Here is a 53,477-nt window from a genome sequence, read left to right on the forward strand (position 1 = left end):
GCGCCTTGACGATGCGGTCCTTTTCGATATAAGCGACGCTGGGGTGCCTCTTCAGTGCCGTCCAGTCGACGTTTTTAGGTGCCGCGCATCCGATCAGGCGGCAGCGCCGTACGGCCTTCACCGGACGAATGCCTGCCGCCTTCAGATGGCGCATGCAGGCATCGTACCCCTTCTTGTTTTTCAGCACGATGATGCTTCTTGTCGTGCCGCCCGCCGACGTGCGGCCGTTCTTCAGCTGCCCGGCCAGCTTGCGGATCGTTTCTTTCATGATCGTTCGCCCCCCGGGGGCGGCTCTGCCGCCGTTATCGTTCGCGAGCAGTTTACGAGGGCAGGAGGGGAATGGTGCAGCGTTCGGGTCAAGCGCCCGGTCATGATCGTTTCCTTTTGCACATACCGTGGTTATAGCAAGGGACGAGCGTGATGAAGGAGGCGTGCGGATGTATCGGACAATCGGAAAATGGTGGGACCGGCTCCAGTTTACGCTGTTGTTTCTGTCGCTGACGGTCGCAGCCCACTACGCCTACGGGTGGCTGCAGACCGCTTTGTCACCCCTGGATCCCTATCGCGTGCCCGAAGGCGGGGCGGAGAAGGTATTCGAGGCCGGAGATCCCGGCGGCTACGGTCCTGCTTCGCAGGCGGACCGGCTGAGGCTGTTCTACTGGCTGGGCGAGTAAGGCGGGGGAAGGATTCGGGGCGGCAGGCGTGGAATTAACCGTTATAGGCATCCGAGGAAGGAAAGCTGCCCCATGAACCAGGACATCATAACCTTTTTATCGCATTTAAGAGCGACGAGGCACTTGGCCGCCAACTCGCTGGACGGATACCGCCGGGATCTGGAGGATGTATCGCGCGATTTGCAGGAGCACGACGACATTTCCCGGACGGCCGACATCAAGCCGCATCACTTGTCCAGTTACATTCACCGGCTGAAGGAGCAGGGAAGAACCAACGCCACGGTATCCCGCAGAATCGTCTCCATCAAGGCGTTTTTTCAGTTTGCGCTCGAAGCGGGCATGACCGGCGCGAATCCCGCGCTTAGGTTGTCCCCGCCCAGGGCGGAACGAAGATCTCCGAAGGCGCTGTCCCTGTCGGACGTCGAGCGTCTGCTGGAGGCGCCGGATCTGTCAGACGAGGCCGGCGTCCGCGATCGTACGATGCTGGAGACGCTTTACGCCACGGGGATGCGCGTCACCGAGCTTACGGGTCTGAACGTAGCGGACGTCCGTACGGATCTGCGTCTGATCGTGTGCCGGGGGACCGGCGGCAGAGAGCGGATGATTCCGATCAGTTCCATGTGCCGCGATTGGATGTTAAAATACTTGCAGGAAGCCAGACCCGGACTGCTGCGGCCGGGATCCGTCGAGAATGCCCTGTTTCTCAGCCATTTGGGAAGCCGCATGACCAGGCAAGGCTTCTGGAAGCTGATCAAGAAGCATGCCGCCGCAGCCGGCGTCAGCACCGAAGTGACGCCGCATACGCTGCGGCATTCCTTCGCCTACCATCTGGTGGACAACGGCGCCGACCTCCGGTCCGTCCAGGAGATCCTGGGTCACTCGGATTTGACGGCGACGCAGGTGTATCAGCCCTCCAGCAAGGCGAAGCTAAGGGATGTATACGATAGCTTCCATCCCCGTGCCGGCGCCGCGCATGACGACGAGGACCAATGAGAGAATAACGGATACGAGGGAGGACTGCAGGCATGCCTTTTAAAAGAATAACCGTCGTGGTGCTCGACAGCGTAGGCATAGGCGAGCTTCCGGACGCCGACGCATACGGAGACGCGGGCGCGCATACGCTGGGGCATATCGCGACGGGTCCGACCGGTCTTGCGCTGCCCAACCTGAGGAGGCTAGGTCTGGGCAATATCGCCCCGCTGGGCGACTGGCCGCCGGAAGCCGCGCCGCAAGCTTATTTCGGCAAAATGGCGGAAGTATCGGTCGGCAAAGACACGATGACCGGTCACTGGGAGCTGATGGGGCTCAAGATCGAGAAGCCCTTCCGCACCTTCCCGAACGGATTCCCGAGGGGGCTGATCGAAGCGTTCGAAGCCGAGACGGGCCGCAGCGTCATCGGCAACAAGCCCGCTTCGGGCACGGACATCCTCGACGAGCTGGGCGCCGAGCAGATGCGCAGCGGCTCATGGATCGTCTACACGTCCGCGGACAGCGTATTCCAGATCGCTGCGCATGAGGACGTTATTCCGCTCGAGGAGCTGTACGAAGCGTGCCGCATCGCCCGCCGGCTGACCAATAAGGACGAGTATTCCGTCGGTCGCGTCATCGCGAGGCCCTATGTCGGGAAGCCCGGCAGCTTCGCCCGAACGTCGAACCGGCACGACTATGCGGTCAAGCCGCCGGAACCGACGGTGCTGAACGCGCTCAAGAAGGCGGGCAATAACGTTATCGCCGTAGGTAAGATCAACGATATCTTCTGCGGGGAAGGCATCACCAAAGCCCTTCCGACGAAAAGCAATCAGGACGGCATCGACAAAACGATCGGTCAGCTCGAAGGCGAATTCGAAGGTCTGCTGTTCACGAACCTGGTCGATTTCGACTCGCTGTACGGACACCGGAGGGACGTGGCGGGTTATGCCCGGGCGCTGGAGGCATTTGACGCCGCGGTTCCTGAGCTGCTCGCACGGTTAGGCCCAGAGGATCTGCTCGTTATCACGGCGGACCATGGCAATGACCCCGTTCATGCCGGTACCGACCACACGCGGGAGTACGTGCCGATCCTGGCGTACGGCCCGTCGCTGACGCAGCCGGGCGATCTGGGCACGCGCGCGACCTTTGCCGACCTGGCGGCTACGATCGCCGATAATTTCGGCGTTCCGAAGACGGCGAACGGGACAAGCTTCCTCGGCAAGCTGATTTAAGTTATCGTTGCAGAACAATCATTCCGAGATAAGAGGAGCGGATTCCAATCGTATATCAATCCATCAACATTATCGAAGAAGCTGCGGCCTATATTGCCGAGCGCACGGATTTGCGACCGGAGGTCGGGCTCATTCTCGGTTCGGGTCTCGGCGTTATCGGCGACGATATGGAGCAGGCAGTCACGATTCCTTACGAAGATATCCCTCATTTTCCCGTGTCCACGGTCGAAGGCCATGCCGGCGAACTTGTCGTCGGACGGCTGCAGGGCCGTCCGGTCGCGCTGATGCGCGGACGGTTCCACATGTACGAGGGCTATGAGCCTGAACGCACGGCGCTGCCAGTGCGCGTCATGAAGGCGCTGGGCATCAAAACGCTGTTCGTCACGAACGCGGCAGGCGGCGTCAACTTGGATTACGAGCCGGGCAACCTGATGATTATATCCGATCATCTCAACCTGACGGGCCGCAATCCGCTCGTCGGCCCGAACGACAACGCGCTTGGCGTCCGGTTCCCGGACATGTCCGACGCGTATACCCGCAGACTGCGCGATATCGCCAGGAACACGGCCGCCGAGCTCGGCATACCGGTTCGCGAGGGCGTATATGCGGGCCTCCTCGGACCGAATTACGAGACCCCTGCCGAGATCCGCATGCTGCGCGTCATCGGCGCGGACGCCGTCGGCATGTCGACCGTCTCCGAGGTTCTCGTCGCGCGCCATTCGGGTCTCGAGGTTCTCGGCATCTCCTGCATCAGCAACATGGCGGCGGGCATTCTCGACCAGCCTTTGTCCCACGAAGAAGTGATGGAGACGACGGAGCGCGTCAAGCAGCAGTTCATCCGACTCGTAATGGCCCTGCTGCCCAAGCTTTAATTTACGTAGCGTAACTTTGGACGAGCAAGGCGTACTTAAGAAGGAGGGCCCCGCAACCATGAGAGCCGTAGACATCATTCGGAAAAAACGGTTCGGCGGAGAACTGACCGAGTCCGAGATCCAATTTCTAATCGCGGGACTCGTGGACGGTACGATCCCCGACTATCAAATCTCGGCGTGGGCCATGACGGTCTGCTACATGGGCATGACGGACCGAGAAACGGCAGCCCTGACGCTCGCGATGGCCAACTCCGGCGATACGGTCGATCTCTCGGCCATCGCCGGCGTGAAGGTGGACAAGCACAGCACGGGCGGCGTCGGCGACAAGACGACGCTCATCGTCGGACCGCTCGTCGCGGCCTGCGGCGTGCCTGTCGCCAAGATGAGCGGCAGAGGCCTGGGCCATACCGGCGGCACCATCGACAAGCTCGAGTCGATCCCGGGCTTCCGCACGGAACTGAGCAGGGAGGACTTCTTCGCGCAGGTAAGCGAGATCGGCGTCGCCGTCATCGGTCAGAGCGGCAATATCGCGCCGGCGGACAAAAAGCTGTACGCGCTGCGCGACGTGACCGCGACGGTCGAATCCATCCCGCTCATCGCCAGCTCCGTGATGAGCAAGAAAATCGCGGCCGGCGCCGACGCGATCCTGCTCGACGTCAAGTCCGGCGACGGCGCCTTCATGAAGACGCCGGAAGAGGCGGCCAAGCTTGCCGAGGCGATGGTCGCCATCGGCAATCAGGTCGGCCGCCGCACCGTCGCCGTCATCAGCGACATGGACCAACCGCTGGGACGCACGATCGGCAATGCCCTCGAGGTCCGCGAAGCGATCGAAGTGCTGCGCGGCGAAGGCCCGGCCGACCTAAGAGAAGTCTCGCTCGTCCTGGCCAGCCATATGCTGGTGCTCGGCGGCATAGCCGCCGATACGGACGGCGCGCGTCGGCGGCTGGAGACGGCCATCTCCTCCGGCGAAGCGCTGCGCAAGTTCGCGGCCTTCCTGTCCGCCCAGGGCGGCGACCCGGGCGTCACGGAAGATCTGTCCAAGCTTCCCCAAGCGCCGCTTCGAATGCCCGTGCCGGCTGCGGGCGAAGGTTATGTCCTCGGCATCGAGGCCGAAGCGATCGGTCTAGCCGCCATGACGCTGGGCGCCGGACGCGCGACCAAGGACGACGAGATCGACTATGCCGTAGGCATCGAGCTCGCTGCCAAGCCGGGCGACTTCGTGCGCGAAGGCGACACGCTCGCTACGCTGTATGTGCGCGCCGACGACGATCGGGCGGCAAGCGCCATCGAATCCGTGCGCGCGGCATACCGCTTGGGCGCAGAGCGCGGCCCCGATAGACCGCTGCTCCACGGGATTATTCAGTAAATACGATAACTCGGCCAGCCCCTTTCAGCAGAAAGGGGTGTTTTTGCGTGGAGTTCGTCTGGAATAAAATGGATCCTTGATCGCGTGGCAACCTTTTTCTCGCATTTCCGGGCTTATCCCGTAGGCTCAAAGACTTTTCTGGAAGGCGTTGACAATATGAGTTTCACCTTGATAAAATAGGAACATAAGTTCTCGTTTTGATTAAGGAGGGCTAGTATGCTTCCGATCGTAGTTCCTAAAGGATCTTGGGAAACATGGACGGAGGAGCAATGCATAGAGGCGCTGTACCAGGCGCGCTGGCCGCACGGTTTTCGTTGCCCCGCCTGCAACTATCCGCATTGCTCGGTCAGCCGTACGCGCAAGCACCCGCTATACGTCTGCTCTTCCTGTCGACTGCAGACCTCGATTACTGCGGGAACGGTCATGCACGGAACGAGGACGCCGTTGCGACTCTGGTTTAGAGCGATGCTCTGGATTGGCGAAGAGGCGACGTCCGTCGAACTGTCCGAGGTACTGGGCGTGACCTATAAGACTGCTTGGTTGATCGGTCACAAGCTGCGCGACGCGTTGACGCTGGTGGCGGAAGAAAGTAAGCTGTCTGGCTCCGTGGCCGTGACTGGCGGCGTTTATGGCTGGAGATGTTTCTCGAGTCTCGTGACCGAGCCGACGGACCAACCTATCGTCATCGGGGCTGAGCTGGATGGCGAGGAGATCCAGTTCGTTAAGATGGTACAAATGGATTTGAGCGTGGTAGGCAAGTCGCGCTTGTTGACCAGATATGTATACGATGTATTTTCGGAGTTTCATGCGGAGGTCGACTTTAAAAGGGTAAAAACATTCGCCTACCGCGGAATGAAGAGCTTTAAGCCGTTATCCGCGATCCTAATGAAGGCCATGCATTGGTTCGATCATACGCTGCAGGGACTGGGACCCAAGCACCTTCAGGCTTATTTGAATCAGCAAGCATTCGTATACAATATCAATCGTTCTGGTCAAGGCCTGCTTTGGTATCTCATGAGGTTATGCGGCTCCACCATGACCATTACATACAGACAACTGACGAGACCAAGGGCCAGGGTTCCGAATCGTTATTGGGCAGCTTAAGTTTTTTCCTTCTTGTGGACCATGTATTTTATCCTTCTTGTGGACCATGTTGTCAACCTGTAATAATCTAATGGTCTTTGTTTTTGATCGGTAATTGAGTGAAGGGGATAAGCCCGGAAACGCATTTCGCGGTTATATTCCCGCCCGCTGAAACCAATTTATTACATATATTACACAATAAATAAAATCACTTTCCTTCCGCTGATTTTCCTCGCCCAAGCGGTTTTCGGGATTCGCCCCACAACCTGGAATATGATGCAGATGCTGCGGGCACACTAGGTCTCAAGACGATCTCAGGCCGGATTCGGCCGGCCGCCAGGAGGGACATCATTCTTGAGTCACCAACAACGTAAACTTCTAAGTCGTCCTTGGGGAAAGGCGCTCGCGCTGAGCGTCGCGGCTTCGCTGTTGCTGCCGGCATCGGCATGGGCCAAGGAGAGCGCCGCTCCGTCCGGAGGTCCGCAGACGGACCTGGCCGCCAATGCCCGCTCCGCCGTGCTCATGGACGCGGACAGCGGCACCGTCGTCTACGAGAAAAACAGTCATTCGGCGCTGCCGCCAGCGAGCATCACCAAGATCATGACGATGCTGCTGGTCATGGAAGCGATCGACGACGACAGGATTAAGCTCACTGACACCGTGTCCACCAGCGAATATGCGGCATCGATGGGCGGGTCGCAAATCTTCCTGGAGCCTGGCGAGCAGATGACCGTGAACGATATGCTCAAGGGCGTGGCGATGGCGTCCGGCAACGACGCTTCGGTGGCGCTGGCGGAAAAGCTGGCCGGCAGCGAGCAAGAGTTCGTCAAAATGATGAACAAACGTGCGGAAGAGCTTGGCATGAAGGATACGCGGTTCGCGAATTGCAACGGTCTGCCGGCTGCGGGTCATGTATCGTCCGCGCACGATATCGCGGTGATGTCGCGCGAGCTGCTCAAGCACCCGGAGATTACGAAGTACACGGGCGCCTATCAGGATTACCTCCGCAAAGATAAGGAGAAGCCGTTCTGGCTCGTCAACACGAACAAGCTGGTGCGCTTCTATCCCGGCGCGGACGGCCTCAAGACGGGGTTTACGAGCGAGGCGAAGTTCTGTTTGTCGGCGACGGCCAAGCGCGACAACCTTCGCATGATCGTCGTCGTCATGGGCGAGCCCAATACGAAGACGCGCAATGCCGAGGTATCCAAGCTGCTCGACTACGCATTTGCACAATATTCGAACGTGCAGATCTACAAGACGGGCGACACGATCGGCACGCTGAAGATCGAGAAGGGCGAGTCGGCGGAGATGCCGATCGTGGCCAAGCATTCTTACAGCGTGCTCGTGCGAAAGGGCGTAGGCGGCAAGGAAATTCGTCACGAGGTGGCGCTCCAGGACAAGGTGATGGCGCCGGTAACGGCTGGCCAGCAGGTCGGCAAGCTGATCGTATACAGGGGCAACGAGGTGCTCGCGGAATTCCCGATCGAAGCGCCGCAGCACATCGACAGAGCGGGTTATTGGACGTTGCTGAAGCGATCGACCGGTAAGCTGTTTCTAGGCGGAAAATGAAGACATGCAAGGCGGCGGGGCGAACATTCGTCTCCGCTTCTTTGCGTATTTTGTCGCCTTTTCAAAGGCTTCTTCTAGTTTTGTCGGAGGGCAGGAATGGGAGGGAGCGTCGTAGAATGATATGCATCTACCATAAACTTGAAGGCGCATGAGAGGAGAATCGGAAATGAGCTTGCAGGTGGAACTGGAGCAGCAGCGCAACGTGCTCATCGTTCGCTTGAGAGGAGAATTGGACCATCATACGGCGGATATCGTCCGCTTCAAGATGGAGGATGCGATACTGCGCGGCAGATGCGACCATGTGGTGCTCAGTCTAAGAGACCTGCAATTCATGGACAGCTCCGGACTGGGGGTCGTACTGGGCCGGTACAAGCTCGTTAAAGGACGCGGCGGCCGCATGGTCGTCTGCGACGCGCACGACAACGTCAAGCGGCTTTTCGAGCTGTCCGGTTTGTACAAGATTCTTTCGTTCTACGATACTGAGCGCTCGGCGCTGGCCGGTCTGGAGGTCGTATCATGAGCATCGACAATCATATGAAGCTCTCCTTTGCAGCAAGATCTGAGAATGAAGCGTTCGCGCGGGTCGCCGTCGCGGCGTTCGTGTCCCAGCTCGATCCGACGATGGATCAGATCAACGACATCAAGACCGTCGTGTCGGAAGCGGTCACTAACTCTATTATCCACGGCTACGACAACGACCCCTCCGGCATCGTGCATCTGGAGGTCCAGATCGAGCGGGATACGATCTCGATTCTTATCCGCGACGAAGGCCGGGGCATCGAAGACCTGGATATCGCGCGTCAGCCGTTGTTCACTTCGCGACCGGAGCTGGAGCGATCCGGCATGGGCTTTACGATCATGGAAAACTTTATGGACGAATTCGAGGCGACGAGCGCGCCCCGTCAAGGCACGAGTCTCAAGATGAAGAAGCGGATCGAGTCCAAAAAAGCATTGTTCAACTAATACCGCGGCAGGGGTTGGGGGCATGGATATCGAATGGAAACGATCTTCGCCGCCGGGTTATCTTGAAGATGCGGAGGTCAAACGGCTCATCGCGCTTAGTCAATCGGGCGATATGTCCGCACGCGACACGCTGGTGTCGAGCAATATCCGTCTCGTATGGTCGGTCGTGCAGCGCTTCGCAGGAAGAGGATACGATCCGGACGACCTTTTTCAGATCGGATGCATCGGGCTGCTCAAATCCGTGGACAAGTTCGACCTCTCCTACGAGGTCAAGTTCTCTACTTATGCGGTGCCGATGATTATCGGAGAGATTCAACGCTTTCTGCGGGACGACGGCACGCTCAAGGTCAGCCGTTCGCTGAAGGAAATGGCGGGACGCGTGCGCAAGACGAAGGACGAGCTGTCCAAGGTGCTTGGAAGACAGCCTACGATCGGCGAGGTCGCGGAGCGTCTGGGCGTCACGCCCGAAGAAATCGTATTCGCGCAGGAGGCCAACAAGCCGCCGACGTCGATCCACGAGACGGTGTTCGAAAATGACGGCGACCCGATCACGCTTATGGATCAGATCTCGGACGACGCGCAGGAGAAGTGGTTCGACAAGCTCGCGCTGACGCAGGCGATCCAGGCGTTGTCGGAGCGGGAGCGGCTAATCGTATACCTGCGGTACTTCCGGGACCAGACGCAGTCGGAGGTCGCAGGCAGGCTGGGCATCTCGCAGGTACAGGTGAGCCGGCTGGAGAAGAAGATTCTGCAGAGCATCAAAGAACAAATCGCGCAGTAAGCTTTAGCTCAAGCATTTTAAACGAAGCTGTGCCAAGACCGTGCTCCCGCTTTGCGGGCGCGCGGTCTTTTTGCGCTTGCGGGGATGGGATGTCATTCATTGCCTCATACTACGTTGAAACGATCGCTGGAGGTGTGGCGGTTGGGAGACGGCATCGTATATTTGCGCTTGCGGAGGCGCGTCGACGTGATGCCTGGAGCGATCATCACGCTCGGCGACATTGCCTCGATCGAGGCGGATAGCCGCTACGAGGATCGAATCGGGAAGTTGGTCATCTGGAAAATGCGTCCGGAAGACGGCAATCTGCTCATGATCGATATGCTGCAGATCGTCCGCCTGATCCGCCGGCTGGATCCTTCGCTCACGGTCGAAACCTTCGGGGAGCCGCACGTTCTGTTGGAAGTGACGTCCGAAGGAAAGGTCAAGCCTCGATATTTGCTTCTGGTCGCGGCTTGGCTGCTGCTCTTTTTCGGGTCGGGCATGGCCATCATGAACTTCCATGCGGACGTCGACATGCCGGTCGTGCAGCGGCGGATCGTCGAGCTGCTGACGGGCCGTCCCGATCGGCATGCCTGGCTGTTCGAGGTTCCTTATTCGCTCGGCGTCGGCCTCGGCATGCTCATCTTTTTCAACCGGGTCTTCCGCAAGCGCTTGAACGACGAACCGAACCCGCTTGAAGTCGAGATGTTCATGTATCAGCAAAACGTGAACCATTACGTCATCACGCAGGAATACGCAAAAACGAGACAGCGGGAGGACGGCCCGGATGCGTGAGCTCGGGGGCGAAATACTCGTAGCGATCGTCGGACTTTCCGGCGGGTTCGCGGTAGGGAGCGCCTTCGTGGCGCTGTTGATCGTGCTTGACCTCATACCCAGACTCGTGCAACTGACGCGCGCCTACCGGCGTTCGGCGATTTTCGAATCGGCGCTGCTGGCCGGGGTCATCGGTTTCAATTGCGCCGACCTGTTCGACTGGCGGCTATCCTTGGGAAAGGGGTGGCTGGTCGCGCCGGCGGTATTCCAGGGCGTATTCGTAGGGATGCTGGCGGCGGCGCTGACCGAGGTATTGAACGTGATTCCCATCGTCGCCAAGCGACTTCGACTGAATCGGTATTTATTGTTGCTGCTGCTGGCCATGGTCCTCGGCAAAGTAGCGGGTTCTCTGGCGGACTGGCTGTTGTTTCAGCCGATGCACGACTGAATGGAGGGACAAGCATGGATACGACGGAACACGGCAGCATGGATCTGAACAGAGAGGGCGGACTGCCGCCCGGCAACGAACCGAAAGAAGGAAAGGGGCCTGGGCCTGCCATCCGGCCCTTGATACCGGTCGAACCCCGCGGTTCTAGACGAACGGGGAAAGATAAGTTCGCAAGGCACGAGCCACAGCGGGAAGACGGCTCGAGTAAAAAAGCCAAGGATGAGCAAAGGTCCGAAAACGCTGAAGATCGGATTCCCGACCATATGGACGAATGGCTGGACAAAATCAAGCGAACGCTCGGTCTTGAAAAGTCGTTCGACGTCCAAGTGAGGGACATGACGTTCGGCGGATGCCGGACCGGTCTGCTGTTCTTGAGCAGCTTCGCCAAGGATACGGCGCTCACCGAGATTTTAAAGCGCCTGTCCTACCTCACGCCGGATGATATCAACCATGACGCGCTGGAAAGCTTTTTGAAATTTTACGTTCCCTCGATTCAAATCCGCAAAGGCGAGTCGTTCACCGAGATGATTAACGACGTGCTGATGGGCAATGCCGCCTTTTACGTGGACGGAGAGCCCAAAGTGCTGCTGCTCGACGCCAAGCAGTATCCGGGCCGCCAGCCGGAGCAGCCCGAACTTGAAAAAGTCGTGCGCGGCAGCAAGGACGGCTTCACCGAAAGCATATTGACCAACGTCGGCTTGATTCGCCGCCGGCTGCGCGATCCGCAGCTTCGCTTCGAGATCACGAAGGTCGGCGAGCGCACGCAGACGGATGTCGCGATCGCCTACATCGATGATATCGCCGATACCAAACTCGTCGAGTCGGTCAGGGACAAGATCAAGGCGGTCAAAGTCGACGGCATTCCCCTCGCGGACAAGCAGCTCGAGGAAGTGACGGTCAAGACGGGGTGGCATCCTTTTCCGCTCGTCCGCTATTCCGAACGGCCCGACGTGGTCGCGTCTCACCTGCTCGACGGAAGCGTGACGGTGCTGGTCGATACGTCTCCGAGCGTCATGATGCTGCCGACCACCTATTTCGACTTGATCCAGCACGCCGAGGAGAACCGGCAGAATCCGTTTATCGGCTCCTATCTCAGGTGGATTCGATTTTTCGGGATACTCGCGTCCATGTTCTTGATGCCGCTGTGGTACATGTATGCGGAATCGCCGGAGCTTCGTCCGCAATGGCTGTGGTTTCTCGGCGCCGACAAGACCGGCGACCTGCCGCTCGTCATTCAGTTCCTGCTGGTCGAGATAGGCGTGGATCTGATGCGTCTGGCCGCCGTCCATACGCCGACGCCGCTGGTGACCGCCATGTCCCTTGTATCGGCGATCCTGATCGGGGATATCGCGGTAAAGACCGGTCTGTTCATCAACGAGGTCATTCTCTACATGGCGGTCGCCGCGATCGGAACGTTCGCGACGCCAAGCTACGAGCTGGGCCTGGCCAACCGTATTGTGCGGCTGGTGCTGCTGTTCGCCGTCTACCTGTTCCAGCTCCCGGGGTTCGTGGCCGGCGCTACGCTCATGCTGATCGGTCTGGTTATGATCCGCTCCTACAACACGCCGTATATGTGGCCATTCATACCGTTCAACGGACCCGCGATGCTCAGTGTCTTGCTGCGAAAGCCGCTGCCAAAGAGTCGATTGCGGCCATCGATCTACAGAACGAAGCAAAGCGACAAGCAGCCGGTCTGAACAGCCGCGGCGCGGCTGCGCGAAGGAATGCAAATGATGCGCAGATTCCTCCATTTCCCCGGATCGCGAACTGGGATATACTCAGGTTATTGCGTAGGGGCGACAGCACTCGACGTGCCGCGCCTTGTACGCCGCGTTCGCAATTCCAGTCCGAAAAGGGGAAATCATACATGTACTTCCACGGTACCAGCCGCATCAACGATAAGGGACATCTCGAGATCGGAGGGGTCGATACGCTCGACCTGGCCGCGAAGTTCGGCACGCCGCTGTACGTCGTCGACGAAGCGCTCGTGCGCCAGCGCGCACGAGAGTACGTCGAAGCCTTCAAGGCGACCGGCCTGAAGTTCCAGGTGGCCTACGCCTCCAAGGCATTCTGCGTCATGGCCATGTGCCGCGTCGCGGAGGAAGAGGGCATGAGCCTGGACGTCGTCTCGGACGGCGAGCTGTACACGGCGCTTCAAGCCGGCTTCCCGCCGGAGCGCATCCACTTCCATGGCAACAACAAGACGCCGGACGAGATCGAGATGGCGCTGAACGCTGGCATCGGCTGCTTCGTCGTCGACAACTTCACGGAGCTCGCGCTGCTGAACGCCATCGCCGCCGAGCGCGGCCGGAAGGTTAACATCCTGCTGCGCGTGACGCCCGGCGTAGAGGCGCATACGCACGACTATATCTCCACGGGCCAGCAGGACTCGAAGTTCGGCTTCGACATCGGCAACGGCACGGCGCTCCGCGCCGTCGAAGACGCGCTTCGCCAGCCGCAGCTGAACCTGCTCGGCGTGCATTCGCACATCGGCTCGCAGATCTTCGAGGTCGAGGGCTTCCGCATGGCGGTCGAAAAGGTGGCGTCGTTCGCGCTCGAAGTGCGTACGAAGCTGGACAAGACGTTCTCCGTCATCAACCTGGGCGGCGGCTTCGGCATCCGTTACGTCGAAGGCGATACGCCGCTGCCGGTAGCGACCTACGTCCAGGCGATTACGGGCGCCATCATCTCTTCGTTCACCGCGGCCGATTATCCGCTGCCCGAGATCTGGGTCGAGCCGGGCCGCAGCATCGTCGGCGATGCCGGCACGACGCTGTACACGGTCGGCACGAGCAAGGACATCCCCGGCGTGCGCAAATATATCGCCGTCGACGGCGGAATGACGGATAACCCGCGTCCTGCGCTGTACGAGTCCAAGTATGAGGCCGTGCTCGCGAACCGTCCCGAAGACGAGGCTGTCGAGCTCGTCTCCGTCGCGGGCAAGTGCTGCGAGAGCGGCGACATGCTCATCTGGGATCTCAAGCTGCCGGCCGTGAAGTCCGACGACCTGCTCGCCGTGTTCTGCACCGGCGCTTATAACTACGCGATGGCGAGCAACTACAACCGCATTCGCCGTCCCGCGGTCGTCTTCGTGAAGGACGGACAAGCCGACTTGGTCGTGGCGCGCGAATCGTTCGAGGACATCGCCCGCAACGACTTGCTGCCGGAGCGTCTGAAGAAGCAAGCGGTCGTCGGCTGATACGAGCCCCGGCTTGTTGACCGAGATTATTAAATACTCGATTCCGGACCGCGCGTCGGAAGCCTATCGCTTCCCCGCGGCGGTCTTTTTCCTTTTTTCGCAAAATGTAGTATGATGGGACGAGTCCAGAACAGAGAAATTGAAGGAGCGTTGATCCCCATGTCCAAGCAAGCCACGATCAAACTGGCAAACGGAAACGAAGTCGTCGTCGAGCTGTTCGACAAGGATGCCCCCAACACGGTAGCCAACTTCGAAAAGCTGGCCAACACGGGCTTCTATAATAACCTGAGCTTCCACCGCGTCATTCCGGGCTTCGTCGCCCAGGGCGGTTGCCCCAACGGCAACGGTACCGGCGGTCCGGGCTACGAGATCGACTGCGAGATCAACCCGAACAAGCACGAGCGCGGCGCGCTCGCGATGGCTCACCGCGGCAAGAACACGGGCGGCAGCCAATTCTACATCGTGTATGCGCCGCAGCCGCACCTGGACGGCGTCCACACCGTATTCGGCAAGGTCGTGTCCGGCATGGAGCATGTCGATGCGCTTCGCGGCGGCGACAAGTTCGAGTCCATCGCGGTTACCGAGTAATCGCTTAGGTTCATTTGCAAAAGCGAGCGACCCGCTCCGGGAAGGAGCGGGTCTTTTCGTATTGTCTAAACGGCACGCCCGGCACGAGTTGATTCGGTTTTATCGAGGGGACGGCTAATCCGAGTTAAACTGTCAGAATTATGCTTGCTATTTTCGCGGTGGAGTGTTACAATTTTTTTCAACGTCGCGGCTGCATGCCGTGGCGCGGCTTACCTTCGGGGCGGGGTGCAATTCCCCACCGGCGGTGATCGGCATTCCCTTCCGGCATTACATATCGGTGGGAACAGCCGTCAGTCCGTGACCCGCGTTAGCGCGCTATCCATACCGATGAAGGCGCGAGGCGGTGGACCCGGTGAGATTCCGGGACCGACAGTTACAGTCTGGATGGGAGAAGGAAGCGCAGCACGGCCGATCGCGTGATGATGCGTTTGGCAGCAGGTCTTGAATCTTGGGTTTCCGGTTACTTGATGTTGTGTTTGTGCTACAATTCACAATCATGAGGCTGCCGATATGCCGCTTGAATTCAGGCTGCCGCCGACCGTTGCACGCAGCAGGTCTGTTTGATGCTGTGCGTCTATTCGACCCCGGAGATTGCCTCTCCGGGGTTTTTGCGTTGCCTAGCAAGTCTACAAAAGGAGTGACAACAGGAATGGAGCTGCTGAACGACGCATTCTACATGCGCCTCGCGCTTCAGACCGCGGCCGGGGCGGCCGGCCAGACGGGAGTCAATCCGATGGTCGGATGCGTCGTCGTCAAGGAAGGACGCATCGTCGGGATCGGCGCCCATCTGAAGCGGGGCGAAGCGCATGCGGAGGTGCACGCGCTCAACATGGCGGGCAGCGAGGCTGCCGGCGCCACGGCGTACGTCACGCTGGAGCCGTGCAGCCATTACGGCAGGACGCCGCCTTGCAGCGACCGCCTGATCGCGGAGGGCGTGCGGCGGGTCGTGGTGGCGACCGAGGATCCGAACCCGCTCGTGGCGGGCAGCGGCATCGCCAGGCTCCGCGCCAGCGGCATCGAGGTCGACGTCGGGCTCCTGGGCGACGAGGCCAGGGCGCTCAACGAGGCGTTCAACCACTTCATAGTCACGGGCATACCGTTCGTGACCGTGAAGACGGCGCTGACGCTCGACGGGCGCATCGCTACGCGGACCGGCCACAGCCGCTGGATCACCGGGCCATCGTCCCGCGAGGCCGTCCATACGCTCCGGCATCGTCATCAGGCGATCATGGTCGGCGCGGGGACCGTCCTGGCGGACGATCCGGAGCTGACGACCCGGCTCGCGGTGCCGGGGCTTAATCCCGTCCGCGTCGTCGTCGATTCGCGCCTGCGCACGCCGCCCGGCGCGCGGGTTCTGAACGCCGCGGCCCCGACCGTCGTGCTTACGACGGACGAGGCGGAAGAGGATGCCGTACAGCGGCTCGCCGCGGCGGGTGCCGAAGTCGTCCGCTGCGGTCCGGGACCGCGCGTCGACCTGACCGCCGGCCTCAAGGCGCTCGGCGAACGCGGTATCGGGTCGGTCCTGGCCGAGGGCGGCGGCGTGCTTAACGGTTCGCTGCTCGAAGCGGGCCTCGTCGGCAAGATGATGCTTTTCTACGCGCCCAAGATCGTCGGAGACGGGGCGCCTTCGGGATTCGCGTTCAGCGGACCCGAACAGATGGGAGACGCGGCGAATATCAGGATCGTGTCCATCGAGCGCTACGGGGAAGACTGGTGCGTGACCGGCTATCCCGAGCGGCGCGGAGAAGGGGGTTAGCGAATGTTCACGGGACTCATCGAAGAGATCGGCAAGCTGCAGCGGATCGAGAGCCGCGGCGAAGCGCTCGTGCTGACGATATCGGCGCGCAAGGTACTCGAAGACGTGAAGCTCGGCGACAGCATCTCCGTGAACGGCGTGTGCCTCACGGTCGTCTCGTATAACGGCGCCAGCTTCAGCGCGGACGTCATGCCGGAGACTTACAGGCATACGAACCTCAAAAAGCTGACGCCGGGCGAGCCCGTCAATCTCGAGCGCGCCATGCTCGCCGGCGGCCGCTTCGGCGGACATATCGTCCAGGGACACGTCGACGGAACCGCGACGATCGTGTCGCGCACGCCCGAAGCGAACGCCGTCGTGTTCCGGCTTCGCCCCGAGCAGACGCATCTGATGCGCCTCGTCGTGCCGCAGGGCTCGATCACGCTGGACGGCATCAGCCTGACGGTCGTATCGGCGGAACGGACGTCGGGGACGCTGACCGTGTCGATCATCCCGCATACGCTGGCGCAGACGGCGCTTGAGCACAAGCGTCCGGGCGATACGGTGAACGTGGAAAACGACATTTTAGGCAAATATATCGATCATCTGCTGCACGACAGGCACGGAAGCCAGCCCGCTGTCCAGACTGCGGCTGCTGCGTCATCCGGGCTCACTGAAGCGAAGCTGAGAGAATTCGGCTTCTGATACGCAAGAAAAAGGGGGAACCAGCCATGACGGAATCGGGATTCGATACGATCGAAGCGGCGCTCGAGGATCTGAAGCAAGGCAAGATGGTCTTGGTCGTGGACGACGAAGACCGGGAGAACGAGGGCGACCTGATCGCGCTCGCGGAGATGGCGACGCCGGAAGTGATCAACTTCATGATCACGAAGGCACGCGGGCTCGTCTGCGCGCCGATCACCCAGGAGCGGGCCGAACAGTTGGAGCTGCCGCCGATGGTGAGCCACAATACGGATTATCACGGAACGGCATTCACGGTATCCGTCGACCACGTCTCCACGACGACAGGCATATCCGCCTTCGAGCGGGCGATGACCGTGAAGGGACTCATCGATCCGGCGTCCAAGGCGGGCGATTTCCGCAAGCCGGGCCATATTTTTCCGCTGATCGCGAAAAAGGGCGGCGTGCTGCGGCGTTCCGGACACACGGAAGCGGCCGTCGATCTCGCGATCCTCTGCGATTCCGAGCCGGCCGCCGTCATCTGCGAGGTGATCAAGGAAGACGGGACGATGGCGCGCCTGCCCGACCTGCAGCTTTTTGCCCAGGAGTACGACCTGAAGCTGATCTCCATCCGCGACCTGATCCGCTACCGCAACGACAAGGAAAAGCTCGTGAAGCGCGAGGTGTCGGTGCGCATGCCGACGGACTTCGGCGATTTTGAGATGGTGGCCTATTCCAACGAGGTCGACAACAAGGAGCATGTGGCGCTCGTCAAAGGCGTCATCGACGACAGCGAGCCCGTCCTGCTCCGCGTTCATTCCGAATGCCTCACCGGCGATATCTTCCACTCGCACCGCTGCGACTGCGGACCGCAGCTCGAGGCCGCCTTGCGCCAGATCGCCCGAGAAGGGCGGGGCATTCTCCTGTACATGCGCCAGGAAGGGCGGGGCATCGGCCTGCTGAACAAACTTCGCGCATATCAGCTGCAGGAAGAAGGATTGGACACGGTCGAAGCGAATATTAAATTGGGATTCGCCCCCGATCTGAGGGACTACGGCATCGGCGCGCAGATCCTCAAGGATCTCGGCGTCCGCCGCATCCGGCTGCTCACGAACAATCCGCGCAAGATCCGCGGGCTCGAGGGCTACGGGCTGGAGATCGTGGAGCGCGTATCGATCCAGATGACCGAGAACGAAGACAATAAATCGTACTTGAGAACGAAGCGCTCCAAGATGGGGCATCTGCTCTCCTTCGCGGAGGACCTGGAGCAGCCGCTCGTCCCGATCCCGACGATCGAACAAAATGAACAGACCGGCCTCGCGCCGAAGAGAGGATGATAGAAATGGCATTCGTATATGAAGGCAATCTGATCTCCCAAGGTTTAAAATACGGCGTCGTCGTCGGACGCTTCAATGAATTTATCTCCTCCAAGCTGCTGAGCGGCGCGCTCGACGCGTTCAAGCGTCACGGCGCCGAGGACCACGAAGTGGAGGTCGCCTGGGTGCCCGGGGCGTTCGAGATTCCGCTGATCGCGCAGAAGATGGCCGAGAGCGGCAAGTACGACGCCGTCATCACGCTTGGCGCCGTCATCCGCGGCTCGACCCCGCACTTTGACTACGTGTGCAACGAAGCCGCCAAGGGCGTGGCCGCCGTCGGACTGAAGACGGGCGTGCCGACGGTGTTCGGCGTGCTGACCGTCGACAGCATCGAGCAGGCGATCGAGCGCGCGGGCACGAAGGCCGGCAACAAAGGCTGGGAGGCCGCGGCGACCGCGATCGAGATGGCCAACCTGACGCGGGCGCTGCAAGGCTGATCGATCTCCAGCACGTATGGGACGGGACGGCGGACGAAGGCGCGGCGCGCCTTCGCCTTCCGTCCCGATCGGCTGTCTGCGCAACTCGCGGGAAGGGTGAATGAACATCGGCACGACCGTATTGTACAAACTGGAAACGTTCGAAGGCCCGCTCGATCTGCTGCTCCACTTGATCGACAAGGCGGAGATCGCCATCGAAGACATATCGATCAGCGATATTACCGATCAATATATGTCCTATCTCGAGGCGATGACGGAGCTGGAGCTGGACGTGACGAGCGAATTTCTCGTCATGGCCGCTACGCTGCTCTCGATGAAGAGCAGGCAGCTACTCCCCAAGCCGCCGGTCACGGACGAGCCTTGGCTGACCGAGTCGGACGACTTCGGCGAGGATCCCCGCGAGGAGCTCATCCGCAAGCTGATCGAGTACCGCAAGTACAAGGCCATCGCCGGGCAGCTGCGCGAGCATGAGCTCGAGCGCAGCCTGGTGTTCACGCGCGAGCCTTACGATCTTTCGCCTTTCGAGCCGCAGGTCAAGCGCAATCCCGTCGAGGGACTGCACGTCGACGACCTGGTCCGCGCGTTCCGCAAGGCGCTCAGGCGAGCGGCGGGACGCAGGCGCGTCTCTGCGATCCAGCGGGACGAGATCTCCGTCAAGGATAAGATCCGCGACATCATGTCGGTGCTCAAGAAGCGCGGCGCGGCGGGAGAGGCCAAGGTCATGTTCTCCCAGCTCGTCGGCGATGCGCCGGTACGCGAGGAGATCGTGGCGACGTTCCTCGCCGTGCTTGAACTCATGAAGCGACGCTGGGTCAGCTGCCACCAGAGCGGATTGTTCGACGAGATCGTGCTGACGTGGACGGGAAGGGAGGCCGACGACGATGGATTATTCGACCTTGAAGTCGGTACTTGAAGGGCTGTTGTTCGTCGCGGGCGAAGACGGCTTGACCAAAAAAACGATCGCGGACATCGTCGAAGTGGACGGCGACGTGGTCACCGACATCGTGAAGGATCTGCAAAAGGATCTGGTGCGCCGCAAGCGGGGCATCCGCATCGCTGAGATCGCCGGCACCTACCGGCTCACGACGGCGCCCGAGCATGCGGCGTACTTCGAAAAGCTCGCGTATTCGCCCGCGAGGACGCCACTATCCCAGGCGGCGCTAGAGACGCTATCCATCGTCGCTTACCGCCAGCCGATCACACGCGTCGAGATCGAGGAGATTCGCGGCGTCAAGGCGGAGAGGCCGCTGCAGACGCTCGTCGCCAAGGACTTGATCGAGGAAGTCGGGCGTGCCGAGCAGATCGGCCGTCCGATCCTGTACGGGACGACAAAGGCTTTTCTCGATTACTTCGGCTTGTCCGGCATCGCGGATCTGCCCGACCCGGTCGCGACGGAGACGGACGACGATATGGAAGAGCGTACGCGCATGCTGTTCGAGCGGATCGAAGGAAGGCAGCTCTCGCTCGACGACCTGGACCGTGCGCTGCTCGCCGGGCTGCCTGCGGACGACGAGGACGGACCGGAGCCGAACCCGATCCTGGATCGCGACGAAGCGAACGACGAGAGCGGGTCTAACCGGGAGGACCGCGATTACCGCGAGAACGTCCAGAGAGAGCGTGCGCCGGCGGCCGCGCCGCAGAGCGACGATTGGGAATTCTAATCTATTTTATGCGCATGAACCCATGTGCCGAGGCCATACTATCCCCATGCGAAAGGCGGGGGGAGCGTATGGTTTTTTGGTATTGGATAGCGGCCGGATGCCTGCTAACAGTCGTCGTCGCTGCCGCGTGTCTGTCCTTCGTCCGTGTCCGGGTCCGCTATTCCCGCAGCGGAAAGCTCGATCAGCTGATTGTTATCGTACACGTGCTGTACGGATTATATCGTTTCAAAATGGAAATTCCGACGATCGGTCTGTCCAGGACGGGGTTGACCTTCCATATGAAAAACCAGACGGATGCGGACGGCGCGGAAAATCAGACGGGGCGGCGGCCCGGGAAGCTGATCAACATGAAAAGCCTGGGGCGATTGCGCCTGGCGGCCAGGGAAATGCTGGTGTCCGTGCGCAGGCTCAAGCCTTGGATGCTCGAAGGGCTGCGCAAAATCGAATGCACGCGTTATCGCTTGGATATCCGGATCGGCACGGGCGACGCGGCGTCGACGGGGGTCGCGACCGGCGTGTGCTGGTCGGTCATGGGGATCGCGGCGGGCGTGCTCGACCGCTTCGTGAAGCTCAAGACGCATCCGCACGGCCGCGTGGAGCCCGAATTCAACCGCGTCGACCTGAACATCGTATGGGAAGCGGATTTCCGGATCCGTGCCGGAACGGCCGCGGCGCACGCGCTGCGATTGCTGCCCCGGATCAAGTACGGCTCGGCGCTGCGCAGAGCGTACAAAAACTGGCGGGCGGTTCCCGGCCAGGCGCCGACCTGATGTAACGATACTTGCTGGGCGCTACATATTCCGAACGATCGGGGGATACCCTATGCGGGCGGGAGGCATCATAGATCCGATGGCCGCGCAGCATACAGCATAGGAGGCGAGCGACAGCATGTCCGAACATCCGATTCAAGGCTTGATGCAGACCGCAATGGAAAATATCAAGCAAATGGTCGACGTCAACACGATCGTCGGCGAGCCCGTACAGACACCGGACGGCAGCGTTATTCTGCCGATCAGCAAGGTCGGATTCGGGTTCGCGGCCGGCGGCTCCGAGTTCCAGGGCATGGAGGAGCAACCCAAGCAGAAGCACGGTCAAAACCAGGAGGGCGGCCACAACGCCAGCGTGCAGATGCCGTTCGGCGGCGGCAGCGGCGGCGGCGTATCCATCAGCCCGATCGCGTTTCTCGTCGTCGGCGCCCAAGGCGTCAAGATCGTGCCTCTCGACAATCAGACGCATCTGTTCGAGCGCCTGATCGATGCCGCTCCGACTTGGGTCGACAAGCTGCAGCGCATGTTCAAGGGAGACAACGAGCAGACGGGCGAGGATCGCCGGATCACCACGATCTCCTCGGATCCGAATTCGAATTCGCACTGACGCTTCAGCCGGCCGGAGGACCAACGAAGCGCAAGGCCTGCCCGTGACAGGGCGCCCGCCTTGCGCTTGTTTTACGTCCGCGACGGCACCGGTCCGCTGCATAACCGCGGACATGCCCGCATACGATGAAGAGACGGACGGCTGAACCAGCCGCAGGGAGGAACCGTTCATGCAAGCTCAACCGACAGGCAAAAAGCGCAACCGCGGCCGGGCGTTCGTCTTGTTCGCCGCGGCGCTGTTGTCCATATATTCGCCGCATAGCGCTTCGGCGTCCGCAATACATGCCGAACCAGCGGCGGCGGCCGCCTCCAAGCCCCGCGCGCCTGCGGTCCTAAGCGTGCCGGGCGAGCCGTCCACGCATGCCAAAGCCGCGGCGTTGATCGACGTCGCGAGCGGCCGGCTGCTCTACAGCTTCCAAGGCGACGAGCCGATGCTGATCGCCAGCACGACCAAGATCATGACGGCGATCATCGCGATCGAGCAGAGCGATCTTGACGACATGGTGACGGTTAGCAGCTCGGCTGCCGGCAAGGAAGGATCCTCCATCTATCTGAAGGCCGGAGAGAAGATGAAGCTGAAGGACATGCTGTACGGTCTGATGCTGCGCTCTGGCAACGACGCGGCGACGGCGATCGCGGAGCACGTGGGCGGCTCGCTCGACGGGTTCGTATACTTAATGAACGCCAAGGCCGAGGAGATCGGCATGACGCACAGCCATTTCGCCAATCCCAGCGGTCTCGACCAGAAGGGCCACTACGCCAGCGCGAACGACATGGCTCGCCTCGCGGCTTACGCCCTGCATAATCCGACTTTTCGCGAGATCGTCGGCACCAAGGTCAAGACGGCCCCGAATCCCGGAGAGGAATGGGATTACCGCTGGGTTAACAAAAATAAAATGCTGAATCTGTACGAGGGCGCGGACGGAGTTAAAACGGGTTATACGAAGCAGGCGCTGCGGACGCTCGTCAGCTCGGCCACGAGAAACGGCCGGCAACTGGCCGCCGTCACGCTTAACGACGGCGACGACTGGAACGATCATGCCAAGCTGCTCGACTATGGTTTCAATGCCTATCCGGTAGAGACGGTGGCGGCAAGAGGCGATGTGGTGAAGGGTTATCCGTTCGTGACCGCCGCGGCGTTTCGCTATCCGTTCCGTAAGGGCGAACGGGACAAGCTTGAGATTAAAATGACGCTATACGGCCCGGAGACGATCGATTACCGGCTGGGTTACCGCGGCAGACTCTCATTTTGGTTGGACGGCAAGCGGATCGGCGCGGTCGAGCTGCTGCCTCTTCCGGAGACGTCTATGCCGTCGTCGTAAATGTCCCCGGCAGGCTTGCGGCCCGGCATGGCTCCGCCTGCCGCATGCGAACGAGTTCTCATTAGAGTCGGCTAAGCACAAAGTAAGGGAGGCGGTCTTATGGTCAACTGGATATGGCTCGGGATGATCGCGCTTAGCGTTATATTCGGCGCTGCCACCGGCCGCGTCCAGCAAGTGACGGAGGCCGCCTTTTCGGGCGCCCAGACGGGCGTGACCGTCTGCTTCGGACTCATCAGCATCCTCGTGTTCTGGATGGGCCTGATGAAAATCGCCGAAGTGTCGGGCATCGTGCGGCGGCTGTCCCTGCTGATGGCGCCGATCGTGCGATGGCTGTTCCCGGACGTGCCGAAGGATCATCCCGCGCTTGGCTACATCTTGTCCAATATGAGCGCCAACCTGCTCGGGCTCGGCAACGCGGCGACGCCGATGGGCATCCGCGCGATGCAGGAGCTCCAGAAGCTGAATGCGAACCCCGCGGTGGCGACGCCGGCCATGTGCACGCTGCTGGCGCTCAATACGGCCAGCATCACGATCATCCCGACGACGCTGATCGCCGTGCGGATGAACTTCGGTTCCGCGCATCCGGCGGATATCATCGGCCCGACGCTGCTTGCTACCGCTATATCTACCGGCGCCGCGATCGTTGCGGACCGCTGGTACCGCCGCAGGGAGCGCCGCGTGCCCCCGTTGACGCCGCCGCCTGCTTCGACTGCTCAGGCCGCTCCTGATAAGATACCGCCGCATACCGTTCCTCCGGTTTCTTTATAGAACTTCCAAGGGAGAAAGGAGCGTCCGCCATGGTAGCCGCCTTGCATGCGCTCTCCGCTTGGGCGATCCCCATGTTCATCGTCCTCATCCCGCTTGTCGCCGCTTTCCGCAAGGTTCCCGTGTACGAGACGTTCGTAGACGGGGCCAAGGACGGCTTTCAGACTGCGATCGGCATCATTCCCCATCTCGTCGGCATGATGACCGCCATCAGCATGTTCCGCTCCTCCGGCGCGATGGACGTGCTGATCGGCGCGGTCGCCCCGTTTTTCGCATGGCTCGGCATCCCCGCCGAGGTGCTCCCCCTTGGCTTGCTTCGCCCGATTACGGGCGCGGGCTCGCTCGCGTTCGCCACCGATCTGATCAAAACGCACGGCCCCGATTCCCTCATCGGACGCATTGCCTCCGTCGTTCAAGGCAGTACCGATACGACCCTCTACGTCGTGACGGTATATTTCGGCGCCGTCGGCATCCGCAACGCCCGCTACGCGCTCAAGGTCGGCTTGTTCTCGGACGCCGTCGGCTTTTTCGCTGCCGTGTTCGCCTGTTGGCTGTTATTTTAGCGCATTCTCCCCTCCAGGCTGCCCCGCCCAAGTTGTGAAAAACCCGCCATCGGAGTATGATGGGGGGTGAGGTGAACCATCAGTGGAAGAAAGATTGCAAAAGATACTCGCGAATGCAGGCGTCGCTTCGAGGCGCAAGTGCGAGGAACTCATCGCGGCCGGCAAAGTGACGGTGAACGGCGAAGTCGTCAAGGAGCTTGGCGTGAAGGCCGATCCGACCAAGGACGTCATCGCGGTGAACGGCAACAAAATCAAAGGCGAGAGCAAGCTATATTTGCTGTTCAATAAACCGAAGGGCGTCATCACCAGCATGCACGACGAAAAGGGACGCACCGTGGTGACGGACTTCCTGAAGGGCGTCAAGGAGCGGGTGTATCCCGTCGGCAGGCTCGACTACGAGACGGAAGGGCTGCTCCTGCTCACGAACGACGGCGAGCTGGCCAACCTGCTCACGCATCCGCGGCATCACGTGGCCAAGACGTACCTGGCGACGGTAGAGCGCGTGCCTCACGGCGCGGCGCTGGACAAGCTCCAGAAGGGCATCAAGCTCGAGGACGGCATCACGGCACCCGCGGAGGTCGAGTATCACGACGTCGACCCGGAGGGCAAGCAGGCGACGATCTCGATCACGATCCGCGAAGGCCGCAACCGCCAGGTGCGGCGGATGTTCGAGGCGATCCATCATCCGGTCATCCGGCTGAAGCGCGTCTCCTTCGGCGGGCTCACGCTGGACAACCTGCAGCGCGGCAAATACCGCAAGCTGACGGACGGCGAAGTGCAAGCGCTGCGAGACGCGGCCAAAAAGGCGGAGCGGGGCGAATAAGACGGCGTTCCGCGCGCCTTCCGTCCCCGGCTTGCGCCGCGTCACACAATGTTCAAAACCGGAGCTCTGGGCGCCTGCCTGCGAATCCGGTATTTTCGTTATAATGGAAGAAAAGGCGCCGGTGGTGACAAAGTGAAGCGTTATCGCAAACCGATTCAATACATCATACTGGCCGTCGTTCTGCTTGTCGGGGGATACGCGATCGGCCAGTCCTTTTTGACGCCCAATAAAGCGCTTAAACCGGGCAGCGAGGCACCGGCATTCGAGCTGCTCGGACTGGACGGCCAGGCGCATGCCTTGGATTCCTACAAGGGCAAGCCGTTGGTGGTCAACTTCTGGGGTACGTTCTGTCCGCCTTGCCGCAATGAAATGCCCGCGCTGCAGGCGCAGTACGACAAGTGGAAGGAAAACGGCGTGCAGCTGATCGGCATTAATCTGAGCGAGGACCGCGTCAGCGTGAACAGCTTCCTCAGGTCTTACGGCATCGACTTTCCGGTGCTGCTCGACAAAAACAAAAAAACGGAACGCAAGTACGGCCTGAAGGAGTATCCGACAACCTTCTTCATCTCGGCCGACGGCAAGATCCAGGACATCGTCATCGGGGGTCCAATGAGCGAGGAAACGATCGAATCCCGCATCGCCCTCCTACTCGGCAAGGATTAGGGCTCTGACAGGAGGCAGCAAGAGTTGATACACAATACGAAGTGCGAGTGCGGTCACCAAAATCCGACGGGGACCGTGCTCTGCGAATCCTGCGGCAAGCCGCTGGTCGAGAATCTCCCGCTGGATACGCCGCTCGAGATGCGGTACGACGGCGCGGCCCGGCGCTCGCAGAAGCAGAATCCGGACGTCATCGACCGCGTCTGGAACTTCTTCTCCTCGGTTAAGATCGCGATTTGGCTCATCATTCTCACGCTCGTCGGGGCCGCGGTCGGCACGATCTATCCGCAGGAGAGCACGTTCATCAACCTGGACGATCCCGCGGCCTATTACAAAGAAACATACGGCACCTCCGGCGCCGTCTACCAGGCCCTAGGCCTCGCGCGTACATACGAGTCCTGGTGGTTCATCGGTCTGCTCGTCATGATCGGCACGTCGCTCGTCATCTGCAGCCTGGACCGGGTGCTGCCGCTGTACAAGGCGCTGTCCAAGCAGCAGGTGCGCAAGCATCTGACCTTTCTGACCCGCCAGCAGACCGTGCTCGAGACCGAGATCCCCGGCGACGCGGATCAGTGGGTGGCGGACTTCGGCGCGCAGCTGAAGCGCAAGCGGTACCGCGTCTGGACGGACGGCACCGCGCTGCTCGCCGAGAAGAACAGGTTCAGCCGGTGGGGCCCGTACATCAACCATATCGGACTGATCATCTTTTTGCTGGCCGTCCTCGGGCGGAGCGTGCCCGCTTGGCACATGGACCAATACGTCAGCGTGGACGAGCATCAGATCAAGCAGATCCCCGGCACGGACTATTACGTCGGCAACGACAAGTTTACGGTGGATTACTACAAGGACGAGGAGCTGCCGGACAATTTGAAGGGCACGGCGCGCGCCAAGCTTTACCAGACGCAGGCGACGCTGTACGCGTGCACGCAGTATTGCGACGACGACCCGCTCCACGATCCGGTACTGGAGAAGGTCGAGAGCCACGCCATCGAGGTGAATTCGCCGCTCGAGTACAAAGGGCTTAAGCTGTATCAATACAATTTCGAGGAAAAGATTCGCCTGATCGAGGTTAAGCCGATGCTCGTGGACGCGGTGAGCGGAAAATCCTACGGACCGTTCGACTTGAAGATGAACGACCCCGCGGAGATATCGCAGGCCGGGCCTTACACGCTGAAGCTGAACGACGTATATCCCGACTTCGGTCTCGACGAGGAAGGCCGTCCCATGACCAAGTCGCGGGACTTCAACAATCCCGCGTTCGTCTTCCTCGTCACGGGCCCGGATCTGGATTCGAAGGGCGAGCTCTATATTTACTTCCCGATGCCGAGCGCCGCCGATAAGGGCGTGCAGCAGCAGATCAACGACAGCTTCAAAAAGCTCGGAAGCAATTCGGGACGATTCAACTTCGAGGTAGGAAAGATGGAGAACGTCACGTTCTCGCAGTTTACGACCTTTTTAAACGTCCGGGTCGACCGGGCGATGCCTTACGTTTGGGTCGGGGCGGCCATCTCGATGATCGGTCTCGTGATGGGCTTCTACTGGCACCACCGCCGCATCTGGCTGCGCGTCGACGGCGGGCGGCTCACGCTCGGCGCCCATACGAACAAAAATACGTACGGCATTCGAAACGAAACGGCGGCCGCGCTCGCCAAAACCGGCGTCGACGTCGATCCGAAGGCGCTCGATAACAGGAGGAATACACAGTGAATTGGCTCGATATCAGCAGCACCGCCTTCCAGGCCGCATTTTACCTCTACTGCGCATCCTTCATCTGCTATGCGATCGCGGTGGCGGGCAAACGCTGGAGCAACCGGAAGCCCGAGCTACACAACCGCCGTTGGGGCCGCTTCGGCTTCATTCTGGCGGTCGCCGGCTGGATAGGTCACCTGACCTTCTTCTTCACCCGATGGAAGGGCGGCGGCCATATCCCGACGAGCAATATGTACGAGTTCATGACCTTCCTCGCGATGGCGATCGTATTCGCGTTCATCGTCGTGCACCTGATCTACCGCAACAATCTGCTCGGCGCGTTCGCGATGCCGCTCGTCATCATCATCATCGCCTACGCGGCCGTGTTCCCGTCCGAGGTACAGCCGCTGATCCCGGCCCTCAACAGCTATTGGCTCAAGATCCACGTCACGACCGCCGCCACGGGCGAAGCGTTCTTCGCGGTCGGGTTCGCCGCCGCGCTCGTGCAGCTGCTGCGCGTCATCGATTTCTCGCGCACCGACAAAGCCGGACGACGCGAACAGAAGTGGGTCGAGTTCGTCCTGTTCTTCATGGTCGTGATCATCGGCTTCCTCGTGTCCGTATTCGCCTTCCGCGGCGGCGGCTACGAGGCCAAGTTCCGGCAGGAGACGGCTCATATCGACCAACAGGGCGTCGCCCAGACCCTCACGCAGACCGTCGAATACGGCCTGCCGCCGATCGTGGCGCCGTATAACAGCGAGAAAATATCCATGCAGCCGTATCTCGGAATCAAGGAGCCGCTGTTCGAAGCGCCGTCCTGGATGAACGGGGTAAACGCGGGACGCAAGCTGAACACCGTCATCTGGTCGCTGCTGTCCGGCGCCATCCTGTACGGCCTGCTGCAACTCATCGCGCGCAAACCGATCGCCGCCGTCATCCATCCGCATCTGACCGACATCGATCCGGAGGACCTCGACGAGATCAGCTACCGGGCGATCGCGATCGGCTTCCCCGTATTTACGCTCGGAGCGCTGATCTTCGCGATGATCTGGGCGCAGATCGCCTGGTCCAGATTCTGGGGATGGGATCCCAAGGAAGTGTGGGCGCTCATCACGTGGCTGTTCTATAGCGCGTACCTCCATCTGCGTCTGTCCCGGGGCTGGCAGGGCACGCGGTCGGCATGGCTCGCCGTCGTCGGCTTTATCGTGGTCCTGTTCACGCTGATCGGCGTCAATCTCGTCATCGCGGGCCTCCATTCCTACGCAGGCGTATAACGGCCATAATGGCGATAATAAGACAAGCGAATCGAACCGTAGAAAGGGGCTTATCCCAATCATGAGCGCCGGCAACCGCATCCTGGTGGTGGACGACGAAGAACGCATCCGCCGCCTGCTCAGAATGTATCTGGAAAAGGAAGGCTACGTCATCGAGGAAGCCGAGGACGGGGAGACCGCGCTGAAGCTGGCGTTGCAGGAAGAGTACGATCTGATCGTGCTCGACCTCATGCTGCCGGGCATCGACGGCATGGAGGTGTGCGCTCGGCTGCGTCAGTCCAAGGCGACCCCGGTCATCATGCTGACGGCCAAGGGCGAAGAAGTGAACCGCGTGCAGGGCTTCGAGGCCGGCGCGGACGATTATGTCGTCAAGCCGTTCAGCCCCCGCGAGGTTATCTTCCGCATCAAGGCCATCCTGCGCCGCTCGTCCGCGACCGCGTTTTTGTCCAAGGAGCTCAATACGAGCAACAACATCGTGTTCCCGCATCTGGTCATCGAGCATGACGCGCACCGCGTGACCGCCGGCGGCCAGGAAGTGAACCTGACGCCCAAGGAGTACGAGCTGCTCCACTATCTGGCGAGCTCGCCGGACAAGGTGTTCTCGCGCGAGGACCTGCTGAAGGACGTATGGAACTACGACTTCTTCGGCGATCTTCGCACCGTGGACACGCATGTGAAGCGGCTGCGGGAGAAGCTGAACCGCGTGTCCACCGAGGCGGCTTCGATGATCACGACCGTATGGGGCGTCGGCTACAAGCTCGAGGTCGCCAAGTAAGCCATGGCGATCTGGAGAACCGTAGTCGGCAAGCTGTGGCTGACGATCATTCTGCTCGTCGGCGTCGTCATTTCCACCGTAGGCCTGTTCCTGCTCAAAATCGTCGACGTGACGGTCAGCGCGGACTCGCTGGCGGAGATCAAGCATTTATTTATCTACTCGGGCGCCGTAGGCTTTTTGCTTACGACGTTCTTCGCTTTTTTCCTGCTGACGAAGATTACGCAGCCGCTGCGCGAGATGAAGCAGGCCGCCAACCGGGTTGCGCAGGGGGAGTACTCGACGCGCCTGGTCGTACGCTCCTGGGACGAGATCGGGGAGCTGGCGGGCAGCTTTAATCAGATGGCCTCCGAGCTCAACACGCTGATCCGCGACATTCAGCACGAGCGAGATCAGCTCGACGGCGTACTGCGAAGCATGAGCGACGCGGTCCTGCTGTTCGACGCCAACGGCAGGGTCAAGCTGACGAATCCGGAGGGACAGCATCTGCTCGAGGTATGGCGCGGCCTGAAGTGGGAGGACGAGGGCGAAGCGGACGAACGGGTGACCGTGCCGGATCCGCTGCGCGATATCTACGATACGTTGATCGCCAAGGGCACGACGCATACCGGCAAGATCCATGTGCAGAGCGGCGTATGGTCGGTCGTCATGACGCCGGTCGCCTCTGGCGAGTACGGCGCGGGGGCGGGCGCCGTCGCCGTGCTGCGCGACGTGACCGAGGAGTTCCGGGTAGATAAGATGCGCAAGGACTTCGTCGCCAACGTCTCGCACGAGATCCGTACGCCTGTCGCCATGGTACAGGGCTATAGCGAGGCGCTGCTCGATGACATCGCCCAGACGCCCGAGGAGCGCCGCGAGCTGGTGCAGGTCATTCATGACGAGTCGCTGCGCATGGGGCGGCTCGTGAAGGATCTGCTCGATCTCGCGCGGCTAGAGGCGGGCTACCTGGACATGACAATGCAGGAGGTCGACGTGAACGCGCTGCTGCAGCGCGTTCACCGCAAATTCTCGGCACTGGCGAAGGAGCGCGGCATCGAGCTGGTCCGTTCGGGCGACGACGCCGGGCTGGTGCTGCGCCGCGCCGATCCCGACCGGCTGGAACAGGTGCTTACCAATCTCATGGACAACGCGCTGCGGCATACGGCCTCCGGCGCGGCGATCGCGCTCAGCGCCTGCACCCGAGTAGGCGACAAAGGCGCCAGGCAGATCGAGATCGCCGTCAAGGACGAGGGAGAGGGCATTCCTGCCGAGGATCTGCCCTACATTTTCGAGCGCTTCTATAAGGCGGACAAGGCGCGCAAGCGCGACTCCAAGGTCGGCACGGGGCTCGGGCTGGCAATCGTGCGCAACCTGGTGGAGGCGCATGGGGGCACGATTCGGGTGACGAGCGCGATCGGCGAAGGCACCGAATTCAAGCTGGTGCTGCCTGCGGGAGATTAAAAGGCGGAACGCTCGCCGGGTCATTACTTTTTGGTTCAAAATGCGAACAAAAAAAGACCGCCGCGGCTATATACCGCGGCGGTCTTTTCGATGCTATCGGTATTAAACGAGCTGAATTTCCTTGGCCGAATTGAGGTCGGGCAGCTCCTCGAGCTGCGTCAGCACGTCCTTTGGAACGGCCTTGTCGACGCCGAGCACCATGATCGCGGCGCCGCCGACGATCTTGCGGCCGACCTGCATCGTCGCGATGTTGACGTCATTGGTGCCGAGCAAGGTGCCGACGCGGCCGATAATGCCCGGTTTGTCGTGGTGCGAGATCAGCAGCAGATGGCCCTGCGACTCGACGTCGACCGGGTACTTGTCGATCTGCGTGATCCGCGGACCGAAGCCGTTGAGCAGCGCGCCGGAGGCGGAACGTTCTTCGCGGCCGGTCTTCAACGTGACGGTTACCAGGTTGGTGAAGCCCTTGGCCGCCTGGGACTTGGTGATGACGATGTTCACTTCGCGCATCTTGGCAAGGTGCATGGCGTTGACTGCGTTCACTTGGTCGGATCCCAAGTGGTGGGAGAGCACGCCCTGAACGACCTGGCGCGTCAGCGGATTCGTGTCCAGGTCGGCCAGCTCGCCGGCGTACGTGACGCTGATCTCCTTAACGGGTCCGTCCGTGATCTGCGCCGCGAAGCTGCCGAGCTTGCGGGCGAGCGTGAAGTACGGCTCGAGCTTCGCGAGCAGGTCGCCAGGTACAGGGGGCATGTTGACCGCGTTTTTGTACGGCTCGTTTCTCAAGATGTGCAGCAGCTGCTCCGATACGTCGATCGCGACGTTCTCCTGGGCTTCCACCGTAGAAGCGCCGAGGTGGGGGGTGACGATGACCTTGGGATGCTTCAGGAACGGATGGTCGGCAGCTGGCGGCTCTTCCTCGAACACGTCGAAGGCGGCCCCTGCGACGCGGCCCGCGTCGATGGCCTCGATCAGCGCCTGTTCGTCGATGATCCCGCCGCGGGCGCAGTTCACGATGCGAACGCCGGGCTTGATGACTTCGAACTGAGCTCTACCGATCATGTGGCGCGTCTCCGGCGTGAGCGGCGTATGCACGGTGATGAAGTCGGCTCCGCGCACGACATCGTCGACGGTCGCCAGGGTGACGCCCAGCTTGTCCGCGCGTTCCTCGGTCAGGAACGGATCGTAGCCGAGCACCTTCATGCCGAACGCCTTGGCGCGCGCGGCGACCTCGCTGCCGATTCGACCCATGCCGAGCACGCCCAGCGTCTTGTTGCGCAGTTCGACGCCGACGAAGGACTTGCGGTCCCACTCGCCGCCGATCGTCTTGGCGTAGGCTTGCGGGATGTGGCGGGCGAGCGCCATCATCATCGCGAACGTATGCTCGCAGGTCGTGATGGTGTTGCCGTCCGGCGCGTTGATGACGACGATGCCGCGCTTCGTGGCGGCGTCCAGATCGATGTTGTCGACGCCGACCCCGGCGCGGCCGATGACTTTGAGCAGCTTGCCGGCGGTCATGATGCGCTCCGTGACGCGGGTCTGGCTGCGCACGAGCAAGGCGTCGTATTCGCCGATGATGGCCACCAGTTCATCTTCGGACAGGCCTGTTTTCTTATCGATGGATATATCGCTTGCCTCGACGAGGAGCGAGATGCCGAGATCGCTGATCGGATCCGATACCAACACTTTAAACATAGTAATCCCCCTGTACTACGAAGTGATGAATATATAGAAAACACCCTAAAACCCCCGCGGCCCTACCGGACCAACAGCGTTTTGAGGGTGATCTCGTAAAAGCGGCGATTCTTATTGTAAAGCAACGCGACTTGAAAATGCAATGGAAAATGTGGAACAATCGTTGACCTCAAGCGTAATATTACGTGCCGGACGAGAAAAAGGGCAGCAGCGGAACGAGCTCTTTGGCATAATATCTTGATTTGAGCGACAGGTAATCGCCGCTTCGGATCGCGTCCGTGCCGGTCAGCATGTCGACGACGGAACGAATCGTCTTTTGCTTCATCCGGTTCGCCTGGCCGGATAGAATGAACTGATCGATCCTGGCGGCCAGGTCCTGCGGCAAGAAATCGTATTCGGCGCGATTCAGGAACATGTACTGGGCCGCCGCCGAATTTTTGACCAGAAGCGGCAGCTTCGACCACTCGGCGTTCGTCAGGATGCCCGGAAGGTCGTACGAGTCCGGAAGGGACAAGTTTACGGTAGACCCCCACTTGAGCATCGCCCCGTAGTACTGGTTCTGGGCGAGCAGGCCAAGGCGGACCGCTTCGGTGTAGTACGGGTTCTTCGATACGCGAGCGAGCGATTCCTCGGCCGAGCCTTCGTTAGCGGCTGCGGCGAGCTGTCCGAAGCTGCTCTCGTACAGCTTCAGGCTCTTGAGGTAATTGTTCTGCGCGTTCATCAAGTCCGGCGTCAGGCTGGATACGGTCGTAACTTTGGATTCCTCGTACTTGGCGGCCGCGAGCTTAGCAAGTTCCTTGAGCGAGGAAGCGCGGTCGGCCGTGTCGTCGGACTGCCAGCGCGTACGGGTTGCCGACCATTCGCCCATCCATTCCCGATGCGGCTGAAATACGTTATGATAGAAGGACACGAGATCCTGCTGGGAATACGCATTCGGCGAAGCGACCGTCTTGGCCGTCTGGGCGGCGGCAGGCTTCGCGTACAACGCTTCCGTCCGCTGCGTGCCGACCTTGACCCCGCTGAAGAAGGCGGCGATCGCGACGATCAGAAAAAATAAAAAGCCGAGCGCAAAGATCAAATCGGTTCTTGAGAGACGTTTTTCCATTTAGTACTCCTCGTAAAGATCGACATGGATAAATCAAGTATAAGGAAATGATTAGCATACGTACATAACAAAAATTTACATCAGACGAGGTAACATGCGTAAATTCGACATCAAAAACATAAAAATGCGAAAAGTGACCGTGGACGAGCTCTCGGATAAAATGCTGCTCGTCAATTTATACGCCACCCAGGCGCTTACTATCATTATCGGATTGGTTTGGACGTTTTTTCAGGGGCAGAATTTATTGGAAATATTCCGTATGCCGACCTCGTTTTCGTTTCTGTACTGGGCAGCCGGACTCGCCGCTTTCGTCGTCGCTTTCGACATCGGCATCTCGAGATGGATTCCCGACGAGGCCAAGGACGACGGAGGCGTCAACGAACGGATATTCCGGCAGCGCCCGCTGTGGCACATCGCGTTGCTGTGCGCCGTCGTCGGCATATGCGAGGAATTGTTGTTCAGAGGCGCGATACAACATGCCATCGGTCCCTATTGGACGAGCATCCTTTTCGCCGCCATTCACGTCAGATATTTGAGACACTGGATTCCGACGGGACTGGTGTTCGGCATCAGCTACGCGCTGGGGTGGCTCCAGATTCACACGGGCACGATCTGGGCGCCGGTCGTTACGCACTTTTTGGTCGATCTCACGATGGGCATCATCATTCGGTATCGGAGGGAAGAAGAGGAATGAGCGAGGAGCGTCCGCCGACAGCATGGGATAAATTCGTAGAAGCAAGGCGGCACGCGCTGTCTCAGGACGAAAAGGAACCCGAGGTCCGGGAGCCGATGTCGATGGACGAACTGGAACGCGCGATCGCCGAGACGGCCGCGGCTTCTGGCTTGCCGGAGACGGGGATGCCGCCGCGGGCGGTCGTTCACCCTTCCGCGCGCAAGAGCTACAGCAAGTGGTTTTATCGGTTGCTTCTCCTATTGTTTTCGGCGCTGGTCGGCTTTTTGCTGTGGTGGGGATACGAACATTATTCGACGGTCTGAACCAAAAAGAGGAACGCTATCCGATCGCGGCGCGATCGGGCAGGCGTTCCTCTTTTGTTCAAGCGCCGGTCTGGATGGACGCGGGATCTACGAATCCGTAGCCTTTTCCCTCCAGCGTCTTCAGCAGCTCGTCAAGCGCGGCGCCGGTCCAAGTCAGCTCGTGCATCAGAATATTGCTCCCGGGATGCAACTGATCCGTCACGTTGCCGATGATCGCTTTGGTTTTGTCCTTGATTTTCGTCCCGGACATCGTCCAGTCGAGCGAGCCGTTGGACCAAGTCATGAACATCAAGCCTTCTTCGGCGGCGATCTTGTGCACGTCGTCGTTGGCCGAAGCGTTGGGAGGCCGGAAAAAGATCGGCTTCTTGCCGATCGTCGCCTCCACGATCGTCTGAACCTTTCCGATCTGTTCCTTGATCACGTCCGCCTTTTCCTTGCCCAGCTGGATGTGCTCGTACGAATGATTGCCAACCGCATGCCCGCGTTCGTCTATTTCTTTGAGAAGTTCGGGATGCGCCTTGACCCTATAGCCGTTGACGAAAAATATGGCCTTGGCATGGTGCTTGTCAAGGATATCCAGAATAGGCTTGAGCGTTTTTTCGTCCTTCGGTCCGTCGTCGAACGTCAGCAGCACGACTTTCGGATTACCGGCGTTTTTGTCGATCGGCACGATATCGTAATTTTTGTTCATCTTATATGTCTTGGCTCCGGATGACGGCAGTTCCGCGGCGGATGGAGAAGGAGCCGGCGAAAGAGAAGGTGAAGGCCGTGCCGATTCCGAAGGCGTCGGACTGACGGTCGGGAGGGGCGGGGCTGTCGCCGTCGCGGCGGGAGTCGGCGAAGTCGCTGCAGCGGAAGCAGAAGAAGACGAGTGCGCAGGTTCGCTGCCGCCGTTTCCTCCACATGCGGCGAGTACAGCTGCGAGCGCGCCGATCGCGCACCAGCCGCCTGCGTTTTTCATCATGGGCATGACATCCTCTCGGTTGTACTGAACGTTAACGATTGTACCATACCCGTCGCCGGCTCCGTCCAATCTTCTTCCTGAATTTGAGCGGGATGATGCGAATGGCGCAGGCTACACTATGCATGGGACCGCAACAGGCTCATTGACGTTTACAAAAAAGAAACGGAGGCGGTAGCATGAAAATGGCAACGTTCGTCATGGGCGGCATCGTAGGCGCGGCGCTGACGGTCGCGATCCGCCGCAACCCGAAATGGTCCATGGCAGCCGGCATGCTCGGCCGGGAGCTTAAGAACCGCTCTTTCGGTTCGAAGGACAGCGGGATCGGCAAACTGTTCGACATGCGTTTCAGCTCGGATACGTCCGAGCGCGGGCAGGCGTCCGGCGGCGGTTCGGAGACAAGAAAAAGCGCTTCTTCTTCTACCGGGGGAGCCCAAGGGTTGGGCGAGGTCGCGAATCTCGTCTCGGAGGATCAAGGCGTGCGCGACGACGTCAACAAGATACTCGAGGAAAACGGACAGAACCGGATTTGAACGGGCGGCGGCGCCGAGGCGATTCCCACAGCTGGGTTCGCGCGGCGCCGTTTTTTTCTGCATGGTCTAATCCGAGGGACCTTGGCATATATCAGGTATGCCGTTACTTAAATTTGTGGGTTTTGGCTAGTGCAATTCAAGGGTAGAAGTGATAACATATATTAAAGCACAAATTACACACGTATCGCCTGCCGCGTCATACGCTGTTATCACCCATCGTGTGCAGAAGGGAGGATCCTGTCATGAGGATGGAGCGGCTTAGCCAAGACAAGATTAGGATTTTCCTTACCTTTGACGATCTGTCGGAACGCGGGATCCAGAAGGAAGACATGTGGCGGGAAATTCCGAAGGTGCACGAGCTCTTCAGCGAAATGATGGATCAGGCTTACAGCGAGCTCGGCTTCGACGCTTCCGGACCGCTCGCGGTCGAGGTGTTCGCGATGCCCGCGCAGGGCATGGTCGTCATCGTCACGAGGGGCAAGATGGAGAGGGACTCCGAGGCGGGCGCCGAGGAAGAACTCGACGAAGAAGTGTACGAAATGGAAGTCACGCTTGAGCAGAGCGAAGCCATCATATATCGTTTCCGGGACATCGAGGACGCGATCGGCGCGGCCAAGATGCTGAAGTCCCAGATCTCGGACGAAGGCCGGATGTACAGATATCAGAACCATTGGATTCTGTGCTTCGATCCGTCCACCGGCGAAAACGCGAACGACAACGCCCTGATCGCGATTCTTGCGGAATACGGCGACGCCACTTCCGTGACGCCGGCAGTTCTAGAAGAATACGGACAGCTGGTTATCCCGGCCCATGCCGTGCAAGTGCTGACCGAGCATTTCGCCTGATTCGGCGCTCTCAGACGGACATGCTGCATTAAAACGGCGATCGTTTTTAATGCGGCTGTCCTTTTTTTGCGCTTTGATAAATATAAGAAAGGAGGGGATTCGCCTTGCTGATCTTCTCCGTGCTGGCGGCGGCCATCGCGCCGGGCCTGGCTTTGCTCGCGTATTTTTATTGGAAGGACCGATACGATACCGAGCCGCTGTCGATGGTCTCTAAAATGTTCGTGACCGGCGCGCTGATCGTGCTGCCGATCATGATCGTGCAGCGGGGGCTCATGATGTGGCTTGGCGAATCGCCCTTCGCTTTCTCGTTCGTCATCTCGGCCGGCGTCGAAGAGTTTTTTAAGTGGTTCGTCCTCTATCATATCGTCTTCAACCATACCGAGTTCGACGAGCCGTACGACGGGATCGTATACGCGACGGCGGTGTCGCTCGGCTTCGCCACGATCGAGAACGTCATGTACGCTTTTGCCGAGCCCTCCACGTTCGGTTCGCTGCTCGTGCGGGCGCTGCTGCCGGTATCCGGCCATGCGCTGTTCGGCGTCGTCATGGGATACTTCATGGGCAAGGCCAAGTTTTCCAAAGGCAAGCAGGCCCGCTTATTTCAATCGATGGCATTCGTGCTTCCGATCGCCTGGCACGGGATCTACGATTTTCTGATGCAGTCGCTGCCGAGGACTTGGATGTGGATCATCGTGCCGTTCATGCTGCTGCTCTGGTTCCGGGGCATCCGATACGTGCAGAGCGCCAACGCCGTCTCCCCGTTCAGGTTGATGCACCGCGAGGAAGGCGGTTAAATTCTTCTTTTCCCGGCGATACTGGTTGCTAACAGTTGCTGGAGCGGGGGAGTCTCTTGAATAACGTGCGCGTCAAAGTAACGATAAGATGCAAGAGCTGCGGCGAAAAGTTCGTGCTGCGAGGCAAACGGGATCGCGGGAAGGTCGATACCGGGTTCCGGCAGTGCATCTGCGGCAACGCCGACAGGTTCGACATCGACGAAGCGGTCGAGGCATGAATCATGCATAAAGGCGGCTCCTCATACTCACACTAACGGCAATCCGTAGTCTGGGAATGAAAGGGGTCGCTTTTTATGTACAAACGATTAAGCGCGGTACTGTTTCCCGTTTGCGCGCTGCTTTTCGCCGGCGCGATATTTTGGGGATACCAGGAGCATCAGGAAAAAAACGCGGTGCTGATCAAGGCGGAAAACCAATATCAGCGGGCGTTCCACGATCTGACGAATCATATGGGCAGCCTTCAGGAGCAGCTCGGCAAGACGTTGGCCGTCAACAGCGCGTCTTATCGCATGCAGCGCAAAGGCCTGGTCAACGTATGGCGGCTCACGAGTCAGGCGCAAAATGAGGTCAACCAGCTGCCCCTGACGCTTCTTCCGTTCACGCAGGCGGAGAATTTTCTCACCCGTATTTCCGACTTCGCTTACCGGACCTCGGTTCGGGATCTGACCAAGGAGCCGTTGTCCGAGCAAGAGACGCAAACGATGCAGTCGCTCTACGCCAAAGCGACGGACATTAACAAGGAACTGGGCAAGGTTCAGGACGCCGTGCTGTCCGATCATTTGCGCTGGATGGACGTCGAGGTCGCGATCGCGAGCGCGCAAGGCAAGCAGACCGTCGATAATTCAATTATCGACGGCTTCAAGACGGTCGACAAAAAAGTTTCTTCCTATCCGGAGCACGATTGGGGCCCTTCTTCCGTCTCGCAGGATCTGCAGCGGGCGCACGGCAACGCCTCCGGACCCAAAATATCCGCGCAGGAGGCCGGCCGCAAGGCGACGGAGTTCCTCGGCATCGCATCGCGGGCCGGCGTCTCCAACGTCAAAGTCACGGAGAACGGCGCCAAAACCGATCATCCGACGTACACGGCGACCGTAAGTTTGGGCAGTCATGCCGGCAAAGGAGCCGAGGCGCAGAACGCCGTCATTGACTTTACGGCCAAAGGCGGCAAGCTGCTGTGGTTCATGAACCCGCGCACGGTCAGAACCCGCAGCCTCGACGTCGGAGCCGCGAAGGAAAAGGCGATCCGATTCCTCGAGGCAAAAGGCTACGAGTCCATGACGCCCGTCACCTACGACGAGTACGACCATGTCGCGGTGTTTACGTTCGTTGCCGACAAAAAGGGCACGCTTATCTATCCGGACAAGGTTACCGTGAGGATCGCGCTTGACAACGGCGAGTTGGTGGGATTGCAGGCAGCCGACCATGTCTATCACGAAGCCGGCATCACCGTCGGCAAGGCCGGCATCGACGAGAAAAAAGCCAAGTCGGTGCTGCATCCGAAATTCGAAGTGAAGGGGCATCGGATGGCCGTCATCGAGAATGACGACAAAAAAGACGTGCTCTGCCACGAGTACACGGGGAAAATCAACGGCTCGCAGTATCGGGTCTATGTCAACGCGAATACGGGCCTCGAGGAAAAGGTGGAACAGATCCCCGATTCGGCCAGGGCGATACTCTAGCGGTACGGAGAAGCCGCCTGCCGGGAGCCGGCAGGCGGCTTTTTCATAATTTTGGGACGAGGCATCTGCCGCCGGAAGTGCGATCGTGCTATAATGCAAGAATGATCCGAACTCTAGGACCTTGTTCGCATGATTCCGACATTATTCAGCAGTCGCATGGAGGTGCAGCGTGCTTCCCAAGATAGGTCAAATGCTCTATATACAGCCCCATGCGGATGCATCCGACGGTGCGCAGACCGGCATGCTCAGATCGCGCGTCACGGACGCCGACGATCGATATTTATATGTGGACATCCCGATGGACGAACAGACGCGCAAGCTCCACCGGACGCAGCCCGGAGACGAGCTCAAGCTTACATACTTTACGGCCGAAGGCGTCAAGCATCAATTTTCCGCCCATGTTCATTCGATACGCAGAGACAGCAGCAGCCAACTGGTCATCCCCAAGCCCGAGCCGGACGACATCACGAGAGAGCAGCGGCGAAGTTTCCTTCGCGTCGAAGCGCAGCTCGAGATCGCCATCCGCCTTGGCGAGAAGCTCAGGTTCACGGCGCTGACGGACGACGTGGGCGGCGGCGGCGTATCGTTCAGATGCGACCGCAAGTGGCCGATCACCCCGAACATGAAGGCGAACTGCTGGTTGCTGCTGACGTACAAGTCCGGCGCGGTCTCTCATGCGCAGTTCGAAGCCGAGATCGTGCGGATCGTGCCGGTCGAACCGCATCACCACCTGATCATGATGCGGTTCAAGGATATCCAGGATACGGACCAGCAGAAGATTATCCGATATTGCTTCGAGAAACAGCTGGAACGAAGAAAAGACTAATCGACGGGAGGCGCGCCAGGCGTGTCGGACCAACATACGGGCGGCGGCCGACAACGCGACAAGCTGGCGGAACGTATCGACGGATATTTGCGCGCGGCGGCCTTGGGTGGCGCGATTCTTTTGATCCTGTCTCAGCTCCTGCTACGCGTACCGCAGATCCGAACTTTGCTCGTCCCGCACGAGCGCGTCGAAGGCATACCTTACCAAGCCGGATAGGCCTCGTCTATCCGGCTTGCTTTTTTGCATATGGATATATGCTGTGGTATAATTTGTTCATTCGTGCGCAGGCGCTCTTTGCCTGTTTTATGCTTTATAATAAGGCATCGCCGGTCAGCCTCGTCGGCCCGGCATGCCGGAGGAACGGCCCGCTCCCGTCGATTCGACCGGACGCATCAATTGCTTGGGCGCTCTAGGAGGCTTGCAGTTACTTCATGAATGTACGATATCCGCACCGCATCAACATCGCGATCGACGGTCCTGCCGGAGCGGGCAAGAGCACCGTCGCCAGGCTGGTCGCCAGCAGGCTTCAATATGTATACGTGGACACGGGCGCCATGTACCGCGCGGTTACTTGCATCGCGTTGGAGCGCGGTCTGGCGGTCGCGGACGAGGCCGGTCTGGCGTCGCTCGCGGATACGCTGGACATCACGCTCCTGCCCGGCGAGGGCGGCCAGGTCGTCCTGGCGGACGGCGACGACGTTACCGACCGGATCCGGTCCCGCGAAGTGACGGCTTCCGTCTCCCGCGTATCGGCCAACGCCGCGGTACGCCGGCGAATGTCCGAGCTGCAGCGCAGGATGGCGACGGCCAAGGGCGTCGTGATGGATGGCCGCGACATCGGCACGCACGTGCTGCCCGATGCCGAGCTCAAGGTATTCCTCACCGCTTCGCCCAGGGAGCGGGCCACGCGGAGATATCTGGAACTCGGCGACGATGCAGGGGTGACGCTCGACCAGCTCGAGCAGGAGATCGCGCAGCGCGACCGGATGGACAGCGAGCGCGAGATCGCGCCTCTGCGCCAGGCCGCCGACGCCGTACTGATCGACTCGACCGGGCGTACGGTGACAGAGATCGTGGAGGAGATCGTATCCTTCGGCTTGAAGGCCGCAGGATCGATCGCCGCAGGGGAGAATTAGACGATGTTCTACCGTTTCGCGAGAATGCTGCTGAGAGTGATTTTTAAGCTGCTGTTCCGCTTCGAGGCCGTCGGCGCCGGACTTATTCCCGCCGAAGGCGGCGTCATTCTGGCTAGCAACCACACGAGCCTGCTCGACCCGATGGCGCTCGGAATCGGCGTAGAGCGCAAGGTTCATTACATGGCGAAAGCGGAGCTTTTCGGCATACCGGGCTTCGGGGCGATGATCACGAACCTGGGCGCGTTTCCCGTGAAGCGCGGCGGCGTCAGCAAGGAAGCGATTCGCACGGCAATCGGCATCTTACGCGAAGGCAAGGTCATGGGCATCTTCCCGGAGGGCACGCGCAAGGACGTCGGCCTCATGGGCAAGCGCGGCGCGATGAGCATGGCGTTTCGCGCAGGCGCCGCTGTCGTACCCGTGGCGCTCATCGGCAGCTACAAGCCGTTCACCAAGATGAAGGCCGTATACGGGGCGCCGCTAGACATGGCCGCGCTGGCTGGAGACGGTTCGCCCGAGGCGCAGGAAGCCGCTACCGAACTGCTAATGTCGCGAATCAGAGAAATGCTGAATACCGGGAAGCCCGCGCAATAATTTTTACCTGTTGGCGCATACTACGGTCATTCGTCCTATTTTTATACTTAGGTGATTTAAACCCCGCGTTGCGGGTTTAAATAAAGTTGTGGTAGAACTGAGGAGGTTATTTCCATGTCTGAAGAACTCAATGTCCAGGAATCCGCCGCGCAGGAGCCCGTCGCTGCCGACAATGCCGCAGAGACGGTAACGCAAGACGAGCTGGAGAACGTCGTATCGCTGAAGAAGGGCGATTCCGTGAAGGGAACCATCGTTAAAATCGAAGACAACCAAGCTTATGTGAGCCTTGGATATAAATACGACGGTGTCATCCCGCTCCGCGAGCTCTCCAACGTCAACCTGGAGAATGCTTCCGATGCCGTTCAGATCGGCCAGGAAGTCGAAGCGAAGGTCGTCAGCATCAATGACGAGAAGGCAAGCCTCGTCCTCTCCAAGCGTCAAATCGACGGCGCGAAGGCTTGGGATGAGCTTCAAAGCAAGTTCGACAACGGCGAAGCTTTCGAAGTAACGGTAGCGGACGTCGTCAAGGGCGGTCTGGTCGCCGACGTAGGCGTTCGCGGCTTTATTCCGGCTTCGATGGTCGCGCGCACGTTCGTCGAAGACTTCTCCGACTACAAGGGCCGCACGCTCCGCGTTAAGGTCAAGGAGATCGACCGGGAGAACAACAAGGTCATTCTCTCGGCCAAAGAAGTGCTGGAAGCCGAGTATGAAGAACAGAAGCATGCGGTCATGGCTTCCCTGCAACCGGGTCAAGTGATCGAAGGCACGGTTCAACGCCTTACCCCGTTCGGCGCTTTCGTCGACATCGGCGGCGTAGACGGACTCGTGCACGTCTCCGAGATCGCGTGGAACCACGTCGCGCATCCTGCCGACGTCGTCTCCGAAGGCCAGAAGGTCAATGTCAAAGTACTTAGCGTCGACACGTCGATCGGCAAGATCAAGCTGAGCATCAAGGCGGCGCAACCGGGACCTTGGGAGTCGGTCAACGGCCAGTTCAACACGGGCGACACCGTGACCGGCGTCGTGAAGCGCCTCGTGAGCTTCGGCGCGTTCGTCGAGATCGCTCCGGGCGTCGAAGGCCTCGTGCACATCTCTCAGATCGCGCACCGTCACGTCGCTACGCCGCACGAAGTGCTGAAGGAAGGGCAAGAAGTCCAAGCCAAGATCCTGGACTTCAACCCGGCCGAGAAGCGCGTATCGCTCTCCATCAAGGAGACCGAAGAAGCGCCCGCTCAACCCGAACGCGCACCGCGCGCACCGCGGGGCGGCCGCGAAGAGTCGAACATCCCGGCTCCTGAGAGCATGAGCTTCACGCTTGCGGAGAAGTTCGGCGACAAGCTCAGCAAATTTAAGTAATTACGTTCGTCTCGCAAAAAGGCGCCGCGGAATCTTTCAGCAGCGCCTTTTTGCGCTTTAATTTATAACGGAAACACACGAAAACGATCGAAACTATGAACTGTGGGACCAAACGGTACGCGAAAGTTTACGTTCTCTTCGACAAAAAGCTTTTGTATTCGAGTGGATATCCCAGCCAGCCCCGCAGACGCGGGGCTTTTTTATTTTTGAGAGCGCCCACGATGCGCATACTAAGGAATGGCAAGTGAACCGGTTCAAGGAGGCGAGAAGCGTGATAACGGCGAAATGGCTGGCCGGCCACCATGAGTTGCTGGGCGTGACGCTAGGCACGGCATTCGGCATGCTGGCCCGGATCGTCATGCTCCGCAGCGATTACAGGCAATATCCGGCCTATCCGCACGGCAAGATCATACACTTGGCGCTAGGCTTGATCGCAGGCGCGCTGGGCGCGGTGGCCGTGCCGGCGCTGATGAGCAAGGATTATACGGCGATCACGTTTCTGTCGCTAGCCGCGCAGCAGTTCAGGGAAGTCCGCAACATGGAGCGGGGCACGCTTAACGCGATCGATGAACAGGAGCTGGTGCCGCGCGGCGCGACTTATATCGAAGGCATCGCGGTCGTCTTTGAAGGGCGCAATTATCTCGCGATCGCGACCGCGTTGATCGTCAGCTTCGCCGCGACGCTGTGGAGTTGGATTTGGGGCGTATTTTTGGGCATCGCCTGCATCGCGATCGTTCTGCGCTTCATGAAGGGCAAGACGATACAGGATATCGCCGAAGTATCGTTCGCGCCGGTCGTCGCGGAGAATGCGGGCGTATCGGTCGGATCGATCTACATGATGAATGTAGGCCTCGAGTCTAACTTGGAGATCTACCGGAAACAGGCGATCGGCTTCTTGCTGAAGCCCGTTAGCGACGATGCCAAGGTCACGCTGGCCAATCTGGGACTGAGACAGGCGATTCTGCACGACGTGTCGACGAGGCTCGGCCTTTATCGCGACGACGGCGACCCCGCTCTTCAGCCGCTCGCCAAGCTGGATCTGGAGACAGGCTCGCTCGGCGTATTGCTGCTGCCCCGGGAGCACAATCCGGACAAGGCGCTCAAGTCGATCTGCGACGTGCCGCTGCTCGAGTCGGCCGTCCGCAGGCCGACCAAGGCCAACAAGCCGAAAGGAGAACGGACCCATGGTTAAAATCGTGATGCTTCTCACGACGGATGCGACCAATGTATCGGATGGTTCGTCTGCAATCATCGCGAAATCTGAAGAAGAACTGCAAAATTTGACGAACGCCATGGAGAAAATTCTCGACTGTGCCGCGCACAAATTGAAAGACGGTCTCTACATGATCGTCGATCGGCATTGACGGGCGCTGCGGCCGGACTTCGGAGGAACCGTTAGCCAAGGCGGGGTATTTTTGTTATGATGTTCTTTGTATGATTCAGGGAAACCCCTTAAGGAGTGAAAGCATGGCAAGACCTGTCATTGCCATCGTAGGACGTCCGAACGTCGGGAAGTCCACGATTTTTAATCGCATAATCGGTGACCGGCTGGCCATCGTGGAAGATAAGCCGGGCATTACGCGGGACCGCATCTACGGTACCGGAGAGTGGAGCGGCCGCTCGTTCAGCGTCATCGATACCGGCGGTATCGAGATCGACTTCGAGGACAGCATGCTTCGTCTCGTCCGGATTCAGGCGGAGCTCGCGATCGAGGAGGCAGACCTGATCGTCTTCATGGTCGACGCGAAGTCCGGCGTAACGAATGCGGACGAAGAGGTGGCCCAGATCTTGTTCCGGTCGGGCAAGCCCGTCGTCGTCGCCGTGAACAAGGTGGACAACATTCAGCGGATGGACGACATTTATGAATTCTACAGCCTCGGGTTCGGAGATCCGATCGCGCTCTCGGGCTCCCACGGCATCGGCATCGGCGATCTGCTTGAAGCTTGCGTGGAGCGTCTGCCGGCCGGCGAAGACCAGGAATACGACGAGGACGTAATCAAGGTCGCGCTGATCGGCCGCCCGAACGTCGGCAAGTCCTCGCTTGTGAACGCTATACTCGGAGAAGAGCGGGTCATCGTCAGCGAGATCGCGGGTACGACCCGCGACGCTATCGATACGCCGTTCGTGAAGGACGACCAACGATATGTCCTGATCGATACCGCAGGCATGCGCAAACGCGGCAAAGTGTACGAGACGACGGAAAAGTACAGCGTCATGCGGTCTATGAAGGCGATAGAGCGCGCCGACGTCGTGCTGGTGGTCATCAACGGCGAAGAAGGCATTATTGAACAGGACAAGCATATCGCGGGTTACGCGCATGAGATGGGCAAAGCCTCCGTCTTTGTGGTGAACAAATGGGATGTCGTCGAAAAGGACGACAAGACGATGCAGCATTTTACCAACACGGTCCGCGATCACTTTCTGTTCATGTCTTATGCGCCGATCGTATTCTTGTCCGCGCTGACGAAATCCAGGTTGCACAGGCTGCTTCCCGTCATCGACCGCGTCGCGGAGCAGCACGCGATGCGCGTGCCTACGCATCTGCTGAACGATGTCGTTTCGGATGCCGTGGCGATTACGCCGCCGCCTACGGACAAAGGCCGCAGGCTGCGCGTCAACTATGCGACGCAGGTTTCGGTGAAGCCGCCGACGATTCTCATTTTCGTCAACGATCCGGAATTGATGCATTTCTCGTACGAACGGTACCTGGAAAACAAGATTCGGGCCGCGTTTGACTTCGAGGGCACGCCGCTGCGCCTCTTCACGCGCCGCAAGTCCGATCAGGAATAGGAGAGAACGAATTGCTGCCAGCCGTCATCGCCGTCGTCGTCAGTTATCTGCTCGGTTCCGTCTCGTTCAGCATTCTGTTCGCCCGCTGGCTTCGCAAGATCGACATTCGCCAGCACGGCAGCGGCAATGCGGGCGCCACGAACACGCTCCGCGTGCTGGGCAAAGGACCGGCCGCCGCCGTCTTCCTGCTGGATATCGCCAAAGGAATCGCCGCCGTCGCGCTGGGCCAGGCGATCGCCGGAGAGCAGGGATCATGGCTCGCGGTGGCCTGCGGGCTGGCCTCGATCGCCGGCCACAACTGGCCGCTGTACTTCCGCTTCAAAGGCGGAAAAGGCATCGCCACGACCGTCGGCGCCCTTATCTACTTGACGCCGCTGCCTGTCGTGGCCGCCGGCATCGTCGCCATCATCCTGATCGTCATCACCCGCTACGTCTCGCTGGGATCCATGGTTTTCGCCGTACTCGTACCGATCGTACTCGGCGTGGCCGGCGAGGTCGGTCCCGTATTCTGGGGCTCGCTCGTATTGGCGCTGCTGGCGATCGTTCGTCACCGCAAAAACATCGTCAAGCTGCTTAATGGCACCGAGAACAAACTCGGCGCCAAGAAGAAGGAGGATACGCATGGCATCTAGCCAAGTTACCGTCCTGGTAGCCGGCAGCTGGGGCACGGCGCTCGCCTGCGTGCTCGCGGACAACGGACACCAAGTAAAGTTATGGACGCGTGGTGCCGCCCAAGCGGATGAGATCAACGAATCCCGCACGAACCGCAAATACTTGAAGGACACCGTATTGCCCGACGGGCTTCGCGCGACGACAGATATGGCGGAGGCGCTGAGCGGCGCGGCCGCTGTCGTGTTCGTCGCGCCCTCGTCCGCCATGCGGGAGGTCGCGCAGGCCGCCCTGCCTCATATTAAGCCGGATGCGCTTATCGTTCACGCGACCAAGGGCTTCGAGACGGGCAGCCTGAAGCGTATGTCCCAGGTGCTCTCCGAGGAGCTGAGGCGCCCCGAAGGCTCGATCGTAGTCCTGTCAGGCCCGAGCCATGCCGAAGAGGTGGCCGTGCGGCTGCCGACGACGGTGGTCGTGGCCGCCAGCGACTTGAAGCAGGCCGAGGCCGCGCAGGATTTGTTTATCAACGATGCTTATTTCCGCGTATATACCAATCCCGATTACATAGGCGCGGAGACGGCCGGAGCGATCAAGAATATCATCGGACTAGGCGCAGGCTTGTCTGACGGTCTCGGCTTCGGCGTCAACGCCAAGGCGGCGCTCGTCACCCGCGGCTTAGCCGAGATCGGCCGGCTGGGATCGGCCATGGGCGCTCACATGCTGACCTTCGCCGGTCTTGCGGGCGTCGGTGATCTGATCGCCACCTGCACGAGCAGACACAGCCGGAATTACCGGGCCGGCGAGCTGCTCGCGCAGGGGCTCGGCTACGAAGAAGTCCAGAAGGAGATCGGAATGGTCGTCGAAGGCGTCCGCACGACGCTGGCCGCCTCCAAGCTCGCCGTTCAATACGGCGTCGAGATGCCGATCACGGCGCAGCTGCATGCCGTTCTGTTCGAGGGTAAGCCGCCGTTGCAAGCGGTAGAGGCGCTGATGGGCAGATTGCGCACCCACGAGATCGAGGAGACCGTCCTTTTCAACCGTTCGAACTGAGCCTTGTTTTGACGATTCCTGTCAGCCCGCCCACACCGCCCCGCCGCATGCCTCATAGGATACAGGGCATGATTTGCGGAGGAGGGGAAGCATGGACAAGAAGTTCTCCAAGGATGTACTCAATTCGGTGAGCAAAAAGACGGGTAAGCCCGTATCCGAGAGTTCGCTGAAAAAAATCGCGCAAAAGGTGTCCCCGGACATTCTGCAGAGCGAGGCGTCGATCCGCCAGCTGATCAAGCAAGTATCGAGCACGGCAGGCGTGCCGGTCTCCGAGGATACGGTGAAAGAGATCGTGTCCGCGGTCAAGAAAAGCGGCATGAACCTGGGCAGCCTCGAAGGACTCATGAAAATGATGCTTAAAAAATAACGGCGTACCTCCAAAAGCCTCCTCCTGTTTAGGGAGCGAGGCTTTTTGTGCATTCATGGGCCTAATCAGGCTGAAGAACAGCCGGCATTTGGTGAGCCTTTCCATTCATGCTTTGCGGGTAATCGGGCAAGCTGAAGACGAGATACATCCATACGAGAGCCGGAAGGGGTTTGCGCCAACCATGCCAGCGGATACGAGCATCAGCGACCACTTTCTGACCGCCGTCAGACAGCGTCGGAGCTTCTACGGAATCAGCGACGAGGTCGTCGTTCCCGACGAGCGGATCGAAGAGATCGTCAAGGAAGCCGTCAGATACACTCCCTCCTCGTTTAACTCGCAGAGCGCCCGAATCGTGCTGCTGCTTAAGCGGGAGCACAAGAAGTTTTGGGATATTACGACCGAGACGCTGCGAGCGGTCGTCAGCGACCCGGAGCAGTTCAAGTCCACGCAGGAGAAAATGAATGCCTTCGCCGCGGGTTACGGAACGGTTCTGTTTTTCGAGGACATGACCGTGATCGAAGGCCTTCAGCAGCAATTCGCCGCTTACAAGGAAAACTTCCCGAAATGGTCGGCCCATTCCTCCGGCATGCATCAATTCGTCATCTGGACCGCGCTGGAGACGGAGGGCTACGGCGCCTCCTTGCAGCATTACAACCCGCTCATCGACGAGGAAGTCAAGCGAACATGGGGATTGCCGGACAGCTGGCTGCTGATTGCGCAGATGCCATTTGGCAAGCCCATTGCGCAGCCCGGCGAGAAGACGTTCAAGCCGCTCGAAGAACGGATCAAGATTTTCAAATAAGATGTTTCCTTTATGCTTTCAAGCCGCCGGCAGAACCGGCGGTTTTTTCTTCATTTTTACAGGCTGAGCAGGAATGTGGTATAATATGTTCCGTTTTATAGGACTACGCTTATCGCGTTCGACAGGGATCGTCCGCGCCGCCGCGCGCGGTTTTTTTCGCCATACATAGGGCTGGCTGGCAAAGGAAAGGACAGGTTATCGCAATATGGATCCGATGATGAAAATGTGGGTGTCGTTCGTCGGCATCGGACTGATGGTGCTGTCGGCGGTACTGATCATGCTCGCCAGGGCGAAGACCAAAGGCGCGCTGCGCTTCGGGCTCTCCTTCGTCGCCTTTATCATGCTGCTCGTCGGCATGGTCTGCGGACTTATATCGATCGTATGACAACCAAGATTCGAGCCGGAGGGCAGAGGCAATGCTGAAGTTGAAAGGAAGAACGGTCGAATCGGAGGCGGCGCCGCGCGTCGGCGCCACGCTGCTCGAGCTCGCGCTCGGCGCGGGCGTCGACTGGCAGTTTAATTGTTCGCGGGGCACTTGCGCGCGCTGCCGCTGTCTCATAACGGCCGGCGGCGAGCACCTGGAGGAATCGACCGACGCCGAGTGGGACCGTCTCGGACCCGAGGAGCTGGACGCCGGCTACAGGCTCGGCTGCCAAGCCCGCATCGCGACCGCCGGCACGATCTCGGCCATCAACCGGACCTACTTCTAAGGAGCTGAGGACATGCCGATGGACGAAGCGGGAGCGGCGATCCGCCGCGCGCTTGCCGCGTTCGCGGCGCTGACCTCGGGCAGCGGATCGCGATGGGTCCTCGGCGGGAGCGCCGGACTCGCGTTGCGCGGGGCCCGGCTCGAGGCCGCGCCGAGAGACTTGGATATATACGCGGACGCTTCCGCCGTGCCCTTGCTTCACGCCCGGCTCACCCCGCGATCGACGGACGGACCGGCATGGGATGAGACGGGGAACTATCGGTCTCTGCTGTCCCATTACGACTGGGAAGGCGTGCAGATCGAGCTCGTCGGCGATTTTGAGGTCGTCGTGCCCGGCTCCCGCTACAGGACAGAGGTGGATGCCTTTCTCTACGGGCACGGAGACGATTGGGTGGACGGCGAGAGCGGGCTGTCTGTTCGCCTGATGCCGCTCGGACACGAGCTGATCTTCAATCTGCTGCGCGGGCGGCGCGACCGCGCGCTCGAGACGGCAAGGCTGATGCGAGCCGATCCGGACGCGCATCTGCCGGTACTGGAGCGGCTGACTGCGCGTCATGCGCTGTCCGCGGATACATTGCGGGAGCTGCGCCGCCTCGTCGCGGACGGCGAAGGAGGCGAGAGCGATGCGCGATAACGGCTTCGAGGTCGTATTCGGGCCGGAAGGCCAAGCTGCGACCGTAAGGGCGGGCACGACGCTGCTGGACGCGTCCCGGCGGGCCAAGGCGCAGGTCCGCACGCGCTGCGGAGGCGTCGCGGGCTGCCTCATGTGCAAGGTGCGCGTGGCGCCGGAATGCGAGGACGCGCTGACGGCGCCTACGGAAGCCGAACGCCGCAAGCTCGGTCCGTTGCTCGGAGAGGGCTTCCGGCTGTCCTGCCAGGCGCGGGTGCGGCGCGCCGTGCGCGTCGAGATCCCCGAGGACCCGCTGAAGGCGGCCGTGCGCAAGCAGCTGGAGCGCCAACAATCGGACGACTTATGGTAATCGCGCATCAGGATGGAGAGAAGCAAGTGGAATTCCATAGAGATAGCAAAGACGGGGGTACCGAAATGAACAGACCGCATTGGATCCATGCCAGCCGGCTCGCGGCCAAGCGTACGGCGCTGCTCGCGCTGACGCTGGCGCTGCTGCCGCTGGCAGGCTGCCTGTATCCGGACGAATATACGCCTTCCAGCCAGGTGTCGGCCAAGGAATCGGTGCGCATCGTGCAGGAAGCGGTCGACAGATACCGCGGCGATACCGGACTCCTGCCGATCGAGAACGCGACGGAGGCCACGCCGCAGTACGAGAAGTTCCGGCTCGACTTCGCCAAGCTCAAGCGGATGGGCTACTTGACCGACATTCCGAAGGAAGCGTTCGAGAGCGGAGGTTCGGGGCAGTTTCTCGTCATCGACGAGGAGAGCGACCCGCAGGTGAAGCTCCTCGACGTCGCCGTGTATCAGGCGATCGGCGTCGTCCAGACCAAGGTGAACGCATACGTGCTTAAGCACAAGGGCCAGCAGCCGGTATCGGACGAGGTCTACCCGGACTTCAAGCGGATCGACTACAAAAAACTCGGCATCGACGATCCGGCGATCCGCAGCATGTATACCGGACGGGTGCTGGAACTGATGATCGATCCGGGCAGCGCCGTCTACGCGGACTACGGCATCGACATCGTCAAGGCGCTGGATAAAGCGGAAACGAAGCCGGGGCCGGGAGACGACCTGCGCGCGCTGCTCGCATCCGAGTCGTTTTACGTGCCGGTCAAATCGCCGGTTTACCGACTGGCGGGCGGAGAGCCGCAGGCATTTCTTAAATAATGCGCATATCGCGCGCGCGATCGACCGTTCCGTCTTCGGAACGGTTTTTTGTTGTGCCGGCGGACATAGGCGCCCCGTTGCTATCATAAGATCATTTGGATGAGAGTGCGCCGGGCGGCAATTCTCAAAAATTATGGTCCGGCGTCATATTCCCATGCATGGCACATAGAATGATACTAGTCCAAGTTCATGTACGAGTCCGTCGCGCTGGCGGAACCGCAGGCTTCGCGATTACGAAGGGGAGGGAATCTCAGTGGAAAAAGTGGATATTTTCAAAGATATCGCCGAACGAACGGGCGGCGACATCTACCTCGGGGTCGTCGGCGCCGTCCGGACAGGCAAATCGACCTTCATCAAGCGATTCGTGGAGACGGTCGTGCTGCCGAACATCGCACATGAAGCCGATCGCGTCAGGGCGATCGACGAGCTGCCGCAGAGCGCGGCGGGCCGTACGATCATGACGACGGAGCCCAAGTTCGTGCCGAACAACGCCGTGCAGATCAAGGTCGGCGAAGGCCTCGAAGTCAACGTGCGTCTCGTCGACTGCGTCGGTTACGCCGTCGAGGGCGCCAAAGGCTATGAGGACGAGAACGGCCCCCGCATGATTACGACACCCTGGTTCGAAGAAGCGATTCCTTTCCAGGAGGCTGCCGAGATCGGCACGCGCAAGGTCATTCAGGAGCATTCCACCCTTGGCGTCGTCGTGACGACCGACGGCACGATCGCGGAGATCCCGCGCAGTTCCTACGTCGAGGCGGAGGAGCGCGTCATCGCGGAGCTGAAGGAAGTCGGCAAGCCGTTCGTGCTGATCGTCAACTCGACGCGCCCCAAGAGCGAAGAGGCGCAGGCGCTTCGCGCGGAGCTCGCGGCCAAATACGATATACCCGCCATCACGCTCAGCGTGGCGTCGATGGGCGAGGACGAAGTGCTCGGCGTTCTGCGCGAGGTGCTGTACGAATTCCCCGTTCACGAAGTGAACGTCAATCTGCCGAGCTGGGTCATGGTCCTGCAAGAGCAGCACTGGCTGCGGTCGAGCTATGAGAACTCGGTCCGCGATACCGTCCGGGACATCCGCCGGCTGCGCGACGTGGACCGCGTCGTATCCCAGTTCCTCGAGTACGACTTCGTGGACCGTGCGGGCCTGAGCGGTCTGAACATGGGCCAGGGCGTCGCCGAGATCGATCTGTACGCGCCGGACGAATTGTACGACCGCATCCTGCAGGAGGTCGTGGGCACCGAGATCCGGGGCAAAGACCATCTGCTGCAGCTGATGCAGGAGTTCTCCCACGCTAAGCGCGAGTACGACCGGTTCGCCGAAGCGCTGGAGATGGTAAAGACGACCGGCTACGGCATCGCGGCCCCGACGCTCGCCGAGATGCAGCTCGACGAGCCGGAGCTGATCCGGCAGGGCTCCCGCTTCGGCGTGCGGCTTAAGGCGACGGCGCCTTCGATCCATCTGATCCGCGTCGACGTCGAGTCTGAGTTCGCGCCGATCATCGGCACGGAAAAGCAGAGCGAAGAGCTCGTGCGCTACCTGATGCAGGACTTCGAAAAGGATCCGATCAAGATCTGGGATTCCGACATCTTCGGGCGTTCGCTGCATTCCATCGTGCGCGAAGGCATCCAGGGCAAGATCGCCATGATGCCGGACAATGCGCGCTACAAGCTGCAAGAAACGCTTGGCCGCATCATCAACGAAGGATCGGGCGGCCTCATCGCCATCATTCTTTAACGATAGAGACGGAACAGGTCGCGCGCCGGCAACGG

Annotated in this window: 61 protein-coding genes and 1 riboswitch (1 of these 62 running past the window's edge); of the genes, 56 read left to right on the forward strand and 5 right to left on the reverse strand. The window is 60.2% G+C overall.

The features are described from left to right. Positions 1-268, reverse strand: partial view of a S8 family peptidase gene (locus tag PQG80_RS08550; RefSeq protein WP_271750841.1) — the 5' portion only. Its footprint begins 968 nt before the window's first position; only the first 268 of its 1,236 coding nucleotides appear in the window; its start codon is at positions 266-268; the stop codon falls past the left edge of the window. 169 nt (positions 269-437) lie between these two features. Here PQG80_RS08550 and PQG80_RS08555 point away from each other — a divergent pair, with 169 nt between their 5' ends. The 32 genes from PQG80_RS08555 (at position 438) to PQG80_RS08710 (ending at position 31,068) form a co-directional block, all read left to right on the forward strand. Then, positions 438-674: a DUF4227 family protein gene (locus PQG80_RS08555; protein ID WP_271750842.1), complete on the forward strand. Its 237-nt coding sequence runs from the start codon at positions 438-440 to the stop codon at positions 672-674. A gap of 72 nt (positions 675-746) precedes the next feature. Next, positions 747-1,667, forward strand: a complete 921-nt coding sequence (gene xerD / locus PQG80_RS08560) for a site-specific tyrosine recombinase XerD (protein ID WP_271750843.1) — start codon at positions 747-749, stop codon at positions 1,665-1,667. A 32-nt stretch (positions 1,668-1,699) separates the two neighbouring features. Next, complete coding sequence (locus tag PQG80_RS08565; RefSeq protein ID WP_271750844.1) at positions 1,700-2,875, forward strand: phosphopentomutase; 1,176 nt, start codon at positions 1,700-1,702, stop codon at positions 2,873-2,875. Positions 2,876-2,922: 47 nt separating this feature from the next. Beyond that, positions 2,923-3,747 carry a purine-nucleoside phosphorylase gene (locus PQG80_RS08570; protein WP_271750922.1) on the forward strand — a complete coding sequence of 275 codons (825 nt, stop codon included), beginning with the start codon at positions 2,923-2,925 and terminating at the stop codon, positions 3,745-3,747. Positions 3,748-3,805: 58 nt separating this feature from the next. Continuing rightward, entirely contained in the window at positions 3,806-5,113 is a 1,308-nt protein-coding gene (locus PQG80_RS08575) for a pyrimidine-nucleoside phosphorylase (RefSeq protein WP_271750845.1), read from the forward strand. 216 nt (positions 5,114-5,329) lie between these two features. Beyond that, positions 5,330-6,217, forward strand: a complete 888-nt coding sequence (locus tag PQG80_RS08580) for an IS1595 family transposase (protein WP_271750846.1) — start codon at positions 5,330-5,332, stop codon at positions 6,215-6,217. Positions 6,218-6,550: 333 nt separating this feature from the next. Further along, a complete protein-coding gene (locus tag PQG80_RS08585; protein WP_432432731.1) occupies positions 6,551-7,765 on the forward strand; it encodes a D-alanyl-D-alanine carboxypeptidase family protein in 1,215 nt (404 codons plus the stop codon). A gap of 166 nt (positions 7,766-7,931) precedes the next feature. Then, positions 7,932-8,285 (forward strand): anti-sigma F factor antagonist, encoded by a 354-nt coding sequence (gene spoIIAA, locus PQG80_RS08590; protein WP_271750847.1) that lies wholly within the window; start codon positions 7,932-7,934, stop codon positions 8,283-8,285. Beyond that, positions 8,282-8,728, forward strand: a complete 447-nt coding sequence (gene spoIIAB / locus PQG80_RS08595; protein WP_271750848.1) for an anti-sigma F factor — start codon at positions 8,282-8,284, stop codon at positions 8,726-8,728. The genes spoIIAA and spoIIAB overlap by 4 nt, the downstream gene beginning before the upstream one ends. Positions 8,729-8,750: 22 nt before the next feature. After that, on the forward strand, positions 8,751-9,509 hold the full coding sequence (sigF, locus tag PQG80_RS08600; protein ID WP_271750849.1) for an RNA polymerase sporulation sigma factor SigF: 759 nt from the start codon (positions 8,751-8,753) through the stop codon (positions 9,507-9,509). A 99-nt stretch (positions 9,510-9,608) separates the two neighbouring features. Beyond that, positions 9,609-10,283 carry a stage V sporulation protein AA gene (locus PQG80_RS08605; protein ID WP_271750850.1) on the forward strand — a complete coding sequence of 225 codons (675 nt, stop codon included), beginning with the start codon at positions 9,609-9,611 and terminating at the stop codon, positions 10,281-10,283. Continuing rightward, on the forward strand, positions 10,276-10,710 hold the full coding sequence (locus PQG80_RS08610; RefSeq protein WP_271750851.1) for a stage V sporulation protein AB: 435 nt from the start codon (positions 10,276-10,278) through the stop codon (positions 10,708-10,710). Before PQG80_RS08605 ends, PQG80_RS08610 begins: the two co-directional genes overlap by 8 nt. A 14-nt stretch (positions 10,711-10,724) precedes the next feature. Continuing rightward, positions 10,725-12,407, forward strand: a complete 1,683-nt coding sequence (locus PQG80_RS08615) for a spore germination protein (protein ID WP_271750852.1) — start codon at positions 10,725-10,727, stop codon at positions 12,405-12,407. Between the two features lie 170 nt (positions 12,408-12,577). Then, on the forward strand, positions 12,578-13,909 hold the full coding sequence (gene lysA / locus PQG80_RS08620; protein ID WP_271750853.1) for a diaminopimelate decarboxylase: 1,332 nt from the start codon (positions 12,578-12,580) through the stop codon (positions 13,907-13,909). A gap of 159 nt (positions 13,910-14,068) precedes the next feature. Further along, positions 14,069-14,497 carry a peptidylprolyl isomerase gene (locus PQG80_RS08625; protein WP_271750854.1) on the forward strand — a complete coding sequence of 143 codons (429 nt, stop codon included), beginning with the start codon at positions 14,069-14,071 and terminating at the stop codon, positions 14,495-14,497. Positions 14,498-14,704: 207 nt separating this feature from the next. Continuing rightward, positions 14,705-14,897: riboswitch (FMN riboswitch) on the forward strand. Positions 14,898-15,146: 249 nt separating this feature from the next. After that, complete coding sequence (ribD, locus tag PQG80_RS08630) at positions 15,147-16,253, forward strand: bifunctional diaminohydroxyphosphoribosylaminopyrimidine deaminase/5-amino-6-(5-phosphoribosylamino)uracil reductase RibD (protein ID WP_271750855.1); 1,107 nt, start codon at positions 15,147-15,149, stop codon at positions 16,251-16,253. Positions 16,254-16,256: 3 nt separating this feature from the next. Next, complete coding sequence (locus PQG80_RS08635; RefSeq protein ID WP_271750856.1) at positions 16,257-16,937, forward strand: riboflavin synthase; 681 nt, start codon at positions 16,257-16,259, stop codon at positions 16,935-16,937. Between the two features lie 26 nt (positions 16,938-16,963). Further along, positions 16,964-18,250 carry a bifunctional 3,4-dihydroxy-2-butanone-4-phosphate synthase/GTP cyclohydrolase II gene (locus PQG80_RS08640; protein ID WP_271750857.1) on the forward strand — a complete coding sequence of 429 codons (1,287 nt, stop codon included), beginning with the start codon at positions 16,964-16,966 and terminating at the stop codon, positions 18,248-18,250. 5 nt (positions 18,251-18,255) lie between these two features. Then, positions 18,256-18,726, forward strand: a complete 471-nt coding sequence (ribH, locus tag PQG80_RS08645; RefSeq protein WP_217592710.1) for a 6,7-dimethyl-8-ribityllumazine synthase — start codon at positions 18,256-18,258, stop codon at positions 18,724-18,726. Between the two features lie 100 nt (positions 18,727-18,826). Continuing rightward, complete coding sequence (locus PQG80_RS08650) at positions 18,827-19,639, forward strand: segregation and condensation protein A (RefSeq protein ID WP_271750858.1); 813 nt, start codon at positions 18,827-18,829, stop codon at positions 19,637-19,639. After that, the gene (gene scpB / locus PQG80_RS08655) at positions 19,608-20,387 is read left to right on the forward strand and encodes an SMC-Scp complex subunit ScpB (RefSeq protein ID WP_432432732.1); all 780 of its coding nucleotides are present in this window, start codon (positions 19,608-19,610) and stop codon (positions 20,385-20,387) included. Before PQG80_RS08650 ends, scpB begins: the two co-directional genes overlap by 32 nt. A 68-nt stretch (positions 20,388-20,455) precedes the next feature. Beyond that, positions 20,456-21,157, forward strand: a complete 702-nt coding sequence (locus tag PQG80_RS08660; RefSeq protein ID WP_271750859.1) for a DUF2953 domain-containing protein — start codon at positions 20,456-20,458, stop codon at positions 21,155-21,157. A gap of 118 nt (positions 21,158-21,275) precedes the next feature. Continuing rightward, positions 21,276-21,761: a GerW family sporulation protein gene (gene ytfJ, locus PQG80_RS08665; RefSeq protein ID WP_271750860.1), complete on the forward strand. Its 486-nt coding sequence runs from the start codon at positions 21,276-21,278 to the stop codon at positions 21,759-21,761. A gap of 169 nt (positions 21,762-21,930) precedes the next feature. Beyond that, entirely contained in the window at positions 21,931-23,082 is a 1,152-nt protein-coding gene (locus PQG80_RS08670) for a D-alanyl-D-alanine carboxypeptidase family protein (RefSeq protein WP_271750861.1), read from the forward strand. Positions 23,083-23,181: 99 nt separating this feature from the next. Then, complete coding sequence (locus PQG80_RS08675) at positions 23,182-23,850, forward strand: nucleoside recognition domain-containing protein (protein ID WP_271750862.1); 669 nt, start codon at positions 23,182-23,184, stop codon at positions 23,848-23,850. A gap of 29 nt (positions 23,851-23,879) precedes the next feature. Beyond that, on the forward strand, positions 23,880-24,410 hold the full coding sequence (locus PQG80_RS08680; protein ID WP_271750863.1) for a spore maturation protein: 531 nt from the start codon (positions 23,880-23,882) through the stop codon (positions 24,408-24,410). Positions 24,411-24,492: 82 nt separating this feature from the next. Next, entirely contained in the window at positions 24,493-25,233 is a 741-nt protein-coding gene (locus PQG80_RS08685; protein ID WP_271750864.1) for a pseudouridine synthase, read from the forward strand. Between the two features lie 132 nt (positions 25,234-25,365). Continuing rightward, on the forward strand, positions 25,366-25,896 hold the full coding sequence (locus PQG80_RS08690) for a redoxin domain-containing protein (protein ID WP_271750865.1): 531 nt from the start codon (positions 25,366-25,368) through the stop codon (positions 25,894-25,896). Between the two features lie 24 nt (positions 25,897-25,920). Next, entirely contained in the window at positions 25,921-27,600 is a 1,680-nt protein-coding gene (gene resB / locus PQG80_RS08695; protein ID WP_271750866.1) for a cytochrome c biogenesis protein ResB, read from the forward strand. Beyond that, entirely contained in the window at positions 27,597-28,856 is a 1,260-nt protein-coding gene (ccsA, locus tag PQG80_RS08700; protein ID WP_271750867.1) for a cytochrome c biogenesis protein CcsA, read from the forward strand. The genes resB and ccsA overlap by 4 nt, the downstream gene beginning before the upstream one ends. 58 nt (positions 28,857-28,914) lie before the next feature. Continuing rightward, complete coding sequence (locus PQG80_RS08705) at positions 28,915-29,631, forward strand: response regulator transcription factor (RefSeq protein WP_271750924.1); 717 nt, start codon at positions 28,915-28,917, stop codon at positions 29,629-29,631. 3 nt (positions 29,632-29,634) lie between these two features. Further along, on the forward strand, positions 29,635-31,068 hold the full coding sequence (locus PQG80_RS08710; protein WP_271750868.1) for a sensor histidine kinase: 1,434 nt from the start codon (positions 29,635-29,637) through the stop codon (positions 31,066-31,068). Between the two features lie 102 nt (positions 31,069-31,170). Here the strand turns inward: PQG80_RS08710 and serA are convergent, their stop codons facing one another. Together serA and PQG80_RS08720 are read right to left on the reverse strand one after the other, a co-directional pair. Continuing rightward, positions 31,171-32,763 carry a phosphoglycerate dehydrogenase gene (serA, locus tag PQG80_RS08715; RefSeq protein WP_271750869.1) on the reverse strand — a complete coding sequence of 531 codons (1,593 nt, stop codon included), beginning with the start codon at positions 32,761-32,763 and terminating at the stop codon, positions 31,171-31,173. Between the two features lie 181 nt (positions 32,764-32,944). Next, entirely contained in the window at positions 32,945-33,868 is a 924-nt protein-coding gene (locus tag PQG80_RS08720) for a hypothetical protein (RefSeq protein ID WP_271750870.1), read from the reverse strand. Positions 33,869-33,962: 94 nt separating this feature from the next. On the opposite strand from PQG80_RS08720, the gene PQG80_RS08725 reads away from it, so the two are divergent. Next, entirely contained in the window at positions 33,963-34,562 is a 600-nt protein-coding gene (locus PQG80_RS08725) for a CPBP family intramembrane glutamic endopeptidase (RefSeq protein ID WP_271750872.1), read from the forward strand. Then, positions 34,559-34,864: a hypothetical protein gene (locus tag PQG80_RS08730; RefSeq protein ID WP_271750873.1), complete on the forward strand. Its 306-nt coding sequence runs from the start codon at positions 34,559-34,561 to the stop codon at positions 34,862-34,864. The genes PQG80_RS08725 and PQG80_RS08730 overlap by 4 nt, the downstream gene beginning before the upstream one ends. 58 nt (positions 34,865-34,922) lie before the next feature. Here PQG80_RS08730 and PQG80_RS08735 read toward each other — a convergent pair whose 3' ends face one another. Continuing rightward, on the reverse strand, positions 34,923-35,555 hold the full coding sequence (locus PQG80_RS08735; protein ID WP_271750874.1) for a polysaccharide deacetylase family protein: 633 nt from the start codon (positions 35,553-35,555) through the stop codon (positions 34,923-34,925). Between the two features lie 449 nt (positions 35,556-36,004). Here PQG80_RS08735 and PQG80_RS08740 point away from each other — a divergent pair, with 449 nt between their 5' ends. The 3 genes from PQG80_RS08740 to prsW all read left to right on the forward strand — a co-directional run bounded on the left by PQG80_RS08740 (position 36,005) and on the right by prsW (position 37,997). Then, positions 36,005-36,358, forward strand: coding sequence for a hypothetical protein (locus PQG80_RS08740; RefSeq protein WP_271750875.1), 354 nt, complete (start codon positions 36,005-36,007; stop codon positions 36,356-36,358). Between the two features lie 242 nt (positions 36,359-36,600). Further along, complete coding sequence (locus PQG80_RS08745) at positions 36,601-37,203, forward strand: genetic competence negative regulator (protein ID WP_271750876.1); 603 nt, start codon at positions 36,601-36,603, stop codon at positions 37,201-37,203. Positions 37,204-37,307: 104 nt separating this feature from the next. After that, the gene (prsW, locus tag PQG80_RS08750; protein WP_271750877.1) at positions 37,308-37,997 is read left to right on the forward strand and encodes a glutamic-type intramembrane protease PrsW; all 690 of its coding nucleotides are present in this window, start codon (positions 37,308-37,310) and stop codon (positions 37,995-37,997) included. On the opposite strand, the gene PQG80_RS08755 is transcribed toward prsW, so the two are convergent. After that, positions 37,994-38,224, reverse strand: coding sequence for a hypothetical protein (locus PQG80_RS08755; RefSeq protein ID WP_271750927.1), 231 nt, complete (start codon positions 38,222-38,224; stop codon positions 37,994-37,996). The two genes, prsW and PQG80_RS08755, sit on opposite strands and share 4 nt — an antisense overlap. 66 nt (positions 38,225-38,290) lie before the next feature. Between PQG80_RS08755 and ypeB the strand changes: the two genes are divergently transcribed. The 19 genes from ypeB to spoIVA all read left to right on the forward strand — a co-directional run bounded on the left by ypeB (position 38,291) and on the right by spoIVA (position 53,442). After that, positions 38,291-39,676: a germination protein YpeB gene (gene ypeB / locus PQG80_RS08760; protein WP_271750878.1), complete on the forward strand. Its 1,386-nt coding sequence runs from the start codon at positions 38,291-38,293 to the stop codon at positions 39,674-39,676. Between the two features lie 169 nt (positions 39,677-39,845). Then, complete coding sequence (locus tag PQG80_RS08765; RefSeq protein WP_271750880.1) at positions 39,846-40,502, forward strand: flagellar brake protein; 657 nt, start codon at positions 39,846-39,848, stop codon at positions 40,500-40,502. A gap of 21 nt (positions 40,503-40,523) precedes the next feature. After that, the gene (locus PQG80_RS08770) at positions 40,524-40,718 is read left to right on the forward strand and encodes a hypothetical protein (protein WP_271750882.1); all 195 of its coding nucleotides are present in this window, start codon (positions 40,524-40,526) and stop codon (positions 40,716-40,718) included. A 215-nt stretch (positions 40,719-40,933) separates the two neighbouring features. Continuing rightward, positions 40,934-41,638 (forward strand): (d)CMP kinase, encoded by a 705-nt coding sequence (cmk, locus tag PQG80_RS08775; RefSeq protein ID WP_271750883.1) that lies wholly within the window; start codon positions 40,934-40,936, stop codon positions 41,636-41,638. 3 nt (positions 41,639-41,641) lie between these two features. Further along, the gene (locus tag PQG80_RS08780; RefSeq protein ID WP_271750884.1) at positions 41,642-42,229 is read left to right on the forward strand and encodes a lysophospholipid acyltransferase family protein; all 588 of its coding nucleotides are present in this window, start codon (positions 41,642-41,644) and stop codon (positions 42,227-42,229) included. 114 nt (positions 42,230-42,343) lie between these two features. Beyond that, positions 42,344-43,585, forward strand: a complete 1,242-nt coding sequence (gene rpsA / locus PQG80_RS08785) for a 30S ribosomal protein S1 (protein ID WP_271750885.1) — start codon at positions 42,344-42,346, stop codon at positions 43,583-43,585. Between the two features lie 271 nt (positions 43,586-43,856). Next, complete coding sequence (locus PQG80_RS08790) at positions 43,857-44,777, forward strand: YIEGIA family protein (RefSeq protein WP_432432733.1); 921 nt, start codon at positions 43,857-43,859, stop codon at positions 44,775-44,777. Then, the gene (locus PQG80_RS08795) at positions 44,770-44,949 is read left to right on the forward strand and encodes a capping complex subunit for YIEGIA (RefSeq protein ID WP_271750886.1); all 180 of its coding nucleotides are present in this window, start codon (positions 44,770-44,772) and stop codon (positions 44,947-44,949) included. The genes PQG80_RS08790 and PQG80_RS08795 overlap by 8 nt, the downstream gene beginning before the upstream one ends. Positions 44,950-45,052: 103 nt before the next feature. Next, positions 45,053-46,375 carry a ribosome biogenesis GTPase Der gene (der, locus tag PQG80_RS08800; protein WP_271750887.1) on the forward strand — a complete coding sequence of 441 codons (1,323 nt, stop codon included), beginning with the start codon at positions 45,053-45,055 and terminating at the stop codon, positions 46,373-46,375. A gap of 11 nt (positions 46,376-46,386) precedes the next feature. Then, positions 46,387-47,007 carry a glycerol-3-phosphate 1-O-acyltransferase PlsY gene (gene plsY, locus PQG80_RS08805; RefSeq protein ID WP_271750889.1) on the forward strand — a complete coding sequence of 207 codons (621 nt, stop codon included), beginning with the start codon at positions 46,387-46,389 and terminating at the stop codon, positions 47,005-47,007. Further along, positions 46,997-48,034 (forward strand): NAD(P)H-dependent glycerol-3-phosphate dehydrogenase, encoded by a 1,038-nt coding sequence (locus tag PQG80_RS08810; protein WP_271750890.1) that lies wholly within the window; start codon positions 46,997-46,999, stop codon positions 48,032-48,034. Before plsY ends, PQG80_RS08810 begins: the two co-directional genes overlap by 11 nt. A 91-nt stretch (positions 48,035-48,125) precedes the next feature. Next, on the forward strand, positions 48,126-48,401 hold the full coding sequence (locus PQG80_RS08815) for a stage VI sporulation protein F (protein WP_271750891.1): 276 nt from the start codon (positions 48,126-48,128) through the stop codon (positions 48,399-48,401). Between the two features lie 181 nt (positions 48,402-48,582). Next, positions 48,583-49,203, forward strand: coding sequence for a nitroreductase family protein (locus PQG80_RS08820; RefSeq protein WP_432432734.1), 621 nt, complete (start codon positions 48,583-48,585; stop codon positions 49,201-49,203). Positions 49,204-49,408: 205 nt separating this feature from the next. Further along, the gene (locus PQG80_RS08825; protein WP_271750893.1) at positions 49,409-49,588 is read left to right on the forward strand and encodes a DUF2768 family protein; all 180 of its coding nucleotides are present in this window, start codon (positions 49,409-49,411) and stop codon (positions 49,586-49,588) included. A 31-nt stretch (positions 49,589-49,619) separates the two neighbouring features. After that, positions 49,620-49,913 carry a 2Fe-2S iron-sulfur cluster-binding protein gene (locus PQG80_RS08830; RefSeq protein ID WP_271750894.1) on the forward strand — a complete coding sequence of 98 codons (294 nt, stop codon included), beginning with the start codon at positions 49,620-49,622 and terminating at the stop codon, positions 49,911-49,913. A gap of 12 nt (positions 49,914-49,925) precedes the next feature. Next, a complete protein-coding gene (locus tag PQG80_RS08835; RefSeq protein ID WP_271750895.1) occupies positions 49,926-50,546 on the forward strand; it encodes a nucleotidyltransferase family protein in 621 nt (206 codons plus the stop codon). Next, positions 50,536-50,892 (forward strand): 2Fe-2S iron-sulfur cluster-binding protein, encoded by a 357-nt coding sequence (locus PQG80_RS08840; protein WP_271750896.1) that lies wholly within the window; start codon positions 50,536-50,538, stop codon positions 50,890-50,892. The genes PQG80_RS08835 and PQG80_RS08840 overlap by 11 nt, the downstream gene beginning before the upstream one ends. 65 nt (positions 50,893-50,957) lie before the next feature. After that, the gene (locus PQG80_RS08845; protein ID WP_271750897.1) at positions 50,958-51,710 is read left to right on the forward strand and encodes a YphF family lipoprotein; all 753 of its coding nucleotides are present in this window, start codon (positions 50,958-50,960) and stop codon (positions 51,708-51,710) included. Between the two features lie 253 nt (positions 51,711-51,963). Beyond that, complete coding sequence (gene spoIVA, locus PQG80_RS08850) at positions 51,964-53,442, forward strand: stage IV sporulation protein A (protein ID WP_271750898.1); 1,479 nt, start codon at positions 51,964-51,966, stop codon at positions 53,440-53,442. The last annotated feature ends 35 nt before the right edge of the window (positions 53,443-53,477 follow it).

The organism is Cohnella rhizoplanae (assembly GCF_948329515.1).
Classification (GTDB): domain Bacteria; phylum Bacillota; class Bacilli; order Paenibacillales; family Paenibacillaceae; genus Cohnella; species Cohnella rhizoplanae.

What these genes read in the sequence shown, in the direction of transcription:
- PQG80_RS08555 (WP_271750842.1), top strand. Translation starts at nt 438, where the DNA reads ATGTATCGGACAATCGGAAAATGGTGGGACCGGCTCCAGTTTACGCTG.
- xerD (WP_271750843.1), top strand. Translation starts at nt 747, where the DNA reads ATGAACCAGGACATCATAACCTTTTTATCGCATTTAAGAGCGACGAGG.
- PQG80_RS08565 (WP_271750844.1), top strand. Translation starts at nt 1,700, where the DNA reads ATGCCTTTTAAAAGAATAACCGTCGTGGTGCTCGACAGCGTAGGCATA.
- PQG80_RS08575 (WP_271750845.1), top strand. Translation starts at nt 3,806, where the DNA reads ATGAGAGCCGTAGACATCATTCGGAAAAAACGGTTCGGCGGAGAACTG.
- PQG80_RS08580 (WP_271750846.1), top strand. Translation starts at nt 5,330, where the DNA reads ATGCTTCCGATCGTAGTTCCTAAAGGATCTTGGGAAACATGGACGGAG.
- spoIIAA (WP_271750847.1), top strand. Translation starts at nt 7,932, where the DNA reads ATGAGCTTGCAGGTGGAACTGGAGCAGCAGCGCAACGTGCTCATCGTT.
- spoIIAB (WP_271750848.1), top strand. Translation starts at nt 8,282, where the DNA reads ATGAGCATCGACAATCATATGAAGCTCTCCTTTGCAGCAAGATCTGAG.
- sigF (WP_271750849.1), top strand. Translation starts at nt 8,751, where the DNA reads ATGGATATCGAATGGAAACGATCTTCGCCGCCGGGTTATCTTGAAGAT.
- PQG80_RS08610 (WP_271750851.1), top strand. Translation starts at nt 10,276, where the DNA reads ATGCGTGAGCTCGGGGGCGAAATACTCGTAGCGATCGTCGGACTTTCC.
- PQG80_RS08615 (WP_271750852.1), top strand. Translation starts at nt 10,725, where the DNA reads ATGGATACGACGGAACACGGCAGCATGGATCTGAACAGAGAGGGCGGA.
- lysA (WP_271750853.1), top strand. Translation starts at nt 12,578, where the DNA reads ATGTACTTCCACGGTACCAGCCGCATCAACGATAAGGGACATCTCGAG.
- PQG80_RS08625 (WP_271750854.1), top strand. Translation starts at nt 14,069, where the DNA reads ATGTCCAAGCAAGCCACGATCAAACTGGCAAACGGAAACGAAGTCGTC.
- ribD (WP_271750855.1), top strand. Translation starts at nt 15,147, where the DNA reads ATGGAGCTGCTGAACGACGCATTCTACATGCGCCTCGCGCTTCAGACC.
- PQG80_RS08635 (WP_271750856.1), top strand. Translation starts at nt 16,257, where the DNA reads ATGTTCACGGGACTCATCGAAGAGATCGGCAAGCTGCAGCGGATCGAG.
- PQG80_RS08640 (WP_271750857.1), top strand. Translation starts at nt 16,964, where the DNA reads ATGACGGAATCGGGATTCGATACGATCGAAGCGGCGCTCGAGGATCTG.
- ribH (WP_217592710.1), top strand. Translation starts at nt 18,256, where the DNA reads ATGGCATTCGTATATGAAGGCAATCTGATCTCCCAAGGTTTAAAATAC.
- PQG80_RS08650 (WP_271750858.1), top strand. Translation starts at nt 18,827, where the DNA reads ATGAACATCGGCACGACCGTATTGTACAAACTGGAAACGTTCGAAGGC.
- scpB (WP_432432732.1), top strand. Translation starts at nt 19,608, where the DNA reads ATGGATTATTCGACCTTGAAGTCGGTACTTGAAGGGCTGTTGTTCGTC.
- PQG80_RS08660 (WP_271750859.1), top strand. Translation starts at nt 20,456, where the DNA reads ATGGTTTTTTGGTATTGGATAGCGGCCGGATGCCTGCTAACAGTCGTC.
- ytfJ (WP_271750860.1), top strand. Translation starts at nt 21,276, where the DNA reads ATGTCCGAACATCCGATTCAAGGCTTGATGCAGACCGCAATGGAAAAT.
- PQG80_RS08670 (WP_271750861.1), top strand. Translation starts at nt 21,931, where the DNA reads ATGCAAGCTCAACCGACAGGCAAAAAGCGCAACCGCGGCCGGGCGTTC.
- PQG80_RS08675 (WP_271750862.1), top strand. Translation starts at nt 23,182, where the DNA reads ATGGTCAACTGGATATGGCTCGGGATGATCGCGCTTAGCGTTATATTC.
- PQG80_RS08680 (WP_271750863.1), top strand. Translation starts at nt 23,880, where the DNA reads ATGGTAGCCGCCTTGCATGCGCTCTCCGCTTGGGCGATCCCCATGTTC.
- PQG80_RS08710 (WP_271750868.1), top strand. Translation starts at nt 29,635, where the DNA reads ATGGCGATCTGGAGAACCGTAGTCGGCAAGCTGTGGCTGACGATCATT.
- serA (WP_271750869.1), bottom strand. Translation starts at nt 32,763, where the DNA reads ATGTTTAAAGTGTTGGTATCGGATCCGATCAGCGATCTCGGCATCTCG.
- PQG80_RS08720 (WP_271750870.1), bottom strand. Translation starts at nt 33,868, where the DNA reads ATGGAAAAACGTCTCTCAAGAACCGATTTGATCTTTGCGCTCGGCTTT.
- PQG80_RS08725 (WP_271750872.1), top strand. Translation starts at nt 33,963, where the DNA reads ATGCGTAAATTCGACATCAAAAACATAAAAATGCGAAAAGTGACCGTG.
- PQG80_RS08730 (WP_271750873.1), top strand. Translation starts at nt 34,559, where the DNA reads ATGAGCGAGGAGCGTCCGCCGACAGCATGGGATAAATTCGTAGAAGCA.
- PQG80_RS08735 (WP_271750874.1), bottom strand. Translation starts at nt 35,555, where the DNA reads ATGAACAAAAATTACGATATCGTGCCGATCGACAAAAACGCCGGTAAT.
- PQG80_RS08740 (WP_271750875.1), top strand. Translation starts at nt 36,005, where the DNA reads ATGAAAATGGCAACGTTCGTCATGGGCGGCATCGTAGGCGCGGCGCTG.
- PQG80_RS08745 (WP_271750876.1), top strand. Translation starts at nt 36,601, where the DNA reads ATGAGGATGGAGCGGCTTAGCCAAGACAAGATTAGGATTTTCCTTACC.
- PQG80_RS08755 (WP_271750927.1), bottom strand. Translation starts at nt 38,224, where the DNA reads ATGCATGATTCATGCCTCGACCGCTTCGTCGATGTCGAACCTGTCGGC.
- ypeB (WP_271750878.1), top strand. Translation starts at nt 38,291, where the DNA reads ATGTACAAACGATTAAGCGCGGTACTGTTTCCCGTTTGCGCGCTGCTT.
- cmk (WP_271750883.1), top strand. Translation starts at nt 40,934, where the DNA reads ATGAATGTACGATATCCGCACCGCATCAACATCGCGATCGACGGTCCT.
- PQG80_RS08780 (WP_271750884.1), top strand. Translation starts at nt 41,642, where the DNA reads ATGTTCTACCGTTTCGCGAGAATGCTGCTGAGAGTGATTTTTAAGCTG.
- rpsA (WP_271750885.1), top strand. Translation starts at nt 42,344, where the DNA reads ATGTCTGAAGAACTCAATGTCCAGGAATCCGCCGCGCAGGAGCCCGTC.
- PQG80_RS08795 (WP_271750886.1), top strand. Translation starts at nt 44,770, where the DNA reads ATGGTTAAAATCGTGATGCTTCTCACGACGGATGCGACCAATGTATCG.
- der (WP_271750887.1), top strand. Translation starts at nt 45,053, where the DNA reads ATGGCAAGACCTGTCATTGCCATCGTAGGACGTCCGAACGTCGGGAAG.
- PQG80_RS08810 (WP_271750890.1), top strand. Translation starts at nt 46,997, where the DNA reads ATGGCATCTAGCCAAGTTACCGTCCTGGTAGCCGGCAGCTGGGGCACG.
- PQG80_RS08815 (WP_271750891.1), top strand. Translation starts at nt 48,126, where the DNA reads ATGGACAAGAAGTTCTCCAAGGATGTACTCAATTCGGTGAGCAAAAAG.
- PQG80_RS08820 (WP_432432734.1), top strand. Translation starts at nt 48,583, where the DNA reads ATGCCAGCGGATACGAGCATCAGCGACCACTTTCTGACCGCCGTCAGA.
- PQG80_RS08825 (WP_271750893.1), top strand. Translation starts at nt 49,409, where the DNA reads ATGGATCCGATGATGAAAATGTGGGTGTCGTTCGTCGGCATCGGACTG.
- PQG80_RS08830 (WP_271750894.1), top strand. Translation starts at nt 49,620, where the DNA reads ATGCTGAAGTTGAAAGGAAGAACGGTCGAATCGGAGGCGGCGCCGCGC.
- PQG80_RS08835 (WP_271750895.1), top strand. Translation starts at nt 49,926, where the DNA reads ATGCCGATGGACGAAGCGGGAGCGGCGATCCGCCGCGCGCTTGCCGCG.
- PQG80_RS08840 (WP_271750896.1), top strand. Translation starts at nt 50,536, where the DNA reads ATGCGCGATAACGGCTTCGAGGTCGTATTCGGGCCGGAAGGCCAAGCT.
- PQG80_RS08845 (WP_271750897.1), top strand. Translation starts at nt 50,958, where the DNA reads ATGAACAGACCGCATTGGATCCATGCCAGCCGGCTCGCGGCCAAGCGT.